At 71.6% G+C, this 57671-nt stretch carries 46 protein-coding genes and 1 pseudogene (1 of these 47 running past the window's edge); 24 read left to right on the top strand and 23 right to left on the bottom strand.

Annotated elements, in window-relative coordinates; translation table 11 throughout:
* From A6A27_RS06215 to A6A27_RS06205, 3 genes are all read left to right on the top strand, one after another.
* A protein-coding gene (locus tag A6A27_RS06215) for a carboxypeptidase regulatory-like domain-containing protein (RefSeq protein WP_073833565.1) crosses the window boundary here: on the top strand, positions 1-2695 show its 3' portion. 1823 nt of this gene lie to the left of the window's left edge; 2695 of the gene's 4518 nt are visible here — the last part of the coding sequence; the start codon falls outside the window, past its left edge; its stop codon occupies positions 2693-2695.
* A gap of 145 nt (positions 2696-2840) precedes the next feature.
* Positions 2841-3815: a hypothetical protein gene (locus A6A27_RS06210; RefSeq protein WP_083672462.1), complete on the top strand. Its 975-nt coding sequence runs from the start codon at positions 2841-2843 to the stop codon at positions 3813-3815.
* 220 nt (positions 3816-4035) lie between these two features.
* Positions 4036-5073, top strand: coding sequence for an FUSC family protein (locus A6A27_RS06205; RefSeq protein WP_158073954.1), 1038 nt, complete (start codon positions 4036-4038; stop codon positions 5071-5073).
* Positions 5074-5079: 6 nt separating this feature from the next.
* Here A6A27_RS06205 and A6A27_RS06200 read toward each other — a convergent pair whose 3' ends face one another.
* The 3 genes from A6A27_RS06200 to A6A27_RS06190 all read right to left on the bottom strand — a co-directional run bounded on the left by A6A27_RS06200 (position 5080) and on the right by A6A27_RS06190 (position 8565).
* Positions 5080-5421, bottom strand: coding sequence for a MauE/DoxX family redox-associated membrane protein (locus tag A6A27_RS06200; RefSeq protein ID WP_073833564.1), 342 nt, complete (start codon positions 5419-5421; stop codon positions 5080-5082).
* Positions 5385-5609, bottom strand: coding sequence for a hypothetical protein (locus A6A27_RS06195; RefSeq protein WP_143193908.1), 225 nt, complete (start codon positions 5607-5609; stop codon positions 5385-5387). Before A6A27_RS06195 ends, A6A27_RS06200 begins: the two co-directional genes overlap by 37 nt.
* Before the next feature lie 157 nt (positions 5610-5766).
* Entirely contained in the window at positions 5767-8565 is a 2799-nt protein-coding gene (locus A6A27_RS06190; RefSeq protein WP_073833562.1) for an AfsR/SARP family transcriptional regulator, read from the bottom strand.
* A 251-nt stretch (positions 8566-8816) separates the two neighbouring features.
* On the opposite strand from A6A27_RS06190, the gene A6A27_RS06185 reads away from it, so the two are divergent.
* From A6A27_RS06185 to katG, 7 genes are all read left to right on the top strand, one after another.
* Positions 8817-9017 carry a hypothetical protein gene (locus tag A6A27_RS06185; RefSeq protein ID WP_073833561.1) on the top strand — a complete coding sequence of 67 codons (201 nt, stop codon included), beginning with the start codon at positions 8817-8819 and terminating at the stop codon, positions 9015-9017.
* A 171-nt stretch (positions 9018-9188) separates the two neighbouring features.
* Positions 9189-9752, top strand: a complete 564-nt coding sequence (locus A6A27_RS06180) for a hypothetical protein (RefSeq protein WP_073833560.1) — start codon at positions 9189-9191, stop codon at positions 9750-9752.
* Positions 9749-11641 (top strand): ABC transporter ATP-binding protein, encoded by a 1893-nt coding sequence (locus A6A27_RS06175; protein WP_073833559.1) that lies wholly within the window; start codon positions 9749-9751, stop codon positions 11639-11641. The genes A6A27_RS06180 and A6A27_RS06175 overlap by 4 nt, the downstream gene beginning before the upstream one ends.
* Positions 11638-12114: a S26 family signal peptidase gene (locus A6A27_RS06170; RefSeq protein WP_073833558.1), complete on the top strand. Its 477-nt coding sequence runs from the start codon at positions 11638-11640 to the stop codon at positions 12112-12114. The genes A6A27_RS06175 and A6A27_RS06170 overlap by 4 nt, the downstream gene beginning before the upstream one ends.
* Positions 12115-12133: 19 nt before the next feature.
* The gene (locus A6A27_RS06165; protein ID WP_073833557.1) at positions 12134-12685 is read left to right on the top strand and encodes a YciI family protein; all 552 of its coding nucleotides are present in this window, start codon (positions 12134-12136) and stop codon (positions 12683-12685) included.
* Between the two features lie 140 nt (positions 12686-12825).
* Positions 12826-13230 (top strand): Fur family transcriptional regulator, encoded by a 405-nt coding sequence (locus A6A27_RS06160; protein WP_274534529.1) that lies wholly within the window; start codon positions 12826-12828, stop codon positions 13228-13230.
* Between the two features lie 35 nt (positions 13231-13265).
* Complete coding sequence (gene katG, locus A6A27_RS06155; protein WP_073833555.1) at positions 13266-15497, top strand: catalase/peroxidase HPI; 2232 nt, start codon at positions 13266-13268, stop codon at positions 15495-15497.
* A 63-nt stretch (positions 15498-15560) separates the two neighbouring features.
* Here the strand turns inward: katG and A6A27_RS06150 are convergent, their stop codons facing one another.
* Entirely contained in the window at positions 15561-16493 is a 933-nt protein-coding gene (locus A6A27_RS06150) for an AraC family transcriptional regulator (protein ID WP_073833554.1), read from the bottom strand.
* A gap of 88 nt (positions 16494-16581) precedes the next feature.
* Here A6A27_RS06150 and A6A27_RS06145 point away from each other — a divergent pair, with 88 nt between their 5' ends.
* Positions 16582-17415, top strand: a complete 834-nt coding sequence (locus tag A6A27_RS06145; protein WP_073833553.1) for an NAD(P)H-binding protein — start codon at positions 16582-16584, stop codon at positions 17413-17415.
* Between the two features lie 50 nt (positions 17416-17465).
* On the opposite strand, the gene A6A27_RS06140 is transcribed toward A6A27_RS06145, so the two are convergent.
* From A6A27_RS06140 to A6A27_RS06115, 6 genes are all read right to left on the bottom strand, one after another.
* A complete protein-coding gene (locus A6A27_RS06140) occupies positions 17466-18671 on the bottom strand; it encodes a sugar phosphate isomerase/epimerase family protein (protein ID WP_073833552.1) in 1206 nt (401 codons plus the stop codon).
* A 132-nt stretch (positions 18672-18803) separates the two neighbouring features.
* On the bottom strand, positions 18804-22259 hold the full coding sequence (locus A6A27_RS06135; protein ID WP_073833551.1) for a ThuA domain-containing protein: 3456 nt from the start codon (positions 22257-22259) through the stop codon (positions 18804-18806).
* Between the two features lie 547 nt (positions 22260-22806).
* Positions 22807-23754 carry a sugar phosphate isomerase/epimerase family protein gene (locus tag A6A27_RS06130; RefSeq protein ID WP_073833550.1) on the bottom strand — a complete coding sequence of 316 codons (948 nt, stop codon included), beginning with the start codon at positions 23752-23754 and terminating at the stop codon, positions 22807-22809.
* Positions 23755-23773: 19 nt separating this feature from the next.
* The gene (locus A6A27_RS06125) at positions 23774-25885 is read right to left on the bottom strand and encodes a PQQ-dependent sugar dehydrogenase (protein ID WP_073833549.1); all 2112 of its coding nucleotides are present in this window, start codon (positions 25883-25885) and stop codon (positions 23774-23776) included.
* Between the two features lie 386 nt (positions 25886-26271).
* Positions 26272-27591 carry a cytochrome P450 gene (locus A6A27_RS06120; RefSeq protein ID WP_143193907.1) on the bottom strand — a complete coding sequence of 440 codons (1320 nt, stop codon included), beginning with the start codon at positions 27589-27591 and terminating at the stop codon, positions 26272-26274.
* Positions 27588-28373 (bottom strand): alpha/beta fold hydrolase, encoded by a 786-nt coding sequence (locus A6A27_RS06115; RefSeq protein ID WP_073833548.1) that lies wholly within the window; start codon positions 28371-28373, stop codon positions 27588-27590. The genes A6A27_RS06120 and A6A27_RS06115 overlap by 4 nt, the downstream gene beginning before the upstream one ends.
* Positions 28374-28623: 250 nt before the next feature.
* On the opposite strand from A6A27_RS06115, the gene ggt reads away from it, so the two are divergent.
* The 6 genes from ggt (at position 28624) to A6A27_RS06090 (ending at position 34995) form a co-directional block, all read left to right on the top strand.
* Positions 28624-30426, top strand: a complete 1803-nt coding sequence (gene ggt, locus A6A27_RS06110; RefSeq protein WP_073833547.1) for a gamma-glutamyltransferase — start codon at positions 28624-28626, stop codon at positions 30424-30426.
* A 459-nt stretch (positions 30427-30885) separates the two neighbouring features.
* Positions 30886-31740, top strand: coding sequence for an IS5 family transposase (locus A6A27_RS06105; RefSeq protein WP_073833587.1), 855 nt, complete (start codon positions 30886-30888; stop codon positions 31738-31740).
* A 51-nt stretch (positions 31741-31791) separates the two neighbouring features.
* Positions 31792-31968, top strand: a complete 177-nt coding sequence (locus A6A27_RS44150; RefSeq protein WP_158073953.1) for a hypothetical protein — start codon at positions 31792-31794, stop codon at positions 31966-31968.
* 640 nt (positions 31969-32608) lie between these two features.
* On the top strand, positions 32609-33466 hold the full coding sequence (locus A6A27_RS06100) for a peptidoglycan-binding domain-containing protein (protein WP_073833546.1): 858 nt from the start codon (positions 32609-32611) through the stop codon (positions 33464-33466).
* 18 nt (positions 33467-33484) lie between these two features.
* Positions 33485-34669: a hypothetical protein gene (locus A6A27_RS06095; protein ID WP_073833545.1), complete on the top strand. Its 1185-nt coding sequence runs from the start codon at positions 33485-33487 to the stop codon at positions 34667-34669.
* Between the two features lie 71 nt (positions 34670-34740).
* Complete coding sequence (locus A6A27_RS06090) at positions 34741-34995, top strand: hypothetical protein (RefSeq protein ID WP_143193906.1); 255 nt, start codon at positions 34741-34743, stop codon at positions 34993-34995.
* A gap of 48 nt (positions 34996-35043) precedes the next feature.
* On the opposite strand, the gene A6A27_RS06085 is transcribed toward A6A27_RS06090, so the two are convergent.
* The 4 genes from A6A27_RS06085 to A6A27_RS06070 all read right to left on the bottom strand — a co-directional run bounded on the left by A6A27_RS06085 (position 35044) and on the right by A6A27_RS06070 (position 38895).
* Positions 35044-35856 carry an SAM-dependent methyltransferase gene (locus tag A6A27_RS06085; RefSeq protein WP_073833543.1) on the bottom strand — a complete coding sequence of 271 codons (813 nt, stop codon included), beginning with the start codon at positions 35854-35856 and terminating at the stop codon, positions 35044-35046.
* A 98-nt stretch (positions 35857-35954) separates the two neighbouring features.
* Positions 35955-37058 (bottom strand): hypothetical protein, encoded by a 1104-nt coding sequence (locus A6A27_RS06080; RefSeq protein WP_198940206.1) that lies wholly within the window; start codon positions 37056-37058, stop codon positions 35955-35957.
* A gap of 54 nt (positions 37059-37112) precedes the next feature.
* On the bottom strand, positions 37113-37916 hold the full coding sequence (locus A6A27_RS06075) for a nucleotidyltransferase (RefSeq protein ID WP_073833542.1): 804 nt from the start codon (positions 37914-37916) through the stop codon (positions 37113-37115).
* A 43-nt stretch (positions 37917-37959) separates the two neighbouring features.
* Positions 37960-38895, bottom strand: coding sequence for a diacylglycerol/lipid kinase family protein (locus A6A27_RS06070; RefSeq protein ID WP_073833585.1), 936 nt, complete (start codon positions 38893-38895; stop codon positions 37960-37962).
* Positions 38896-39048: 153 nt separating this feature from the next.
* Here A6A27_RS06070 and A6A27_RS44145 point away from each other — a divergent pair, with 153 nt between their 5' ends.
* The 5 genes from A6A27_RS44145 to A6A27_RS45725 all read left to right on the top strand — a co-directional run bounded on the left by A6A27_RS44145 (position 39049) and on the right by A6A27_RS45725 (position 44548).
* Positions 39049-39900 (top strand): hypothetical protein, encoded by an 852-nt coding sequence (locus A6A27_RS44145; protein ID WP_158073952.1) that lies wholly within the window; start codon positions 39049-39051, stop codon positions 39898-39900.
* A gap of 160 nt (positions 39901-40060) precedes the next feature.
* On the top strand, positions 40061-40741 hold the full coding sequence (locus A6A27_RS06060) for a hypothetical protein (protein WP_073833540.1): 681 nt from the start codon (positions 40061-40063) through the stop codon (positions 40739-40741).
* Between the two features lie 170 nt (positions 40742-40911).
* Positions 40912-43257 carry a transglycosylase domain-containing protein gene (locus A6A27_RS06055; RefSeq protein WP_073833539.1) on the top strand — a complete coding sequence of 782 codons (2346 nt, stop codon included), beginning with the start codon at positions 40912-40914 and terminating at the stop codon, positions 43255-43257.
* Positions 43254-43853, top strand: a complete 600-nt coding sequence (locus A6A27_RS45730; RefSeq protein ID WP_073833538.1) for a YdeI/OmpD-associated family protein — start codon at positions 43254-43256, stop codon at positions 43851-43853. The genes A6A27_RS06055 and A6A27_RS45730 overlap by 4 nt, the downstream gene beginning before the upstream one ends.
* Before the next feature lie 26 nt (positions 43854-43879).
* Positions 43880-44548: an HAD family hydrolase gene (locus A6A27_RS45725; protein WP_241825095.1), complete on the top strand. Its 669-nt coding sequence runs from the start codon at positions 43880-43882 to the stop codon at positions 44546-44548.
* 14 nt (positions 44549-44562) lie between these two features.
* Here A6A27_RS45725 and A6A27_RS44140 read toward each other — a convergent pair whose 3' ends face one another.
* The 4 genes from A6A27_RS44140 to A6A27_RS06025 all read right to left on the bottom strand — a co-directional run bounded on the left by A6A27_RS44140 (position 44563) and on the right by A6A27_RS06025 (position 48846).
* The gene (locus A6A27_RS44140) at positions 44563-45162 is read right to left on the bottom strand and encodes a TlpA family protein disulfide reductase (protein ID WP_073833537.1); all 600 of its coding nucleotides are present in this window, start codon (positions 45160-45162) and stop codon (positions 44563-44565) included.
* Positions 45159-45590, bottom strand: a complete 432-nt coding sequence (locus tag A6A27_RS44135) for a hypothetical protein (protein WP_158073951.1) — start codon at positions 45588-45590, stop codon at positions 45159-45161. Before A6A27_RS44135 ends, A6A27_RS44140 begins: the two co-directional genes overlap by 4 nt.
* Before the next feature lie 67 nt (positions 45591-45657).
* Entirely contained in the window at positions 45658-47712 is a 2055-nt protein-coding gene (locus tag A6A27_RS06030; protein ID WP_073833535.1) for a M6 family metalloprotease domain-containing protein, read from the bottom strand.
* A gap of 243 nt (positions 47713-47955) precedes the next feature.
* Positions 47956-48846: a dihydrodipicolinate synthase family protein gene (locus A6A27_RS06025; protein WP_073833534.1), complete on the bottom strand. Its 891-nt coding sequence runs from the start codon at positions 48844-48846 to the stop codon at positions 47956-47958.
* A 291-nt stretch (positions 48847-49137) separates the two neighbouring features.
* On the opposite strand from A6A27_RS06025, the gene A6A27_RS06020 reads away from it, so the two are divergent.
* On the top strand, positions 49138-50370 hold the full coding sequence (locus A6A27_RS06020; RefSeq protein ID WP_143193903.1) for a PucR family transcriptional regulator: 1233 nt from the start codon (positions 49138-49140) through the stop codon (positions 50368-50370).
* Between the two features lie 100 nt (positions 50371-50470).
* On the opposite strand, the gene A6A27_RS06015 is transcribed toward A6A27_RS06020, so the two are convergent.
* The gene (locus A6A27_RS06015; RefSeq protein WP_073833532.1) at positions 50471-52387 is read right to left on the bottom strand and encodes a Xaa-Pro dipeptidyl-peptidase; all 1917 of its coding nucleotides are present in this window, start codon (positions 52385-52387) and stop codon (positions 50471-50473) included.
* 449 nt (positions 52388-52836) lie between these two features.
* On the opposite strand from A6A27_RS06015, the gene A6A27_RS06010 reads away from it, so the two are divergent.
* Positions 52837-55263, top strand: coding sequence for a M14 family metallopeptidase (locus A6A27_RS06010; RefSeq protein ID WP_073833531.1), 2427 nt, complete (start codon positions 52837-52839; stop codon positions 55261-55263).
* Positions 55264-55383: 120 nt separating this feature from the next.
* Here A6A27_RS06010 and A6A27_RS06005 read toward each other — a convergent pair whose 3' ends face one another.
* The 4 genes and pseudogenes from A6A27_RS06005 to A6A27_RS05990 form a co-directional block, all read right to left on the bottom strand.
* Positions 55384-55602 carry a hypothetical protein gene (locus tag A6A27_RS06005; protein ID WP_073833530.1) on the bottom strand — a complete coding sequence of 73 codons (219 nt, stop codon included), beginning with the start codon at positions 55600-55602 and terminating at the stop codon, positions 55384-55386.
* Positions 55599-55926, bottom strand: a pseudogene (locus tag A6A27_RS47105) (hypothetical protein). Before A6A27_RS47105 ends, A6A27_RS06005 begins: the two are co-directional and overlap by 4 nt.
* 49 nt (positions 55927-55975) lie before the next feature.
* Positions 55976-56236, bottom strand: a complete 261-nt coding sequence (locus A6A27_RS05995) for a hypothetical protein (protein ID WP_241825094.1) — start codon at positions 56234-56236, stop codon at positions 55976-55978.
* A gap of 137 nt (positions 56237-56373) precedes the next feature.
* Entirely contained in the window at positions 56374-57570 is a 1197-nt protein-coding gene (locus A6A27_RS05990; RefSeq protein WP_073833529.1) for a helix-turn-helix domain-containing protein, read from the bottom strand.
* Positions 57571-57671 lie beyond the last annotated feature (101 nt).

The raw sequence follows: 57671 nt of genomic DNA, 5'->3' as shown, positions 1-57671 counted from the left end.
GGTCACGGTCAACTTCACCCTCGACGCCGTGCCGGCGCGCAAGGTCTCCGGGGTGGTGAAGGACGGCTCCGGGCACGGCTGGCCGTTGTACGCACGGATCGACGTGGCCGGCAAGCCGGGCGGACCGGTGTTCACCAACCCCGTCACCGGCGCGTACTCCGTCGACCTGCCCGCAGGCGAGTACGGGCTGACCGTCAAGGCGATGTACCCGGCGTACCAGCAGGGCAGCGCGCAGCTCACCGTCGGGGGCGGCGACCAGGTGAAGAACTTCGACCTGGCCGTCGAGAACAGCTGCACCGCCGCCGGCTACCAGTTCAACTACAGCACCCCGCTGTTCACCGAGTCGTTCGAGTCCGGGACGACCCCGCAGGGCTGGAACGTGGTGAACCACACCACCAGCGGCGGCTGGGTGTTCAACGACCCGAAGAACCGGGGCAACCTCACCGGCGGCACCGGCAAGTACGCGATCGCGGACAGCGACGCGGCCGGCTCCGGCACCACCATCAACACCGAGCTGATCACCCCGCCGCTGGACCTGACCGCCGTGCCGTCGCCGGTGCTGCGGTTCAACAGCGACTACCGGGCGCTCAACGGGTTCGCCAACGTGGAGTTCAGCGTCGACGGCGGCACGACCTGGGCGACCGCGGCGAACTGGACCACCACCAGCCGGCGCGGTCCGGTACTCGAGGAGGTTGCGATCCCGCAGGCCGGTGGCAAGGCCGGCGTGCTGGTCCGGTTCCACTACCAGGGCAGCTGGGCCTGGTGGTGGGAGGTCGACAACGTCTCCGTCGTGAACCGGGGCTGCGACCCGATCCCCGGCGGACTCGTGCTCGGCCAGGTCCTAGACAACAACATCTCGGAAGGTCTGAACGGCGCCACGGTGACCAGCGTGGACAAGCCGGCCGAGAAGGCCACCACCGCGGCGACGCCGGACGACGGCAACCTCGGCGACGGCTTCTACTGGATGTTCTCCACGCTGACCGGGGCGCACCCGTTCACGGCGGCGAAGAGCAACTACGGGTCGGTCACCTCCACCGTGAACGTCGCGGCCGACCAGAGCACCCGAGCCGACTTCTCGCTCAAGGCCGGCCGGTTGACCATCACCCCGCCGTCGCTGACCGGCACCCAGACGCTCGGTCAGAAGACGACGGTGACCACGAAGATCACCAACACCGGCGACGCGCCGGCCAGCGTGGACCTGTCCGAGCGGCGTGGCGGCTTCGAGATCCTCGGACCGCGCGGCGCGCCCCTGCAGAACAACCTGGTCAAGGGCAGCGGCACGTCGATCGGCTGGCTGGGCGACAACAAGGCCGGTGAGCCGGTCGCGCCGTCCCCCTACGCGCCACCGTGGGTCGACACGGCCAAGTACCCGATCGCGATCATGGACAACGCCGTGGCCGCGTTCGACGGCAAGGCGTACTCGGTCGGCGGCACGGACGGCCTCAACAACCTCGCCAACAGCTACGTCTACGACCCGGCCACGAACGTGTGGACCCGGATCGCGGACCTGCCTGCGGCGCTGGAGAAGCCGTCGGCGGCGTTCGCCGACGGCAAGCTGTACGTGTTCGGCGGCTGGGACACGGCCGGTAACACGTCCAGCAAGGTGTACGCCTACGACCCCGCCACCAACGCCTGGCAGACCCGGGCTTCGGTCAACCCGGCGCCGAGGGCAGCCCCCGGCATCGCGGTTTCCGACGGTCAGATCTACCTGGTCGGCGGGTGCACGGACGGCAACTGCACCAAGTCCAACGCGGTCGTCCGGTACAACCCGGGAGCCGACTCGTTCACCACCGTCGCGCCGTACCCGGTCGCCGTCGCCTGGCAGGGCTGCGGCGGGATCAACGGCACGGTCTACTGCGCCGGCGGTAACGGGCCGACGACCCTGAAGAGCACCTACGGCTACAACCCGGGCAACGACACCTGGACCCAGCTGGCCGACCTGCCGGTCGACTTCTGGGGCGTGGCCGCGGACACCGCCAACGGCCTGCTGCTGCTGTCCACCGGTGTCATCAACAACTCCACCGTCGTCACCAACCAGGGCTGGGCGTACGACCCGGCGGCCAACTCCTGGTCGGCGCTGCCCAACGCCAACTACGCCCGCTACCGGGCCGGGGCGGCGTGCGGGTTCGTGAAGGTCGGTGGCTCGACCGGCGGGTTCACCCCGACGCCGGAAAGCGAGATGCTGCCCGGCTTCGACCAGTGCGCCACCGTCACCGACGTGCCGTGGCTGTCCGCGTCCCCCACCACGGCGACGCTGCAGCCCGGACAGAGCGTCACGGTTACCGCCACGCTCGACGCCACTTCGGCGGCGGGTGTGGGTCAGCCCGGCACCTACACCGCGCAGCTCGGGGTCAAGTCCGACACCCCGTACCCGGTGGCGCCGATCGACGTGACGATGGTGGTCCAGCCGCCCAAGGACTGGGGCAAAGTGACCGGCACCGTCACCGGCGTCGACTGCCAGGGCAAGAGTACCGCCCTGCGCGGGACCACCATCCAGATCAACGGCAAGGCTGGCTGGACGTTCACCTTGGAGGCCGACGCCAACGGCAAGTACGCCATCTGGGCGCCGTCGGGCGCCAACCCGATCGAGGTGATCGCTGCCCGGGACGGGTGGATCCCGCAGACCCAGAAGACGAACATCAAGGCAGGCAAGACGGTGACCGTCGACTTCACCCTCCGACCCACCAAGTGCTGACCGACAACTGAGATCACCCGGGCCCGCGCCGATCACCCGGCGCGGGCCCGGCCCGTCGGCAGGGCTCTCGATCGACAGCGCCGCTTCCGGTGGATCACCAAGGCCCCTATGATCTGCGCGAGATCACGGGGGAAGGAACGGGGACATGTGGCCATTCCGGCGCAGGGCGAGGCAGTCTGCCACCGCCGCCACGCTGTCGATCGACCCGGCCATGGGCGATCCGACCGCCGCCGCGCTCCGCGCTGCGTTGCAGCAGCGGGACTGGCCCACCGCCCGGGATCTGCTCACCCCGATCACCGACCCGGACGACCACGCGTACTACCTGGGTGTCGCGGGGGACGTGTCCGGCGTGCAGGACTGGATCGGTGAGTGGATCGACGCCGAGCCGCGTTCGACCCTTCCGCTGCTGGTGCGTGGCGTGCACGCGGTCTATTGGGCGTGGGAGGCGCGGGGTGGCGCCCGGGCGTCCCAGACCCGGCAGGAGCAGTTCCGGGAGTTCCGGAAGCGACTCACGCTCGCCGAGAACTGCCTCGACGAGGTGGCCGACCGGGACCGGGACGACACCACGGCCCGCACCTTCCTCGTCACGTCGGCGCGTGGCCGGCAGGTCGACCGGGACGAGGCGCAACGACGCTTTGACGCGGTGACCGACCGGCATCCGTGGCACCGGATCGCCCACGAGCACATGCTGCAGTATCGGTGCCGGAAGTGGTTCGGCAGCCACGAGGAGATGTTCGAGTTCGCCCGGAGTGCGGCGGTGAAGGCTCCCGCGGGGTCCGCGCTGGGACAGCTCGTCCCGATCGCGCACCTGGAGATGTGGCTCGATCTTCCGGTGGGGGAGGACGCCGACTACATCGGTGCGGCGGCGGTGGTGGCTGAGCTCAATGCCGCAGCCGACCAGTCGGTACGGCATCCCGACTACCAGCGTCGGCCGGGTTGGCCGGTCGTGCACAACCTGTTCGCGATGGGCTTCGCCATGGCCGGTGACTTCCCCTCGGCGGTGGCGCAGTTCGAGGTGATCGGCGACCTCGTGACGGAGTGGCCGTGGCAGTACCACTCGAGCGATGCGGTCGGCGCGTTCCTCGCCGCTCGGCAGCGGGTGCGCGGCGACCACGGCTGAGCAGGCAGGCGGCCGCACCGGATGAGACACCAAACGCTCTTCGCGCATCGTGATGTCCCCTGACTAATTCCGCGGAGAGTGGGAAAGCCGTCGCATGGCTGAGCCGGGTGCCCCCGGCCGGCGTCCCAGCCGTCCGGCGGGGCCCGGCCGCGTATGGCCGCTGCCGGCCGTACGGCAATTTTTCGCCTCCCGGCAGTTGGCGCCCATTGCGTTGATCTCCGTGCAGGCTGGGCTCGCCACGGCGGGGGCCTGGATCATCGCCACCGACTTCCTCGGCCGCAACGCGCCGGTCTTCGCGCCCGCGGCCGCTCTCGCCACCATCGCCTCCGCCACGGGACAACGCACCAGACAGACGGTGGAACTCCTCATCGGGGTCGGGCTGGGCATCACGGTGGCCGACGCCCTGCTGTATCTCGTCGGCAGCGGCGCGTGGCAGATTGCGGTAGTTGTCTCCGGGTCCGTCGCCCTCGCCCTGTTGGTCGCCGGCCGCAGTGGTGCCCTGGTCAGTCAGGCCGGTGCCACTGCGACACTGTTCGCCACCCTGTCCGGCAGTCAACGCAGCCTCGAACTGCCCCGCATCCTCGATGCCGCCGTGGGTGCGTCGATGGGCTTCCTCGCCGTGGCGCTGCTCCTGCCCTTCGACCCGTTGCGGGGCGTCCGTCGCGCCGCCAGGCCGTTCTTCACCGATCTCGCCGCGGCCATCCACACCACCGGCCAGGCGCTGGCGGCCGGCGACCGGGACCTGGCTGTGCGAGCGTTGGACAGCTTCAACGCCGTTGCCGCCGACGCCAAGCGCTTCGACGAAGCCCTGCGGGGGGCCGAGGAAATGGTGAGCATCGCGCCGTGGTGGCGCCACCGGCGCAGCCGCTACCAGCAGTACCGGGCCGCCGCCGACCAACTCCGTGCCTTCACCACCAACGTCCGGGTGATGGCCCGCCGCGTCGTTACTCTGCTCGAATATCACGAACCGGTCCCGCCGTCCTTGCATCAGGCCGTCACGGCCTTGGGTGACGCGCTCACGTATCTGCACGGCGACTGCACCACCGGCCGAGCGTCCGGACGGACCCGGCAGTCCGTGCTCGAAGCCGCACGGCTGGCCGGACAAGCGGACCGCGCCCAGGCGCGGGAGTTCGGCGAGACCGTTGTCGTGCAGATCCGCAGCGCCGCCAGCGACCTGCTGCGCGCCACCGGCGCCAGCCCACAGGACGCCAACCGCCTGGTCCGCGAAACAGCCACCGGCGACGAGAACGGCCGGTAGCCCCGGTCAGGGATCGCGGCGGCTGGGCGCGATCGGCGGGGCGGTGCTGACCGGCAGGAACAGGTCCAGCAGGTCGTCCAGACGGATCAGGATGAGCGCGCCCACCGCCCCGGCCGCCAGGGCGACGGCCGCGCCGGCCGGCGCCAGTGGGTACGCCGCCCCGAGGGCCACGGCCACGAGCGCGCCGGCGACGCTGGCCAGCAGGATGCCGTTGCGGACGACATGGCGCCGGCCGAGCGGTCGCTCGGTTGCCCCGAAGCAGGCACAGCGGGCTCCGGTGCCGCGGCGTACGGCGAGTACGACACCGGTCGTCAGGACGGCGAGCAGCAGGCTGGTGAGGAGGAGCACGAGGGTGGCCCGGCGCGGGCGGTGGCCCAGCCGGCGACCACGGCCGCCACCGACCAGCCCAGCCCGAGCACGATCCCCGCCTCGGCCGCGGTCACCGCCAGCGCGGCGGGGGCGACCAGCCGGGTGGGCAGCAACGGCACCGGCCGTAGCGAGTCGGCGAACGCCCGCTGCGCCGCACGGCTGCGCACCTTGCTCCCGGCTGAGGCGGCGAAAACGCACCACAGCGCCCCCATGAGTCCCACTGACAGGTACATCGTCCCCCCGACCGTCGTGCGCCCGCGGCGCCAGTATCGTCACCCGGACGCCTGGGAGGCAAGGATCGACCGCCGTGCGCGTGCGGCCGGGTCAGGGCACCGGCGCGGGCAGGACCGCGATGGGGTCGAGGCCGGCCAGGCGGGCCCGGACGGCCTCCGCGTGGGCGTTGCCCAGTTCGCCGAAGATCTGCTCGGCCAGTCGCCAGGCGGCCTGCGCGGCATCGGGACGGCCGGCGGCGTGGTGGGTGTCCCCGAGATGGGTCAGCACGTCGGCCTCGTTGTACCGGTCGCCGCACCGCCGGTACAGCGCCAGCGCGCGCTCGTAGCAGTCGACCGCACCGGCGTGCTCCCCACGGTGGTGGTGGACGTAGCCGATGCTGTCCCAGGTGGCCGCCTGGCCCACGCGGTCGCCGAGCGTCTCCTGCAGGGCCAGCGCCCGGTGGCAGTAGGGCAGGCTGTCGTCGAAGTTCCGCTGCAAAGCGTGTACCCAACCGAGCAGGTTCAGCGCCCGGCCGATGCCCGGCTGGTACCCAGCTTCGGTGTACAACCGCAGCGTCTGCGTGCTGTGCTCGTGCATCGTGTCCCAGCGCTGTTGGGACTCGGCCAGGCAGGCGAGCGCGAAATGCACCGCGGCCCGCCCGGCCGGGTCGCCGAGCCGCGTGTAAAGGTCCAGCGCCGACCGGTACGCCGCCTCCGCCTCCGGGTACCGGCGCAGCGAGGCGTACGCCCGGCCGAGGAAGCGCTGCGCCCAGGCCTGCTCGGTGCGCTCGTCGAGCCGCCGGGTGGCCTCGATCGCCACCTGTTCGACGGCGATCAGGTCCGGCCACCGGCCCTGGTTGTCCATCAGCCCGGCGAGTACCCGCGCCAACTGCCAGGCGTGCCGGTCGGACCCGGCGTCGACGGCCAGCCGGACCGCGGCCAGCAGCACCTGGTGCTCCACGGCGAACCAGTCCAGCGCCTGCCGGTCGTCGGCGAGCGGCTCGGGGGTCACGCCGGGCCGGGGAGGGGTCTGGACGACCGGGTCCCGGTGCGGCTCCACGAGCACCGCCGCGACGTCACAGGTGTGCAGGTAGTGGTCGAGGACCCGATGCACCGCGTCGGCCCGTTCGGCGTCCGGGTCGTGCCGCGCGGTCAGCTCCCCGGCGTACGTGCGCAGCAGGTCGTGGAGCTGGAACCGGCCGGGGCTGTGTTCGGTGAGCAGATGGGCCTGGGTCAGCTCGGCCAGCAGCCGCTGGGCGGGCCCGGCGGCGAGCCCGGCGAGGCTGGCCGCGGCCGCGACCGAGACGTCCGGGCCCGGGTACAGGCCGAGCAGCCGGAACAGCCGAGCCGCGGCGGGGCTGAGCCCCCGGTACGACCAGGAGAAGACGTTGCGTACGTCGGTGATCGGGTCCCCGGCGTGGAGCGCGTCGAGTTGGCCGGCCCGCAGTTGCTCGGCGAACCGGGCCAGCGGGAAGGTCGGCTTGGTGGCGGCCCGGGCAGCCACCACCGCCAGGGCCAGCGGCAGCCCGGCGCACCGGTCGATGATCTCCTCGGCGGCGTCCGGTTCCGCGGCGACGCGCTGCGCGCCGAGCCGGCGCGCGAGCAGCTGCCGGGCCTCGTCGGCGGAGAACAGGCCGACGGGTACGGGACGCGCGCCCTCGGCCGCGACCAGCCCGGCCAGGTCGTCGCGGCTGGTGACCACCACGAGGCAGCCGGCCGCGCCGGGTAGCAGCGGGCGGATCTGCGCGGCGTCGCGGGCGTTGTCGAGCAGGATCAGGACGCGCCGGTCGGCCAGGAGCGTCCGGTACAGCGCGATGGCCGCGGCCGGCTCCGACGGTACGCCCTCGGGTGGCACGCCCAGCGCGCCGAGAAACACCCGGAGCGCCTCCGCGCTGTCCATCGGGGCGCCGCTGCCGTCGAAGCCCCGCAGGTTCACCTGCAGCTGACCGTCCGGGAACCGGTCGCGTACCCGGTGTGCCCAGTGCACCGCGAGCGCGGTCTTGCCGACGCCCGCGGTCCCGGACAGGACCGTCACCGCCACGGCGGTGAGCTGCTCGCCGACGGCGTCGAGGGCCTGCGCCAGGCGGGTGAGTTCCCGGCCCCGCGCGACGAAACCGGGCATGTCGGCCGGTAGCTGTGCGGGGACGGGCCGCGCCGGCCGGCTGGTGACAGCCGGCCCGTCCGGCTCGGCGCGCAGGATCGCCCGGTGCGCCTCGCGTACCTCGGGCGACGGGTCGGTGCCCAGTTCCTCGGCCAGCCGGTGCCGCAGCTCGGCGTAGCAGTCGAGCGCGTCGGCGGTCCGGCCGGCCCGGTGCAGGCCCCGCATCAGCGCGGCGCTCAGCGGCTCGACCAGGGGATGTTCGCCGACCGCCTCGGTCAGCGGGCCGAGCACGATGCCCGCGTTGCCGCACCGCAACTCGACGTCCGCCCAGTTCACCATGGCGTCGAGGTACTGCCGGCGCCACGCGCGGCGGGTCCGCTCCGCCCAGCCGCCGGGCAGCCCGGCCAGCGGCTCGCCGGCCCACAGTGCCAGCGCGGTACGCAGCAGCCCCGCCTGCTCGCGGTCCGGGCGGTCGCGGGCGCGGTCGAGCAGGTCGCGGAAGCGGTGCAGGTCGACCCGGTCCGGCTCGACGTCCAGCACGTACCCGCCGGAGCGGCGGGTCAGGGCGGACCGGGTGCCGGCCGGGCCGGGTGCCAGCAGCCGCCGGAGCCGGGTGAGATAGACCTGCAGGGTCTGCCGCGCGCCGGGCGGTGCCTCGTCCCAGACCCGGTCGATGAGCTGTTCGAGGGTGACCGGACGGCCCACCTCGGTCGCCAGCACGGCGAGCACGTGCCGCTGCTGGCGTGGCCCGGAGTTCACCACCCGGTCGCCCAGCCGAATCTCCACCGGCCCCAGCAGACCAATGTCCATGCTGTCTCCCGCCCTCGCCGGTCGACACCCGAGTTGATCACTGTCGATACCCGGGGCCGGACCCATCTCAGCACCGTCCGGGCATGGCCGCCAAGGAACCGTTAAGAAATCGACCCGACCGCGCGCCACATCCTGTGGGAACGCGGCCGGGCAGACCGCCCGGACACCCGGGCGTACGGGGGTGCCACGCCGTCCGATGCGGCGGGGTGCCGTCCGGCCGTGCGACCAGGGACCAGGAAGGGAAGGGTTCGATGCGCACCATCAGCAAGATGGCCAACGCCGCGGCCGATCGGCTGCTGAGTCTGGTCGTCCCGCACACCGCGGCTCGGGCAACCGACTGCGACTACTTCTGCTGCGGTACCAACATGTGGCGGTACTGCTGCTACTACCCGAACGGCACCAGCAACTGCGGCTCCTGCTTCCGTTCGTCGTCCAGCGAGTACTACTGCTGACGTAGCGGCGGGCCGACCGGTAGCCGCCGGCGGCCGACGAACCGACCCGGGGGAGCCGTCCGGCTTCTCCGGCACCTCGCCAGGTGCCCGGCGGCGCGTGCGACGCCGCCGGGCACACCCCCAGCCATCGGCCCGCCGACCCGGCCGGCCCTGTCGACAAGGCGGTGCACCATGCCCTACCTGATCGCCGCGCTGCTTCTCGTCGGCGCGCTCGGCGCGCTGAACCTGCTGCTGGCGCTCGGCGTGATCCGCCGGCTGCGTGAGCACACGAAGCTGCTGGACGCGCTGTACGAGTACGTCGGCGCCACCCGTACCGCCGCGCCCGGCGAGGGTGCCCGCGGCCCGTCCGCCGGCGACGTGGTCGGCGAGTTCACCGCGACCACCGTGGACGGCCTGCCCCTCGCGCCGGACCTGCTCGCCACGCCGACCGTGGTCGCCTTCCTGTCGCCGGACTGCGGCGGTTGCCGGGAACAACTGCCCGAGCTCCTCGACTGGGCCCGCGGGCAGGACCGGCAGCGGGTGCTGGCGGTCGTGGACGGCCGGTCGGGTGACCCGGCGGACCTGGTCGAGGCGCTGAACCCGGTGGCGCAGGTGGTCGTCGAGGCCGTCGACGGGCCGGTCGCCAACGCGTTCCGGGTTCAGGCGTACCCCCTGTTCTGCGTGCTCGGCGAGGGCGGTGTGCTGACCGCGGTGCTGCCCCGGGTCTCCCGTTTGCCGGTGGGGACGGCGGCATGACCGGCGGCCGGGGGCCGGGGACGCCCGGTGCGCGGGCCCTGGCCGGCTCCGGTGCCCGGGCGGCGCGGATGGTCTGGCGCTCGGCCCGTGGTCACGTTCTCGGCTACCTGGCCGTCACGCTGGTCGGCGCCGGTGCGCCGGTCGCCCTGGCCTGGCTGACCAAGTTGGCCCTGGACCGGCTGGCGGCGCCACGCACTGCCGGTGCGCTGCTCGGCCTGGCGCTGGCGATCGCGGCGGTGGGTACGGCGGCCGCGGTCGCCAGCCACGCCGGGCAGTACCTGCGGGCCGAGGTGGATCGCCGTGCGGCGTTGCGCGGCAAGGACGAGCTGTTCGCGGCGGTGTCGCGGTTCGTCGGGCTGGCACGGTTCGAGACCCCGGCGTTCCTCGACCGGCTACGGCTGGCTCAGCAGAGCGCGGCGAATCCCGGTCGGTTGATCGACACCGCACTGTCCGCCGCCCGGAGCGTGCTCACGGTCGCCGGTTTCGTGGGCTCGCTGGCCCTGATCAGCCCGACGTTCACCGTCGTGCTCCTGCTGGCCGCGGCGCCGGTGTTCCTGATCGAGCTGAGGCTGTCCCGACAGCGGGTGGGGATGCTCTGGCGGATCGGTCCGGTCGAGCGGCGCGAGATGTTCTACGCCCACCTGCTGTCCACCGTGGACGCCGCCAAGGAGATCCGGCTGTTCGGCCTCGGCGACTTCCTGCGCGGGCGGATGCTCGCCGAGGCGCGGACCGCGAACGCGGCCCGGCGCGGCACGGACCGCCGGGAGCTGCTGGTGCAGGGTGGCCTGGCCGCCTGCTCGGCGACGGTGGCGGGCGCCGGGCTGGTCTGGGCCCTGCTCACCGCCGCCCGCGGCGGGCTGAGTGTCGGCGACGTGTCGATGTTCGTGGCGGCGGCGGCCGGCGTGCAGACCGCGCTCACCACCCTGGTCGCCGCCGGGGTGATGGCGTACGAACACCTGCTGACCTTTCACCACTTCGTGGCCGTGGTGACGGCCGAGCCGGACCTGCCGGCGCCGCCCCGACCGCGGGCGCTGCCCGCCCTGCGCGGGGGCATCGAACTTCGCGACGTGTGGTTCCGGTACAGCCCGGACCATCCGTGGGTGCTGCGCGGGGTGAACCTGGTGATCCCGCACGGCCACACCGTGGCGCTGGTCGGGCACAACGGCGACGGCAAGAGCACGCTGGTCAAGTTGCTGTGCCGGTTCTACGACCCGACCCGGGGCGCCATCCTCTGGGACGGCCTGGACATCCGGGACGTGCCGCCGGAGGCGCTGCGGGCCCGGATCGGCGCCGTTTTCCAGGATTTCGTGGCGTACGAGCTGACCGCCGAGGAGAACATCGCCGTCGGCGACCTGTCGGCCGCGGATGATCGGGCCCGGATCGACGGCGCGGCCCGGGCGGCGGGCATCCACGACGCGGTCGCCGGGCTCCCTCGCGGGTACCGGACGCTGCTCAGCCGGTCGTTCGCCGCCGAGCCGTCGGAGGACACGGACCCGCCCGCGTCGACGACCGGGGTGCCGCTGTCCGGCGGCCAGTGGCAGCGCCTGGCGCTGGCGCGCGCGTTCCTGCGCCGCGACCGGGACCTGCTGATCCTGGACGAGCCCAGCGCCGGCCTGGACGCCGACGCCGAGTACCAGGTGCACCGCCGTCTGCGGAGCCTGCGGTCGGGGCGGACCAGCCTGATCATCTCGCACCGGCTGGGTGCCGTGCGGGACGCCGACAGCATCGCCGTACTGGCCGACGGCGTCGTGACCGAGAGCGGCACGCACGCCGCCCTGCTGGCCGCGGACGGCGCCTACGCGCGGCTGTTCGCCCAGCAGGCCGCCGGCTACCGGGACGACCCCCCGCCGGCCGCCCGCACCGGACGTCCCACGGCGGCGCGGCGATGACCGCCGGCCTGCTCGCCGGTGCCGTCGCGCTGGCCGCCGCCGGCCTGCTTGGCGCCGCCGGCTGCTGGCTGCGCCAGCGGTACCTGACGGTCACCGTGGACGGGGAGAGCATGCTGCCGACGTACCGGCCGGGTGAGCGCCTGCTCGTCCGGCGGGTCACACCGGCGGCCGTGCGCGCCGGCCAGGTCGTCGTGCTCAGCGGATTCGGCCAGCCCCGACCGGCAGGGGCGAGGCGCGCGCCGGCCCCCGACGCCCGGCGTGGACCGGCGTGGATCATCAAGCGGGTGGCCGCGGTGCCCGGTGACCCGATACCGCGGGACGTGGCGGCGCTGCATCAGGCCCCTGGTACCCGGGTGCCGAACGGGCGTGTGGTGGTGCTGGGCGACAACCCCGGGCGTTCGTTCGACTCCCGCCAGTCCGGGTATGTCACCACCGACCGTCTGCTGGGCGTGGTGCTGCGCCGCCTGCGGTAGTGCGGTCAAGATCTGAGGCATGGAGTTCTTCTGCTATCACCGTGACCGGCCCGGCTCCGCGGTCCTGCGCCGCGAGCTGCTGCAGGAGCACTGGTCCTACATGGACCGGTACGCGGCGGAGATGATCGCCCGCGGCCCGACCTTCGCCGACGACGGTGACACGCCGACCGGCAGCGTGCACATCGTCGACCTGCCGGACTCCGCCGCCGCCCGGGCGTTCGCCTTCGACGAGCCCAACTATCAGGCCGGTGCGTACCGCGACGTGCTGCTGCGCCGGTGGCGCAACATGCTGGGGCGCACCATGTGGGACTTCCCCGGCGGCCGGACCGGCGGCAACCGGTACCTGGTGCTCGGCCTCGGCGCCGGGCAGGCCGCCGACGTCGCCGTGCCGCCCGACCGGGACGAGCTGATCGCGTACGGGCCGCTGCTGTCCGACGACGGGGCCACCTGGCTGGGCACCGCGGTGCTGCTGCGGGCGTCGGATCCGGACGCGGCGCGTGCGGTCCTGACCCCGGACCGGTACGCCGACATCGAGGTGCACGACTGGGCGTTTGGCGGGCGGCCGGCATGAGCCGACGATGACGGTGGACCCAGTCGGTGGCGACCCGTGATTGACATCGCACTCACGGTGATGTTGCCCGGATATTCTTGACTCATTCCAGAAAACGGACCAGACTGCGTGGCGTGGTCACCAGCCTGGACTTCCAGCAGATGCTGCGCGTGGCCGCGTTGCGCGTGACCCGTCCTCGGGTTGCGGTGCTGAACGCGGTGCACACGCACCCGCACGCCGACACGGACTCGATCATCGGTGCCGTACGCCGGGATCTCCCCGAGGTGTCCCGCCAGGCCGTGTACGACGTCCTGCACGCGCTGACGGCCGCGGGCCTGGTGCGGCGCATCGAGCCATCCGGCTCCGTGGCTCGCTACGAGTCGCGGGTCGGGGACAACCACCACCACGTCGTGTGCCGGTCATGCGGGGTCATCGCCGACGTCGACTGCGCCGTCGGTGCGGCGCCCTGCCTGACCGCGTCCGACGACCGTGGCTTCTCGATCGACGAGGCCGAGGTCGTCTACTGGGGCCTGTGCCCCGACTGTTTCACCGCCAGCAATTCCTGATTCCCTCTGATCCGCCACGTCACGGAAGGAACCTGATGTCCGAGAACCACGACGCCGTCGTCCACGACGCGGAAGCGGGCAGCGAGTCTCGCTGCCCCGTCGCCCATGGGCGCGCCCCGCACCCGACGCAGGGCGGCGGCAACCGCGGTTGGTGGCCGAACCGGCTCAACCTGAAGATCCTCGCCAAGAACCCCGCCGTGGCCAACCCGCTCGGTGAGCAGTTCAACTACGCCGAGGCGTTCCAGGCTCTCGACCTCGCCGCCGTGAAGCGGGACATCGCGGAGGTCCTGACGACCTCGCAGGACTGGTGGCCGGCCGACTTCGGCCACTACGGCCCGTTCATGATCCGGATGGCGTGGCACAGCGCGGGCACCTACCGCATCAGCGACGGCCGCGGCGGCGCCGGTGCCGGGCAGCAGCGCTTCGCGCCGCTCAACAGCTGGCCGGACAACGGGAACCTCGACAAGGCTCGCCGCCTGCTGTGGCCGGTGAAGAAGAAGTACGGCCAGAGCCTGTCCTGGGCCGACCTCATGATCCTCGCCGGCAACGTGGCCCTGGAGTCGATGGGCTTCAAGACCTTCGGCTTCGCCGGTGGCCGCGAGGACGTCTGGGAGCCCGACGAGGACGTCTACTGGGGTCCGGAGACCACCTGGCTCGGTGACCAGCGCTACACCGGCGAGCGGGACCTGGAGAACCCGCTCGCCGCGGTCCAGATGGGCCTCATCTACGTCAACCCGGAGGGCCCGAACGGCAACCCGGACCCGATCGCCTCGGCCCGCGACATCCGCGAGACGTTCCGCCGGATGGCGATGAACGACGAGGAGACGGTCGCGCTGATCGCCGGCGGTCACACCTTCGGCAAGACCCACGGTGCGGGCCCCGCCGACCACGTCGGCCCCGAGCCCGAGGGCGCCCCGCTGGAGGAGCAGGGCCTGGGCTGGAAGAACAGCTTCGGCACCGGCAAGGGCGCCGACACCATCACCAGCGGGATCGAGGTCACCTGGACCTACCACCCGACCCGGTGGGACAACGAGTTCTTCCACATCCTCTTCGCCTACGAGTGGGAGCTGATGCAGTCGCCGGCCGGCGCGCACCAGTGGCGGCCCAAGAACGGCGCGGGCGCCGACATGGTGCCCGAGGCGCACGATCCGTCGAAGCGCCGCGAACCGCGGATGCTCACGAGCGACCTCGCGCTCCGGTTCGACCCGATCTACGAGCAGATCTCGCGACGCTTCCTGGCGAACCCGGCCGAGTTCGCGGACGCGTTCGCCCGGGCCTGGTTCAAGCTGACCCACCGCGACATGGGTCCGATCGCCCGCTACCTCGGCCCGGAGGTCCCGACCGAGACCCTGCTGTGGCAGGACCCGTTGCCGCCGGTGACGCACGAGCTCGTCGACGCCGAGGACGTCGCCACCATCAAGAGCCAGATCGTCGCCTCGGGCCTGACCGTCGCCCAGCTGGTCTCCACCGCGTGGGCGTCGGCGTCGACGTTCCGCGGCAGCGACAAGCGCGGCGGCGCCAACGGGGCGCGTATCCGCCTCGAGCCGCAGATCGGCTGGGAGGTCAACAACCCCGACGAGCTGGCGCCGGTGCTGCACACCCTGGAGAAGATCCAGGAGGCGTTCAACGCCGCCCAGACCGGCGGCAAGAGGGTCTCCCTGGCCGACCTGATCGTGCTGGCCGGTGGGGTCGGCGTCGAGCAGGCCGCCCGGGACGCCGGCTACGCCGTCGAGGTCCCCTTCACGCCGGGGCGTACCGACGCGTCGCAGGAGCAGACCGACGTGGAGTCCTTCGCCGCGCTCGAGCCGACGGTGGACGGGTTCCGCAACTACGTCGGCAAGGGCAACCACCTGCCGGCGGAGTTCCTGCTGATCGACAAGGCGAACCTGCTGACCCTGAGCGCGCCCGAGATGACGGTCCTCGTCGGCGGTCTGCGCGTCCTGGGTGCCAACTACCAGCAGTCGCCGCTGGGCGTCCTCACCGCGGCCCCCGGGTCGCTGACCAACGACTTCTTCGTCAACCTGCTCGACCTGGGCACGGCGTGGCAGCCGACGTCCGAGGACGCGAACACCTTCGAGGGCCGTGACCTCGCCACCGGCGAGGTCAAGTGGACCGGCAGCCGGGCCGACCTCGTCTTCGGCTCGAACTCCGAGCTGCGCGCGCTCGCCGAGGTCTACGCGGGTGATGACGCCCGGGAGAAGTTCGTGCACGACTTCGTCGCCGCGTGGGTCAAGGTGATGGACCTCGACCGGTTCGACCTAGCCTGATCCGCACGTCCAGGCCGGCCCTCCGTCGGGGCCGGCCTGGACGGCCAGGACAGGCGGTTCGGGTCAACCGTGGGAGTGAGCAGTGGCGCCTCCGGCGAGCTTGCGGTGCTCGCTGGGGCTCACCCCGTGGGCGCGTTTGAAGGCCGCGCTGAAGCCGAACGCGTCCGCGTAGCCGACCTGGCGCGCCACGGCGGCGACGGTGGCGGTGGATTCGGCCAGCATGTCGGCAGCGAGCGTCATCCGCCAGTCGGTCAGGTAGGTCAGGGGCGGCTCACCCACCAGTTCGGTGAAGCGTTTGGCCAGCGTCGTACGGGACACTCTGACCAGAGCTGCCAGCGAGGACAGCGTCCACGGCTTGCCCGGCGCGTCGTGCATGGCGCGCAGCACCGGTCCCGCCGTGTCGTCGCTCAGCGCGCTGTACCACCGGGGCGCCTCGGCGCCGGGCTGGTCGAACCAGTCCCGGATGGTGCACACCAGCAGCCAGTCCAACAGCCGATCCAGCACGATCTGCCGACCCGGGCGGCACCCGCCGAGCTGGTGGTCCAGGTAGTCGCGCAGCGATGAACAGTCGTGGTCGTCGGGTACGACCAGGACCGGCGGCAGCACCCCGAGTAGCCGATGCGGCGCCTGGCCCTGGACGTGGTACGCCCCGGCGAGCAGCACCATGTGCTCGGCTGGGTCCGCGTCCGGGGGCTCGGCGACCCGCGATTCGCCGCAGCGGACGTCCCGAAGCTCCCCCGGCCGGAAGCTCGACCGCGGCTCGGCGGAGAACACGAACGGCTCCGGCCCTCGCACCACGACGGCCTCGCCGACCCGCACCAGCCGCGGTTTGTCGCACCCTGGATGCAGGATCCAACCCTCGCCCCGCAGGGGTATGCAGAGCGTCACCGGCGCGCCGTCGGTGAACCGCAACGCCCACGTCGGCGGCAGCACCGACCGGCCGAAGGCCGCGCCCTCCGCGCGTACGCCCCGCAGCAGACTGTCGAACAGGTCCATCGCTTCACCATAGGTCGCGGACGATCGCACATGCCCCGCGTACGGCCAGGCATGTGCCGACGGCGGTCGGGTCGGTTGACTCGTGGTCATGACGACAGCAACGAATGAGATCCTTGTCCTTGGCGGAACCGGGAAGATCGGACGCCGCCTGGTACGCACGCTGCGGGCGGCGGGCAGGCGGGTACGGGCGGCGTCCCGCTCGGGAGAGGTGCGATTCGACTGGGCGCAGCCGACCACCTGGCAGCTGGCCGTGGCGGAAGCTTCCGCGGTCTACCTCTTGGCGCCGGAAGACCCGGCCCTGGCCGACGACTTCGTGTCGCGGGCGGTGAAGGCGGGGGTGGGCCGGTTCGTGGCGCTCTCCGGGCGCGGAATCGACCGGATCGGCGAGGATTTCGCGCCGGGCATGCTCGCCGCCGAACAGGCGGTGCGGGACTCTGGCGCGGAGTGGACGATCATCCGCCCGAACAACTTCAACCAGAACTTCGACGAGGACCTGTGGCGCCAGCCGCTGGTGGAGGGCCGGCTGGCCCTGCCGATGGGCGCCACGCCGGAGCCGTTCATCGACGCCCAGGACATCGCCGACGTCGCCGCGGCACTGCTGACCTCCGACGGCCACCACGGCCAGGTGTACGAGCTGTCCGGCCCCCGTGCGCTCACCTTCGGCTCGGCGGTGGCGATGATCGCGGAGGCGGCGGGCCGATCCATCCGCTACCTGGAGCTGACGCCCGAGGAGTACCGGGCCGAACTGCTGGCCCAGGGACATTCGGAGGCTACCGCAACGGCGCTCAACGCCATGTTCGCGGGCATGCGCGCCGGATACCTCGCCGAGCCCACCGACACGGTCCGGCGGATCCTGGGCCGCGACCCGATCGACTTCGGCACCTACGCCGCTGAGGCCGCCGCAAGGGGCATGTGGTCGTAACCGGTGGACGACTTCGCCGGCCCGCGGGTGTCGCGGGCCGGCGAGTTCCGTCAGTAGCGCAGGGCGCGGAGGTTGGCGTAGCTGTCGCAGGCGGACGAGACGCCGTCCGGGCGCGGGCTGTCGTTCTCGGTGAAGTAGTAGTCGGTGCCGGCCATCTCGCTGTAGGCGAAGATGCGGGCGAAGTCGATGGTTCCCTCGCCCACGTCGGCGAACGACCCGTCGGCGGCCATGTCCTTGACGTGGAACAGCGAGAACCGGCCCGGGTACCGCGTGATCAGGTCGACCGGGTCGGCGCCGACGCTGCTCGCCCAGTACAGGTCCAGCTCCATCGCCACCAGGTTCGGGTCGGTCTCGCGCACCAGCACGTCGTAGCCGCGCGTGCCGCCCTGGGCGGTGAACTCGAATCCGTGGTTGTGGTAGGCGACCGTGATGCCTTCCTGCTTGAGTCTGGCGCCGACGGCGTTGAGGGTTGCCGCGACCTCGCTGTAGTCGTTGAGCTTCCAGGACGCCGAACCTGAGATCCGGACGTACTTGGCGCCGAACGCCTTGGCGTTGGCGATGACGCCGTCGATGTTGTTCCTGAGGTCGCCGAGGCCGATCCCGATCGACGGCGCCGACAGACCCGCGTCGGCGACCAGGGGTGCCAGCGCCGTGGCCGTCTTGCCGTAGAAGTTGTTCACCGCGCCGGAGGGTTCCGCGTTGCGGTAGCCGCAGGCGGCGAGCGCGGCCAGGGTGGCGTCGGGCGCGGTCGGCATGGTGGCCCGCACCGTGTAGAGGACGAGGCCGATCCGCTCGTCGGGTACCGCGCGGGTTCCGGAGGCGGGCTGCGGCTTGCCGATCTCGGAGTCGGCTGCCGCTCGTACGATGCTGCTGCTCTCCTCGGGCGTGAGGATCGCGGTCTGCCTGAGCTCGTTGGCGAGCCGGCTGACCAGGCTCACGAAGCTGCCGTGGCTGGCGAACGGCGCCTCGGCCCAGACGGCGTCCATGATCGTGCACCCGTCGCCGAGGTCGCGGTTCGGTACGCCCGAGTCGGCCCCCCGGCCGAAGAAGACCGTGGCTGAGGTGAGGTATCCCCACGGGCAGCGGTCCGCGGTCACCTGCTCGGTTACCTGGGCGCTGGTGGCGTCGGTCGCGGTTTCGGCGGCCGACGCCGCAGCCGGTGTGAACGGCAGGAGGGCCGCGGCGAGCGATGCGGCAAGCAGGTGACGTGCTCGTCTCGACCGGGTGTGGGGCGGGCGGGCGGAGTTGGCATGCATGTCGTCTCCCAGGTGGCTGAGGAATTCAGACTGGTCAGGTGGTGGGCCGACAGGCCCTCGCGACAGGGCCGGCGGCGGTGCCGGGTCGGTGGTGGCGGGGTGCCGTCCCACCCCGCCACCCGCTCCGGACGCTCAGCGCACCGTGACGACCACGATCGAGGACATGGTCGCCCCGAGGCTGTCGGTGACGGTCAGCCGAGCGGTGTAGGTGCCCTTGCGGGCGTACGTGTGACTGGCGGACGCGCCGTGCACGGTCGCGGCGTTGTCGCCGAAGTCCCACGCGTAGTCCGTGATGGTGCGCCCGGCCGCCGGTGCGGCGGTGCCGGTGAAGGCCACCTGCAGCGGCCCGGTGCCCGTGCTGGGTGTGGCCGAGGCCGACACCGTGGCGTCGGTCTGTTCGCGCACCCCGGCGCCGTTGAAGCGCAGCCAGTCCAGCGCCATCAGGTCGGGGGTACCGCCCGTCTGGTTCGGGTTGACGAAGACCAGATAGAGCGTGCACGTCCGGCCCGGATCGGTGAGCTCGACGGTGGGTGACACGAGGTTGTCCCAGCCGCCGGTGCCGCCGACGGTGGCCCGGCCCAGGAGTTCGCCGGTGGGGGAGTCGGCCCTGATTTCAATGTCGCCGCCGCTGCTGCCCGAGGCGACGCCGAAGGTGACCGAGTCGATGTCGCGCAGGTTGACCGGGCCGAAGTTGATCCATTCTCCGTGGTCGATGTCACCGATGCGCTTGCCGGCACTCGCGGTGGCCCGGTCGATCACCTGGACGCCGCTCTGGCCGTCGAAGTGCTCGGCCTCCTTGCGCTTGGTCTGCAGCTCCGCCCGTGTCGAGCCGACCAGCGCCGGTGCTCCGGCCGCCCCGCCGTCGGTGTACTGCGCGGTGAGCACGGTGTACAGGTTCTGGCCCGGGCCGTGCCCATCACCGCCGTTGCTCTCGGTGACCGCGACCCCGGTGCAGCCGATGTAGTTGTCCAGCGGGTGGGTGTGCGAGTCGTGGCCGAGCTGGGTCTGCACGACCACCTTCGAACAGTCGATGCTGTTCTCCTCCGGGTCGGTGACCGTCACCGTGTAGGGAATGCGGTCACCGAAGTCGAAGAAGGCCCCGTCGGGGACGCTGAGGGTCACCGTCGGCCGAGTGTTGCCGACTGTGATCTCCTGTACGGCGACGGCGGTCTGCCCGTTGGTGGCGGTGACCGTGAGGCGGGCGGTGAAGCGCCCCGGTGTGCTGTAGGTGTGGCTGGGGTTGGCGGCGGTGGAGTCGACGCTGCCGTTGCCGTCGAAGTCCCAGGCGTACTGGACCGCAGTGCCGTCCGGTCCGCTGGTGCCGGCGCTGGAGAAGGCGACGGTCAGCGGCGCGGATCCGCTGTCCTTGTCGGCGGTCAGCTTGGCCACCGGCGGTCGGCTGTTGGCGACGTAGTCGATGCGGTAGATGCCCGCGCCGTCGTTGCTGCCGCCCCGGCCGCTCCCGCTGCCCGCGCCGAAGTCGATGACGTAGAGCGAGCCGTCCGGCCCGAACTCCGCCTCGAACGGCTGGATCCACGACATGTTGCCGAAGATGCCGTTGATGGACTGCAGGTCACCGACGTTGGTGGGGTTGAAGCGGGGATCGTTGAAGGTCTGGGCGGTGGAGTGGATCGACAACGTCTTGAACCACTTGCGGGTCAGCTCGTAGACGATCCACTTGCCGTCGAAGTACTGGGGGAACTTGGTCAGCCGCTTGTTGGACGGGTCGTAGTCGTAGACGGGTCCGCCCATCGGGCCGCCGCCGCCCGTGCCGAGCTCGGGGAACTCCGGGGAGGCCGAGTAGGCGTACCAGACCAGCGCCGGCTTGGCCGCGGGGAGGCTGGTAAGGCCGGTGTTGTTGGGGGAGTCGTTGACCGGTGCGGCGCAGTCGAACTTCGGCCCGGGGGTGGAGGTGGCGAAGTCGTAGTCGTTGAACGGGGTGTTGTTGCCGATGCAGTAGGGCCAGCCGTAGTTGCCGGCGCTGGTGATCCGGTTGAACTCGACGGTCCCTTCCGGCCCGCGGTTCGGGTTGGCGGACCGGGCGTCGGGGCCGTAGTCGGCCACGAGCAGCGCGTTCGTCGTGGAGTCGACGGTGATCCGGAACGGGTTCCGCATGCCCATCGCGTAGATCTCGGGCTTGGTCTTGGCCGTGCCGGGGGCGAACAGGTTGCCCTCCGGGATGGCGTACCTGCCGTTGGACAGGGGCTTGATCCGCAGGATCTTGCCCCGCAGGTCGTTGGTGTTGCCGGCGGTGCCCTGCGCGTCGTACGCGCGGCGGCCGGCCCGCTCGTCGACGGGGGTGAAGCCGCTGGACTCGAACGGGTCGGTGTTGTCGCCGATGGCGGCGTACAGGTTGCCCTGCTTGTCCATGGTCAGCGAGCCGCCCATGTGCGAGTTGGCGCGCGCCTCACCGCGCCAGGTGGGGATCGTCAGCAGGCGCTTTTCCGAGTCGAGGCGGACGCTGTCGCCGTCGACGGTGAACCGGGACAGGTTCAGCTGTTTCTCCACCCGGTCGGACCAGAGCAGGTAGATCCAGCTGTTGTTCGTGCCGAAGTGCCGGTCCAGGGTCATGCCGAGCAGGCCGTCGGACTGGCTGGTCTGCTCCGGCGTGTAGGCGAAGTCCAGGAGGGTGGTGACGGCGAGGGTGTCCTGGTTGATGACCTTCAGCGCGCCGGTGCGCTCGATGTAGAAGACCCGCCGGTCGGGGGCCACCGCCAGCTCGAACGGGTCGGAGAGGTCCTGGTTGACCAGGGGGATCCGCTCGAAGTTGTCGGTCCTGGTGGCGCCGCAGTCACCGGGGGCGGTGCCCGCCGCCCACCTGATGCCGCCGAGGAGGTGCTGCAGGAAGGCCGGCTCCTGGAAGGAGGAGGAGCTGTGCCCGCCGGCGGTGAACCAGGACCGGCCGCCGTCGTAGTTCTGGCACCACGAGTACGGGTGGTCGACGCCCTCGTTCAGCCCGGATATGCCGTCGCGCACCTTGATCTGGGCGAGAGTGTGGACCTTGCCGGTGGGGTTGGTCCGCCAGTTGTACCACTCCTCGCTGCGCTCCCAGAGCTCCGGCAGGTTTTTCGTGGAGGGGTGGGCGTGGTCGAGGACCTTGATCCGGCCCGGGAAGGTGCCCCCGGTGCGGGAGAAGTCCGGGTGGGTGTCGAAGATGGCCCCGACCAGTCCCTCGTACCACGTCCAGTCCCGCTCGCTCGCCGAGGCGGCGTGCAGGCCGACCCAGCCGCCGCCGCCGCGGACGAACTTTTGCAGCGCGGCCCGCTGGTCGGCGTCGAGCAGGTCGCCGGAGGCAGGGGTGGAGTTGGTGTTGTTGAACACGAGGGCGTCGAACCGGGCGAGGTTGGCGTCGGTGAACGCGGCCGCGTCGGTGGTCGCCTCGACGGCGAAGCCGTGCTGGTCGCCGAGTTGCCGGATGGCGGCGACCCCGGCCGGGATGGAGTCGTGATAGAAGTTCGTGACCTTGGAGAAGACCAGTACCCGGAAATTGGCGGCGGTGGTGGATTCGGCGGCGGTCGCCGGCGTGCTCGACAGCACGAGGGTGACAGCCGCGAGTAGGGCGAAAAGTAGCGTGCGGTGGCGTCTCATACACGCGCTCCTGAATGGGGGACGGAGTAGGAAAGCGCTTTCCACGGTTCCTTGTACCCTACGAGATCCATTTCGCCGGGTCAATATTTAGACGACTCCATATTTCTGCGACGTCGTCTCGATGGCGATGAGGCTCGCCAGAAAGCCCATCCGCCACTGGCACCATCCGCGGTTGCTCACCCGGCATACGGCCGGTCAGTGCTCCGACCAGCACCGCCACCGCTGGCCGGCGGGCGCGGCCACACGGCGCGCAGGGCGGCGGATTCCCAGGGGGCGGCGGGCTGCCGATAGTGCCACGACAGTTTCAACCCGCGACATGACGGCGTAAAAGAAATACGCGAACGGCCCTGTCGTCCTGCCATTTCCACAGTAAATTGCTCCCTCTGTCGAGGGAGTTGGCCGCGCCGCATATGTGCTTTAAAAGGTCAACTCGTTGCCCACGACATGGTGGGCGGTGAACACCAGGGCCGGCAGTTGCGGCCGATTGGCAGAATGCCTGGTCCGCCCGCCGGCCCTGGTGTCCGTCAACACTCCTCTCCGGGGTTCCTCAGAACCGCACGTTGCGCAGGTAGCGGTAGCCGATCTCGGCCGTCCGCTGCGGCGTCACATCGGGGGTGTCGTTCTCGACGATGTACTCCTGCACCGAGTGCTCCCGGAAGATCCGGGCAAAGTCGATCATGCCGGTGCCCAGGTCGGCCATGTCGCCGTCGGACGCGTGCCGGTCCTTGACGTGGTATTGCAGGACACGCTGCGGCGCGGAGCGGATGACGTCCAGGGTGAAGCCCTCGGGGTCGGCCACGCCGTCGCCGGAGTTGATGCCGCCGGTGACGGCCCAGTAGATGTCGACCTCCAGGTGCACGAGCTTGGGATCGAGCTCCGCGGTCAGCACGTCCCAGGGGCGCTTGCCACCGCCGAGGTCGATCGTGAACTCGTGGGCGTGGTTGTGGTATCCGTAGCGCAGGCCGGCCCTGGCCGCCGCCGCGGCCTCGACGTTCATCTGCTCCGCCCAGCGCTTCCATTCGTCCGCGCGCTCGGAGTACAGGTAGGGCACCACCATGTACGACTGGCCGAGGGTGACCGCGTTCTGGATCTTCTGCTCCAGTTCGACGGCGTTACCGCTGATCCCGTCGTGGCTGGAGCTGGCCCGGATGCCGATGCCGTCCAGGAACTGACGCAGCTGGGCGGCGGTGCGCCCGAAGTAGCCGAGCGCCAGCTCCACCTTCGGGTAGCCGATCTTGGCGAGGTGGGTCAGGGTCGTGTCGTAACCCGGCGCACCCCACAACGCGTCGCGCACCGTCCACAGCTGAATGCTGATGAGGCCCGGCGGAACGTGCTGCCTCCCGGTGGTGCGGGTGGTCGCCGTCGCAGCCGTCGCACCGATCCCCGCCGACGCGAGCCCGACACCGGCCAGCGCCGCCAGTGAACCACGTAGCAGGCTTCGCCGGTCCATGACGGACCGCCGCAACGCAGCCTCCCCGTCGTATCCGTAACACATGGTGACTCCTTCTGGGTGGCTACTTCGTGGGAACCAGGACGACCTCGTCCGACCCGGTCAGGGCGGGCAGCCCGTTGCCGCCGGGATCGGTGTAGGACGCCACGAACACGGCGGTCAGGTTGTCCTTCTCCGGGTCGTGGCCGGACGGCACGGTCGTCTGGATCGAGCCGGTGCAGCCGTTGGCGGTGGTCTGCGGGTGGCCGTGCGAGTCGTGGCCGAGGACGTACGTGACGCTGACCCGGGCGCAGTCCACCGGCTGGTCGTCGGTCACCCGTACCTCGAACTGCACGGTGTCGCCGAACTTGAACGGCTGGCCCGCAACCGGCTTGACCAGCTCCACCACGGGCTCGGCGTTGCCGACCACGACGCGGACCGACGCGGCGGCCGACAGCCCTCCGGGGTCGCTCACCTTGACGGTGGCGTTGTAGAGACCGTTCGTCTGGTACGTGAACGTCGGGTTCGCCGCGCGCGAGTCGACCTTGCCGTCGTTGTCGAAGTCCCACGCGTACGACAGCCGGTCGCCGTCGTAGTCGGTCGTGCCCTCGCTGGAGAACGTGACGGTCAGCGGGGCGAGCCCGTTGGTGGGCGTGGCCGAGACCTGGGGCACCGGAGTGTGGTTGCCCTTCCAGCCGGTGTAGTCGATCCGGGCCAGCTGCGCGTCCGGGTTCTCGCTGAAGAAACCGTCGCCGTACTCGAGCACGTAGAGCGCGCCGTCCGGGCCGAACTCCAGGTCCATCGGGTTGTCGAAGATGAACGAGGGGAGCACCCGCTCAATACCGCTCAGGTCGCCGCCGGAGTTCAGGCGGAAGCCCTGCACGTAGTCCCGGGTCCACTCGTAGAACAGCGGAATGCCGTCGTAGTACGCCGGCCAGGCCACCGGGGCGCGTCCCCGCGTGGTCGGGTAGGAGAAGTGGTACGCCGGCCCGGCCATCGGCCCGATGCCGCCCGTGCCCAGCTCCGGGAACTGCGCAGAGGCGCCGTAGCCGTACCAGACGTCCGGCTGCTGCACCGGCGGCAGCTCGCGCAGGCCGGTGTTGTGCGGGGACTCGTTGATCGGCGCGGAGCAGTTGAACGGCTGCCCGGACCGGCCGGTGGCGAAGTCGTAGTCCACGTACGGCAGCTGTGCGGTGGCGCAGTAGGGCCAGCCGTAGTTCGCCGCCTTGCGGACGACCGCCCACTTGCCCTGCCCGGCCGGCCCGCGCTGCGGATCGGCCTCGCCCGCGTCCGGCGAGTAGTCGGCGACGTACAGCTCGTCGGCCTGTCGGTTGAACTCGATCCGGAACGGGTTACGCAGGCCCATCAGGTAGATCTCGGGCCGCGTCTTGGGCGTGCCCGCCGGGAAGAGGTTTCCGTCCGGGATGGTGTAACCCCCGCCGTCGCGTACCTTGATGCGCAGGATCTTGCCGCGCAGGTCGTTGGTGTTGGCCGAGCTGCGCTGCGCGTCGTACGCCGGGTTGCGGCCGGCACGCTCGTCGATGGGGGTGTAGCCGCCCGACTCGAACGGGTTGGTGTCGTCACCGGTGGACAGGTACAGGTTGCCCTTGGCGTCGAAGACGATGTCCCCGCCGACGTGGCAGCAGATGCCCCGGTCGACCGGTACGTCGAGGATCTGCTGCTCGGTGGACAGGTCCAGCTTGTCCTTGACCAACCGGAACCGGGAGAGCCGGATCGCTCCCTTGAACGGCTCGAAGTCGGCGGGGGTGCCCCACGCCGGCGCGTCGCCCTCGTTGACGTTCGGGGTCGACGGGTCGTCGACCGGGGTGTTCATCGGTGGGGAGTAGTACAGGTAGACCCAGTTGTTTCCGGCCTTGCCGAAGTTGGGATCGATCGCGACGTTCTGAAGGCCCTCTTCGTCGTGCCGGTAGACGTCCAGCGTCGCGGCCAGGGTGTTGCGGCCCGTGGCGGGGTCGTGCAGCCAGACCTCCCCCGGGCGGGTCACGTGCAGCACCCGGCTGTCGGGCAGCACGGCGAGGTCCATCGGCTCGCCCGGGTGGTCGTTGAGGGTCACCTTCTGGAAGCTCGACTCGGGGGGCGCGTCTGCCGTGGCCGGCTGGGCCATCGCGACGGTTGGTGTGGCGACGAGGGTGATGGTCGCCAGGCCCGCTACGGCGAGCGAGAGTCGTCTCTTCATCTGCCTCTCCTTTGCTGGGGACGGGTCGGGGCAGGTCGGGGACGTACTTTTTGTTCCTTCTGAGTGGGGCGATCCGGGCGGTGGGGACTGCTGAGCGGCGCGTGGGACGCCGACCGCGGCGCCGATCAGCGCTGTCCGCGGTGCGGCATGCGGTCAGTCACGCACAGGTCGCCGATGGCGGTTCACCTCGACGAACCACGTGGTCACGCGGCCGACGGTACAAAACTAATGTCTATATGTCCATAGCTTTCACCGCAGCGGCACCGACTTTCGTCGCGACCGGACGAAAGTTGATATGGTCGCTGAGATTGGGCGCGAGCCCGACCCCTTCGACTCCTCGGGGGTCGGTGTCGAGCGGCCAGCGGCGAGATGCGGCCGGCGCCTGATCAGCGGCGTCGCCAGTGGATCGGCAGGCGCTTCACACCGCGCTGGAAGTTCGAGCGCAGGTAAGCCGGTGGACCCGCGTACGTGATGCTGGCGGTGTTCGCGAGCAGGGCCTCGAACAGGGCGCGGAGCTGGCACCGGGCCAGGTGCGCGCCCAGGCAGAAGTGCGGTCCGTGGCCGAAGACCAGGTGCGGGTTCGGGTGGCGGGCGAGGTCGAGCCGGTCGGGATCGGCGAAAACGCGTTCGTCCCGGTTGGCCGACGCGAACGAGACCACCACCTTGTCCCCGGCCCGAACCGGTACGCCGGCGACAGCGGTGTCCGTCGTGGCGGTGCGCCGGAACACCATCACCGGCGTCCACCAGCGCAACAGCTCGTCGACGGCGGTGTCGAACAGATCCGGGTCCCGGCGTAGCCGCGCCATCTCGGCCGGATGCTCCAGCAGGGCGATCATCGCGCCGGGCAGGCCGTTGCGGATCGTCTCGTTGCCGGCCACGGCGAACAGCCAGAACATGTTCTCGAACTCGTCCACCGAGAGCCGGTCTTCCCCCTGCTGGGCCAGCAGGATGGACATGACGTCCGGTCCCGGGCTGCGGCGCTTCGACTCAGCCAGCAGGTGGGCGTACGCGTAGAGGTCGGCCATGCCGGCCCGGGTGCGCGGGTCCGGCATCCGGCCGTCGGCGTCCGGGGCCGGCCGGTGCCGCAGGGCCTCGCGGGCCGCGGCGGTGCCGGCCCGCGGATCGAACGCGGCTGACCCGGCATGGTCCGGATCCTGGAAGCCGATCACCCGGTTCGACCAGTCGTACAGCAGCCAGCGGTCGGGCTCCGGCATCCCGAGCACGTCCGCGAGCGTGAGCAGCGGCAGGTCGGCCGCGAGATCACGGGCGAAGTCGAAGGTCCCCTCGTCGGCGTCGCCCAACGTACGCTCGACGAGCGCCGCCGCGGTCGCGCGGATCGACGCCTCCAGCGCGCCGACCGCGCGCGGGGTGAACGAGCGGGCGACGGGCCGGCGCAGCCGGCCGTGCTCCGGCGGGTCCATGTTGAGCATCATCCGCCGCACGTAACCGAGATCCTCCGGGGTGGCCGGGTCGCGGATCTGGGTGGCGCCGAGCCAGGACGAGAAGAGCCGTGGCTGCTTGAGCACGTCTGTCACCTCGGCGTGCCGGAGCACCAGCCAGAAGCCCGGCCCGCCGGATAGCCCGAGCAGCGGCGGCTCCTCGACCCACGCCACCGGGCCGGCCGCCCGCAGCGTGGCGAGCAGGTGGTACGGGACGCCGTCGACGTAGGTGCGGGGGTCGACCAGGGGCGCCGGATCGACCGTCACTGCCCGAGAAACTCCTCGAGCACCGTGGTCAACCGGACCGGCGTCTCGTACATCGCGTAGTGCCCCACGTTGGCGAGCACCTCGAGCCGGGCGTTGGGATAGTGACGCATCCAGGTCTCGCGCATCGTGTCCGCGCCAAGCGCCGGGTCGTGCTCGCCCACCACGGCGAGCGCCGGTACCGGATTGCCCTTCACCTCGTCGGTGAAGTCGGTCCGCGCCCAAGCGGTGAGGTAGGCGCCGAACGCCGCCGGGGTGGAGTGATCGAGGGAGAACCGGACCATCCCGTCCAGCCAGCGGCCGGACAGCCGGTTGCCGGTGGTGAGGTCGATGATGGCGCGCCGGTTGTCTGGGTTGGCGGCCGCGCCGTCGAACAGCGCCCAGCCCTGCAGGTCGAAGGGCACCCCACCGGCCGGGACCGGGCTGATGCCGACGAGGCGTTCCACCCGGCCGGGGGCGTCGGCGAGCACCCGCTGGGCAGCAATGCCGCCCATGGAGTGCCCGACCACGGAGAAGGTGTCCCAGCCGAGGGAGTCGACGAGGTCCAGGGCGTCGCGGGAGATCTCGGCGATGGTGTGCTCGCCCGCGACCACCGTGCGCGTGCCGTACCCGCGGTAGTCCAGGAACGCCCAGGTGAAACGCTCGGCGTCGATCAACTCGGGCAGCCAGCCCCAACCCTGCGCCGACCCGAACCATCCGTGCAGCGCCAGCACCTTGTGCGGGCCGTGGCCGACGCTGACCGGACCGGCGTCGGAGTCACCGGCGCTGCTGTGGCTGATCGTCATGACGGCGACCCTTTCCGCTGTGTTGAGCACTGCGACGAACGACCGGACACCCGGCCTGGGTGAACGCTGGCGAGGTGACAGCGACCGTAGTCTGCGGGGGGACCGGACGGAAGTGCAGTCGCGATCGTGACAGACCGGCGCCGTGACCCGCCGCTGCTGAACCCGGCCTCCGCAATATCGACTGTCGGGTTGCCTACACCCGGCGAGGAGGGTAGGCAGGAATCCCACCTACGCCGATCGGGGAGAACACATGAGACCTCGAGCCCTCATCACCACGACCATCGCGCTGGGCGCGCTGGTGGCCGGGACCGCGGTTCCCGCCCAGGCGAAGCCGGCCGAGCCGCCCAAGGAGCCGGTGGCCGTCGGTTACGGGGGCGCGGTGTCCACCGTGGATGCCGCGGCCACGGCCGTCGGGCTGGACGTGCTGCGACGTGGTGGCAACGCGGTCGACGCGGCGGTCGCCGCCGCCGCGACCCTCGGCGTCACCGAGCCGTTTTCGGCCGGCATCGGTGGCGGTGGCTTCTTCGTCTACTACGACGCGAAGCGCGGGCGGGTGCACACCATCGACGGCCGCGAGGCGGCACCGGCGTCGATGAACGAGACCAGCTTCGTCAACCCGGCCACGGGGCAGCCGTACCGGTTCGACGAGGCCCGGATCAGCGGGCTGTCGGCCGGCGTTCCCGGCACGCTGCTGACCTGGCAGGACGCGTTGGACCGCTGGGGCAGCCGGTCGCTTTCGCAGATGCTCAAGCCCGCCGCGCGGGTTGCCGAGGACGGCTTCCCCGTCGACGAGACCTTCGCCAGCCAGGTCGCCGCGAATCAGGCCGCGTTCGGGCAGTTCAGCTCGACCAGTGCGCTGTACCTGCCCGGCGGCCAGCCGCCGGCGGTCGGCAGCACCTTCCGCAACCAGGACCTCGCCGAGACGTACCGTCTGATCGCCAAGCGGGGCACCGACGTGTTCTACCGGGGCGAGGTCGGCCGCGACGTGGTCGCCACCGTGCAGCACCCGCCGGTGGCGGCGCAGCCGGTCGGGTCGTGGCCGTATCCGATCCGGCCCGCCGGGATGACCGCCGCCGACCTCGCCGGCTACCGCACCCGTTTCCCCGAGCCCACCCGGTCGGACTACCGCGGCTTCGAGGTGTACGGCATGTCCACCCCGTCGAGCGGCGGCACCGCGGTGGGGGAGGCGCTCAACATCCTTGAGCAGTTCGACCTGCGGTCGATGACCGCGACGCAGGCCATGCACCACTACCTGGAGGCCAGCGCGCTGGCGTTCGCCGACCGTAACCGCTACGTCGGCGACCACACCGGGCAGAGCATGCTCCAGGAACTGCTCAGCGACGGGTTCGCCAAGGAACGCGCGTGCCAGATCGCTCCCTCGGCGGCGCTGCCCAAGCCGGTCGCACCCGGCGTCCCCGACGGTGCCTATGGCGGTTGCTCGGCGGCGGCGGTCGCCGACACCCGCGACGACCGTAAGAGCACCACCAACCTGACCGTGGCCGACCGGTGGGGCAACGTGGTGGAGTACACGCTGACCATCGAGGCGACCGGCGGCAACGGCATGGTGGTCCCCGGTCGGGGGTTCCTGCTCAACAACGAGCTGACCGACTTCAACTTCGCGCCGACCCAGGGCACCGCGCCCGACCCGAACCTGCCCGCACCGGGCAAGCGCCCCCGCAGCTCGATGTCGCCCACCATCGTGCTGGCCGACGGGCGGCCGTTCCTGGCTGTCGGCACACCCGGCGGCGCGACGATCATCACCACTGTCCTGCAGATGCTGGTCAACCGGATCGACCTGGGGATGACCTTGCCGGAGGCGCTGGCGGCGCCGCGGGCGTCGCAGCGCAACGGGGCCAGCACTCAGGCCGAGCCGGCGTTCATCGCCGCGTACGGCAACGGCTTGCCCCCGGGGCACGCCTTCTCTTCCACTGAGGAGATCGGCGCCGCGACTGGTATCGAGTTCCTGGCGGACGGCCGGCTGGTCGTCGCGGCCGAACCGGTACGCCGGGGCGGCGGCGCGGCTGCGGTGGTCGGCCGCTGGGCGGGCCACTGACGGTGTGAACGCCAGGACGGCTCAGGCAAACGCATGAGCCGTCCTGGCGTCGTCACTCGCGGGAACTCGCCTTAGAGCGACCGGCGATAGGTCAAGATCTGGATAGGTAGGCACCCGGGGCAGCAAAACAGGCACGGGTTCATCGATCATCAGAGTTCTCTACGCTCAGTGATCGACGGGAGTCCCGTGCCTGCCCNAGGTCAAGCCCCCGGCCAGCGGCAGCTTCCCGGTCACCGGCTCATCGCCCCGCCATCGATCCAAGAGAACCCACGATCACAACCGGCCCACCTCACCGGAATCTCCCCCGAACCAGCCCAAAAGCGTAGCGCCACGGTCCACACGATTAAGAGCGACCGGCGATAGGTCAAGATCTGGATAGGTAGGCACCCGGGGCAGCAAAACAGGCACGGGTTCATCGATCATCAGAGTTCTCTACGCTCAGTGATCGACGGGAGTCCCGTGCCTGCCCTGCCATCATCGTTGCTGGAGGCCGTCTGGGTCCAGTTCGACGCGCTGCGCGGCCAGCTACCTGAGTTCGACCCGACGCATCCGCTGGGCTGCCACCGGCGCCGGATCCCCGACCGGGTCGTGTTCGAGCACGTCATCGCCGCGCTGGTGCATGGCTCCGGCTACGAACGTGTCGCGTCCGGCCGGTGCTCGGATCGCACCATCCGCCGGCGTCTACGGCTGTGGGCCGAGGCCGGTCTGGGTGAGCGGCTGCATGAGCTGGCGTTGGACGCCTACGACCGCATGATCGGTCTGGAGTTGGCCGACGTCAGCGTCGACGGAGCGATCACGAAGGCACCGTGCGGGGGAGACCGTGCCGGTCGTTCCCCGGTCGACCGTGGCAAGGGCGGCATGAAACGCTCGACCGGTGTGGAGGGCCGCGGGATCCCGCTCGGGTTGACCGGCACGAGCGCCAACCGTCATGACTCGCCGCTGCTGCGTGACACCTTCGAAGCGTGCAGCGCGCAGCTGCGGCATCGCTGGCCCGAGGAGGTCACCGCGCATCTGGATCGCGCCTACGACAACGGCCCGACCCGCAACCTGCTCGACGAGCTGGGTTTCGACGCCGAGATCGCGCGTAAGGGCATCCCCGCCCCGGTCCAGGTCGGCAAGCGCTGGGTGGTCGAGCGAACGAACTCGTGGATGAACGGGTTCGGCAAGATCCGCCGCTGCACCGACCGCAACGCCAAAATCATCGACTTCTACCTGTACCTGGCCGCAGCATTCGTCACAGTCCGTCAACTCATCCGCCGCGCCCGCACGCTCTACCGCTGGGACACCCGACCCACCACCCGCAGGCTCAAGTGACACCTATCGCCGGTCGCTCTAACCTAGGATCACCGACGATTCCTAATCAAGTTGGTCAGCCTTAACGCCGGCAACGGCATCATCAAGGGCAAGTCCAAGCAGTTCGCCATCGACCACCCGCTGGACCCGCCGGACGCCACCGAGCGCCGCCAGCTCATCCAGCCGGCAGGTTCCGGGTCCGCACCGTCGACGGCTCGCCCGCCACGCACGCCTTCTGCTGGGAGGTGAAGGCGGTCCGCGCCGACCTGGAGCCGCTGGCCGTGGAGGTGCCCGCATAAGCCCACCGGCTGGTGCGGACTGGGCGGCGACGCGGGCGAGCGGCCCGGAGCCTGTGGGTGCGACGTGCGCACGGCGCGGTCTGCGGCGGCCGGTGCAGCAGGTCCGCCCCGGCGCCGCGCACTGCCGACGGGGCAGGCCGTGTCGGCGAGCGGCGCGGGCGGCCCGACCAAACCGGTGGGCCGCCCCGCCGATCGGGCCCGCGCACCACCGCCCGGCGGAGTCCGGGGCTCCCCCGATCCCCGGCCGCCGCCCCGCCGGTCGGCGGCCACGCTGCTCGATCGGCGCGGATCGGCCGCCGCTCGGGTCGCCGCGTCGCCGATAGCCGACTCATGCCTTGTCGCGTTGACCTGGGCTTTCGACAGTGGACACAGCCCTCGCCCGGCCAGCCCCGACGGTCCGCGGCGCAGCGGCGACCCGCCGGCGTGGACGCCGCCCGCGCCGGCCCTAACGGAAAGCGGAGGCACAGAAATGGACAGCGTCACGGTCGATCCGGAATACCAGGTGACCGTCTTCGAGGAGGACGACAACCCGGAGTCCCTGATCGGCAACGAGGTCGACTACGACCTGGCCATGGACGAGGAGCACTGACGTGAGCGCTCATCTGGCACCCACCCTGCGGGTGCTGCGCGAGGAGATCAACACCCGGTGGCCGCACCGCGACCGCAGCTCCGACGGCTGGATCGGCGACGCCGCCCACCAGGCGCGCAGCTCGGACCACAACCCGGACGGTGACGACCGCTCGGTCAACGCCATCGACGTGGACGTCGACGGCATCGACCCGCTGCTCGTGGTCCGCCACTGCATCACCCACCCGTCCTGCCAGTACGTGATCTACAACCGGGTGATCTGGAGCCGCGTCCGCAGCTTCGCCCCGGCGCGCTACACCGGCACCAATCCCCACAACAAACACCTGCACGTCAGCGTCAGCCACCAACGTGCGCTGGAGGACAGCCAGCGGCCGTGGGGCATCGCCACCGCGGCGGTGACCCGGCTCGGCGACCGGCTGCTGCGCGCCGGGTGCCGGGGCAGCGACGTACGGGAGTTGCAGACGCTGGCCAACCGGCTCAGCGCCCGACTCACGGTCGACGGGGCGTTCGGCGGCCGGACCACCGCCTGGGTCCGCAGCTTCCAGCGGGCCCGGTCGCTCACGGTGGACGGCCTCGTCGGTCCAGCCACCCTCGCCGCCCTGCGCAAGGCCACCGCGCCGCCCCCGCCGCAGCCCGGGCGCGCGCCCGGCTCCCGCACCGTGCGGCGGGGCAGCACCGGCGACGACGTCGCCTTCGTCAAGCGGTTCGTCGGCACCCGCCGCTGCGGCCCGCCGGGCGTCGACTTCGACGAGCGCACCGACGCGGGTGTCCGCTGGTACCAGCGGATGCGCGGGCTCACCGACGACGGCGTCGTCGGCCGGCTCACCTGGGCGCAGATGGGCGTCCGGGTCACCTACTGAACAGGGTCGGGAGTCCTCATGCGGGTGTCATTCCGTCCGGCCCGGGACGGCTTCGCGTTCACCAACGCCTTCGTCAACCAGATCAAGATCATCGGCCTGCCGATCACCGAGACGAAGGGCCGGTGCGGCGGCATGGCGTTCGCCGCGCTGGACCACTGGCACCGGCGGCTCCCGGTGCCCGACGCCAGCACGCTGCCGGCCGACGGCAACCCGGTCGCCGACTACGTCTACGACCGGCTGATCACCAGCATCATGGACAACTGGGGGATGTACGCCCAGTTCATGAGCACCCCGGACCACCCGACGACGCTGCGTGGGATCGGCGTGGCCCGGATGACCCGGGAGGAGCAGTTCCCCAAGCTCAAGCAACTGCTCGACCAGGGACTGCCGCAGCCGCTCGGGCTGGTCCAGTCCCGCGACCCGGCCGGCTTCGGCAACGACCACCAGGTGGTGGCGTACGGCTACGAGCAGGACGCCACCCGCACCCGGATCTTCATCTGGGACAACCGCTTCCGGCGGCGGGAGGACGTGCTGGAGTTCAAGACCGCGTACGACCCGGCCGACCGGGCGGTGCGGCAGAGCAACGGCGACGAGTGGCGGGGCTTCTTCGTGGAGCGCTACTCCCCCCGGGTGCCTTGGTATCTCGCCGGGGGCAAGCTGCTCAGCGACCGTTCGGACCCGCGGATCTACGTGGTGCACGGCGGGGCGAAGTTCTGGGTGACCAGCCCGCAGGAGTTCGACCGGCTGGGCCTGCGCTGGACCGAGGTGGTCGAGCTGCCCGACGGCTCGACGGCGTACGTCGCCGACCGGCCCGGTGACCGGCTGCTGCTCCGTGAGATCGACCGCCCCGAGGTGTACGTCACCTACGGCGGTTACGGCTTCCACATCCCCGACCCGGACACCCTGACCCGGCTGGGCTTCACCTGGTCCGACGTCCGGGTGGTGCCGCGCGACTCGCTGCACGCCCTGGCCCCGGTGCCGATCGAGGGCACGGTGCTCCGCGAGGAGCACAAGGATCCCGTCTACCTGGTGTCCGGCGGGGCGCTGCACCACGTACCGGACCCCACCACGTTCACCGCGCTGGGGCTGCGCTGGGACCGGGTCGGGGTGGTGCCTGACGGGGCGCTGGCCAAGCTGCCGATGGGTGACCGGCTGCCCACCCCCACCTGCCGGCCTGGTCTGAGCTATCGGCCGGTCAGCTGATCAGCCGGGACCACGACGCGGTCGACTACCGGATCGAGGCCGGCGCCAAGCCGGCCGACGAGGTGGAGTTCGTGCTGACCCTGGGCTCCGGCCTGACCTGGCGCAAGGAGCTGGGCCTGCACGCGAAGGACGGCGACTGGACGATCGCGGTGCAGGACGCCAAGCGCACCGATGCCAACGGGCTCTACCGCTACCAACTCCCGGAGGGGCAGCTCCGGCTGCGCAAGGCGAAGCTGTTCGGCGCGGTCACCGGCGTGCTGGAGCTGAACGACCTGGATCGGCTGCCGGCTGGTGCCCGTGTCACCTTCACCTGGGTGCGGGACTGATTCGCGGATCCCGGCCGCCCCGGCACCGCGCCCGGGCGGCCGGCCGGGTCAGCCGTTCTTGCGGCCCACCGAGCAGTATTCGGAGGTGGGGGTGGTGTCGTTGCCGTCCGGACGCCATCGGGAACAGGTGACCAGGCCGGGGTCGAGGAGTTCGAGCCCGTCGAAGTACCGGCCGATCGCCGCCGGGGTACGGACGGCCATCTGGGCGGCGCCGCCCTCGTTCCACATGGCCAGCGCCCGGTCGACCGCCTCCGCGTTGACTTCGCGGGTGGGGTGCGACAGCACCAGGTAGCTGCCGGTCGGCACGGCGTCCACCAGCCGCCGGACGATGCGGATCGCTTCCTCGTCGTTGACGATGAAGTTGACGATGCCGAGCAGCATGATGGCGACCGGCTGGTCGAAGTCCAGCGTCCGGCGGGCCTCGGCCAGGATCAGCTCCGGGTCGCGCAGGTCCGCCTCGATGTAGTCGGTGGCGCCCTCGGGGCTGCTGGTCAGCAGGGCGCGGGCGTGCACCAGCACCATCGGGTCGTTGTCGACGTAGACGATGCGCGACTCCGGTGCGGTGGCCTGGGCGACCTCGTGGGTGTTGTTGGCCGTCGGCAGGCCGGTGCCGATGTCGAGGAACTGCCGGACACCGGCCTCGCCGGCGAGGTGGCGGACCGCACGGCCGAGGAACTCCCGGTTGAACCGGGCCGACTGGACGAGCTCCGGCATGAACGCGAGGACCTGTTCGGCGGCCTCCCGGTCGGCCGCGAAGTTGTCCTTGCCGCCGAGGAGGTAGTTCCACAGGCGGGCCGAGTGCGGGACGCTGGTGTCCAGCGCGTCGGCGCGGACCGGGGCGGTAAGCGGCTTCTCGGTCACCGACGCTCCTTTGTGTCTGCTGGTCGCGGACAGCCTAGGTCTCCTCGGGACCTGCGGCAACGCCACGCCGGCCGGAGTGACCGGTGGGTGCGGCCGAGTCAGCTCTGCCGCAGGGCCGGCATCGGCACCGGGACGGCCAACGCCGTCGCCCCGGCGCCGGCGCCGCGCTCGCAGGTGTTCGGCGGCACCGTGCCGATGCCCCGGGTGGCGGGGCGTTCGGCCGCCCAGAACATGAAGCCGAGCATGCCGGGGGTGGCGCCGGCGCCGTGCGGGGCGACGGTCTGTACGTACGGGGCGGCGGCGCGCTGCACCGAGGTGGCGTAGTCGACGCACTCGGGCAGCGGCTTGCCGCCGTAGGCGAGGTAGACGCCGCCGGTGAACTTGGCCGGGGCCAGCGGCGGCACGGGTGGGCTGTACTGCGACTTCCCGTCGACGTGCTCTTGCCAGCTTGTCTGGGAGGTGCTGGCGGAGGCGGGCCGGGCCGGCACCATGGCGTTGGCGTAGTCGAGGACCGGTGCGTCGGTGCGCAGCCAGTCGGCGGTGGCCTTGCGGTTCAGTTCGATCAACCACCGGTCGCCGGCCGCCACGTCGATGGTGAGCCGGGCTTCGGGCCGGGCGCCGCTGGCGTCGTACGGGTGGACCGCCCGGTAGGCGTCGATGAAGGACTGGAGTCCGGCGAGGTTGGGGCCGCTGTTCTGCTCGTAGTCGATTTCGATGCCGACGCCGAGCCGGGTGGCGACCGCGGCGGCCCGCTGGCCGAGCAGGGTGGGGTTCTCGGCGAGGGCGGCGTTCCAGTCGTCGGTGTAGGTGATGCCGCCGACGGAGAGCATCACCCGCACGCCGTGGGCGGTGAACCAGCCGACGATCTCGGGGGTCATGCCGCGCGGGATGCCGTCGAGGGTGGTGGCGTCGGTGCTCTGGTGCAGCAGGTCGAGCGGGTTGACGAAGCTGAGCACCACCAGGTTGACCGACGGGTGGCCGTCGCCCCGGTCGATCAGCCAGTGGTTCTGGCTGTCGAAGTCGGCCACGGTGCGGGCCGTGCCCCAGGTGCAGTAGTCGTTGCCGCAGTGCCAGGCGCCGTAGACCTGGATCGGGGTGGCCGCGGCGGGTGCGGGCGCCGGCCGGGGTGGCGGGGCGGCGGCGGCGGGCGTGGCGGTGGTGAGCGCGAGCAGGAGCGTGGCCAGCGGTACCGAGCGTCGCATGGGGCCTCCCCGACTCAGCGGTACACCTTGTTTACAGTAGAGGGTCGAGCTCCGTCAATGCGTGGCGGCGATCTCGTCGAGGACCCGGCGCTGGAAGGCGCGGGCCTCGGGGCCGCTCGGCGGCGGTCCTCCCCGGCGGGCCGCGATCGACCGCCCGATCAGGTCGGCGTCTTCGCGGCCGACCCGGCCGGGGCCGGGCCGGACCGGGCCTGCGGCGAGCCGCCGCCCGGCGTCCGCCTTGGCGAGCCAGACGCCCTCGCGGCAGCGGACCAGGGAGCGGCAGGCGCCGAGCACGGCGTCCTCCGCACCGGGGGCCGGACCGTCCCCGGGCGGGGTCGGCAGCGCCAGCCACCAGGTCAGCGCCGCGACCAGCAGCCGGCGCAGGTCCTGCGGCGTGGGATCGGCGAAGACGTCGGCCGCGGGCGGGCCGGCCAGACTCAGCCCGGACTGGCGCAGGATGCTGCGGTCGAGGGCGTACCAGAACCGCCCGTCCGCGGCGGGCCGGTCCGACGGGTCGTACGTGGCGCGGAACGGCATGGTCTGGCCGGTGTTGAGTTCGACCTCGAACCCCGGATCGGGGGTGCCGGAGGCGGCGATGTCCCGCCGGTAGGCGACCAGTTCCAGGCCGCGCGCCGGACAGGGCAGGGCCTCGTGTCGCAGCCGGTCCACCAGCGCCCGCTTCGTCGCGCCGTCGAGCGGGCGGGCCACCACCAGCGCCACGTCCACGTCGCTGCGCCCCGGCTGGTACGCGCCCAGCCCCACCGAGCCGGCCGCGTACGCGCCGACCAGATTGTCGCCGAGCACCGCCCGGGCCCGGTCCACCAGTTCGGCGAGGTATCCGCGTACGTCGTCGTTCATGGTCCGCATCCTGCCCGGCCCGTTCGGGGGTGGGCCGGTCGGGTCAGCGCGGCGGGTCGGGGCAGCAGACGGTCAACGCCCCGGGCATCGCCTTCACCTTCAGCCGCCGCGTCGTGCCTCGCGCGCCGCCGTCCAGCTCGTACGTCTTGGGCGCGGCGAAGCGCACCTGGACCTTGCGACCGCGGGTGATCCGGACCAAGGGTGAGTCGGCGGAACGTCCGGCGGCCATCCGGCCCAGCGTCCGCGCCCAGTCGACGGCGCCGCTGGCGGTGGAGACGCCGATCTCCAGGGCGCCGTCGTCGGGGCGGGCGTCGTCGAAGGCGGGGATGCCGCCGGTGATGGTGCCGATGTTGCCGAAGAGCACGCAGCTGGCCTCGCCGTCGAACCAGTCGGCGCCGTCCACCCGGATCCGGGTGTGGATCAGCTCGCCGCGCACGTGTCGCAGGCCGGTCCAGACGTACGCGATCCGGCCCAGCCGGCCCTTGAGCTTGCGGTCGGCGTCGCGGATCAGGTCACCGTCGAAGCCCGCGCCGGCCATCACGGCGAAGTGCTCGCCGTTGAGCCGGCCCAGGTCGAGCTTGCGCTGTGGGCCGTGCAGGGCGACCCGGAGCGCCTCGGGCAGGTCGGTGGGGATGCCGAGGTTGCCGGCGAAGAGGTTCGCGGTGCCGGCGGGGAGGATGCCCATCGGCACGTCCGTTCCGGCAAGGGTGTCGGCGCAGCGCTGGACCATCCCGTCGCCGCCCCACACCAGAATCAGCTCGGCGCCCTGGTCGAGCGCCTTGCGTATTTTCTTGGGCGCCTTGCGGCTCTTCGGCACCTCGTACCAGAGGAGTCGGCCGACCTCGGCGGCGATCAGGTGGGTCCGTAGCTCGTCGAGGCCACCGCCGAAGGTCTTCTTCCGGTGGGCGACGACGGCGACGACACCGGCCGCCCGGGTGGCCGGGTCGGCGACGGGGCGGTCCGCGATGCTCGTGCTCATGGCCCGGTGGTACCCAGCGGCCGGAGCGCCCACGCCTGACCGTGGCGCGATGGGCCCGATTCCGATCAGCGGCGGACTGTAATTGACTGACCGCATTCGATAGAGTGCGGAGGTTGATCGTCGGCGATGGCCGAGGGTCGGAGGGGTGCCGCGGTGAGTCGACGAGGCAGGCTGTGGACGCGCGTCACGCTGCGCCTCGGGCTCCTGCTCGGCGGGTTCGTCGTGGCCTGGTGCGCCCACGAGGCCGCCACCACCACGGCTGCCTACGCCGCCGACCGGGCGCCAGCCGCGCCGGCGCACGCGGCCGTCGACCTGCCCACCAGCGCCCTCCGTCCGGTCCTCGGGGTGGCGGCTCCCCCGGCACCGACCAGCTCCGACGAGGCCCCACGCACCCCGCGGAAGAAGCCCGACTCCCGCCCGACGCCGTCGCCGCCCCGGACGGCACCGGACCGCCCGGCGCCCAGCCGGCCCACGACCCGACCGGCCCGCGACCGGGCCACCCCACCGGCGACCCACCCCGGCCGGGGCGGCACGCCCAAGCCCGCCGACGACTCGCGCCCCCCGACCTCCGGTGCTCCCGACAGCAACCCGTCCACCCCGGTGGGCGGTACCCTCGGCCCGGTCACGGACCCGGTCCGCTCCGGGGTCCTCGCGCCGGTGGCCGACACGCTACGGCCCGTCACCCAACCGGTGCGCACCGGGATGCTCACGCCGGTGGCCGACGCGCTACGGCCCGTCACCCAACCGGTGCGCACCGGGATGCTCACGCCGGTGGCCGACGCGCTACGGCCCGTCACCCAACCGGTGTACACCGGGATGCTCACGTCGGTGGCCGACGCCCTCCGCCCGGTCACCCAGCCGTCGTCCGGCACCGCCCACGGCCCCGCCGCCGACGACGCCGCCGCGGCCTGGGCGCCGCCCGCCCTGCTGGCGCACCCGCGCCGACCGGCCGGCGACGACGCCCTGCCGTCCAGGTCGCCCCGGCCGGGCACCCGACCCGCCTGACCAGTGGCCGGTCCGCGCCGTCCTCCGCGCGGGCCGGCGCCCGGTCCGCACCTGTCAGCCTGACGGCCCCTGGTGGGCCGTGCCGGCCCGCGGCGGTCCCGCGATGACGCCGGCAGCCTTCTCCGACATACCCGATCACGCTGGTGACCAGGAGTTACCCATGACCGTGACCCTGCCCGTCGTGCGGGCCCGGTGGTGCGACATCGGCCGGATCGCCGATCTCGTCACCGAGGCCCTCGCGCCCACCGACCTCGGCGCCTGGCTCGTCCCCGACGAGCGACGCCGGCCAACCATCCTCGCCGCCGTGGCCCGGATCTGGACCGAGCACGCGCTGCTCTTCGGCGACGCGTTCCTGCTCCCCGACGGCACGGCCGCGACCGTCTGGTTCCACCGCTACCGGCCGATCCCGCCCCCGGCGCGGTACGCCGACCGGCTCACCGACGCGTGCGGTGCACACCGGGACCGTTTCGTCCTGCTCGACCGGGCCCTCGCGGCGCGGCGGCCCACCGAACCGCACAACCATCTGGCCCTGCTGGCCGCGCCGGAGCCGTCGAACTCGGGTCGCGCCGCCGCCGTCCTCGCCGGGGCACAGCGCTGGATGGACACGCTGAGCCTGCCGACCTACGCGGAGGTCTGCACCGAAGCCGACCGCGAACTGTTCCGGCGGCACGGATACACCGACCGGGACGCCGTCCCGCTCGACGGCCAGACCACCATGCACTCGATGTGGCGGTTGTCGCCGCCTTGGAGCGGCCGGTCCAGCCGGAACGTCCGGTCGCCGGCACGGGGTCCACTCGTCCGGCCACGCAACGGCCCGGTCCGCGGGTGGGCGCTGCGCTGAGCCGGGCCGACCACCGACGGTGACCAGGGTGCCCCGCTCTGGTCACCGTCGCGGCGACCAACATCACATCCGACGACGGCAACTCCCGACGGCGTCCGTCGAGGTCCGCTAGCCTGGCAGGCCGAGCACGGGCACGATTCGGCCGAGCAGTCGGAGGGTATCGGGTGCGGATGCTTCCCACCGGTGACAACGACAACCACAGCGCCGGCGGCTCCACCGCCCCGAGACCGGGGCGACGGCGCCGGCGTCGGCGCCACCGGATACTGGTCTTCCTCGCGATCTTCGCGCTGCTGGCCGGCTCCGGCCTGCTGGCGGGCGGCTACTACTTCGACAGCGTGCCCACGCCCACCGACCTCAAACTCCCGGAGGCAACCACCGTCTACTACGCGGACGGCCGAACGCCGATGGCCAAGCTGGGCGCGGAGAACCGCACCATCGTCCCGTACGACCAGATGAACGACTCTGCCAAGCAGGCCATCGTGGCGGCCGAGGACCGCACCTTCTGGACCAACAAGGGCATCGACTTCAGCGGCGTGCTCCGGGCCGCCTGGTCGAACCTCACCGGCGGGCAGCGGCAGGGCGCCTCCACCATCACCCAGCAGTACGCCCGCGTCGCCGCGGACCTGCGCGGGGTCACCTACTCGCGGAAGCTGCGCGAGGCGGTCATCGCCTGGAAGCTGGACGACAAGTACAGCAAGCGGGAGATCCTCGGCTTCTACCTGAACACCGTCCCGTTCGGCCGGGGCGCATACGGGATCGAGGCGGCCGCGCAGACCTACTTCGGCAAGACGGTGCGCCGGGACGCGCCAGCCTCCCAGCAGCTCACCCAGGCGGAGGCAATGGTGCTCTGCGCAATGGTGAAGCAGCCCGAGGCGGACCCGAACGACCCCGAGGGCTCCCCCGGCTACGACCCGCGGCGCAACGCGAAGGCCCGGCAGAACTCGATGGACCGCTGGAGCTACATCCGCGACGGCATGGTGAAGCTCGGCTACCTGACCCGGGACGAGGCAGCGAACCTGGCGTACCCGGACGACGTGAAGCCGATCGACCCGAACGCCGGCCAGTCCGGGCTGGACCGGCCGACCGGCCTGGTGGTCGAGCACGTGCTCAGCGAGTTGCGCCAGACCGAGCAGTTCCGGGGCAAGAGCGACGAGGTCATCCGCGACGGCGGCTACAAGATCATCACCACCATCGACAAGCGGGTCCAGGACGCCGCCGAGGCGGCCGCCGACATCCGCCGCGGCACCGCCCCGGAGGCGGTCCGCGACCAGCCGAAGAACTGGCAGGCCGCGCTCGTCGCGGTGGAGCCGGGCAGCGGCCGGGTGCTCGGCTACTACGGCGGCAACGGAGGCTCCGGCGGCGCCGACTACGCCGGCTGGTACTACGACGAGAAGGGGCAGGCGCGGGGCTTCGGCCAGCATCCGCCGGGCTCGTCGTTCAAGGTGTACGACCTGGCTGCCGCCGTCGAGAACAAGATCTCCGTGAAGCAGCACTTCGACTCGCCGGACACCAAGGAGTTCCCCGAGTCGGGGCGGACCAAGGACAGCCCGGCCGGCCCGATCCGCAACGCCGAGCACGCGCCCTGCCAGCCGAACTGCGCCCTCTGGGAGGCCACCGTCGCGTCGCTGAACGTCACCTATTTCGAGCTGACCGAGAAGCTGGGCATCGCGAAGGTCATGGACATGGCCAAGCGCGCCGGCGTCGACTCGATGTGGGAGACGGTGAAGGGCAACCCGCAACCGCAGCGGGTGGACCTGCGCGACGAGCCGACCGACGAGGTCGCGAAGCGCTTCTCCACCGAGGTCGGCATCGGCCAGTACGGCATCACGGTGCAGGACCACGCCAACGGGATGGCCACCTTCGCGGCCCGCGGCAAGCGTGCCGAGGCGCACTTCGTCCGGTCGGTGACCAAGGGCGAGGACAAGATCTACAGCGAGCAGCTGAGGACGACCGAGCTCGGGCTGGACGAGGAGGCGCTCAACCAACTCGACTGGACGTTGCGCCGGGTCAAGGCGGCCAAGTTGGACAACGGTTGGGACTCCGCCGGCAAGACCGGCACCTGGCAGGCCGGGCAGAGCACCACGCAGAACGTGCACACCTGGATGGTCGGCTGGACCGGGCCCCTCGCGGCCGCCGTCTGGCTCGGCACCACCGACGGCAAGCCGCTGCGGACGAAGGACGGCAGCTACGAGGTGTACGGCTCGAGCGGCCCCGGGCCGATCTGGCGGCAGTTCATGGCACAGGCGACCGAGTCCCTCAAGCTCGACCCGGACAAGTACCGGTTCGACGATCCGAAGTTCCCGGACGACGCCCCGTCGACCACCGGCCCGGCGCAGCCGGCGCCGACCACCTCCGCGCCCCGGCCTTCGGCGCGCCCGACGCCGAGCGCGACGCCCTCGGACGCCAGCCCCAGCCCGACGCAGCCGCCGACACCGGATCCGACGGGGTCGCCGTCGCTGCCCCCGGTGCCCACCCTGTCGCCGGCGAAGAGCCGAAAACCGGGAGGTACCGCGTGACGGGTGAGCTGCCGGAGCTGATCGTCCCGGATGCCGCCGCCTGGCGGCGGTGGCTCGGCGAACACCACGCCGCCCCCGCCGGGGTGTGGCTGGTGCTGGCCAAGCGTGGCAGCCAGCGACCGACCACCCTCAGCTACGACCAGGCGCTCGAGGAAGCGCTCTGCCACGGCTGGATCGACGGCCAGGTCAAGGGGCGCGACGAGAGCACCTACCGGCAGCGGTTCACCCCGCGGCGGGCGCGTAGCTCATGGTCGGCCCGGAACGTCGGCATCGTGGCCCGGCTGCTGGCCGAGGGGCGAATGCACCCGGCCGGGCTCGCCGAGGTGGACCGCGCCAAGGCCGACGGCCGCTGGGACGCCGCGTACCCGGGGCCGGCCACCGCGGAGGTCCCGTCCGACCTCGCCGCCGCGCTGGCCGCGGAGCCCCGGGCCCGCGCGATGTTCGACATCCTCACCGCCCAGAACCGGTTCGCCATCCTCCACCGCCTCGCCACCGCCAAACGCGCCGACACCCGCGAACGCCGCATCGCCCAGTTCGTCGCCATGCTGGCCCGGGGCGAGACCGTCTACCCGCAGCGCCGGACACTCGCCGAATAGCGAACCCTCCGCTCTACCCTGGTCGGGTGATCCGGGCTGTCGTGGTCGACGTGGACGACACGCTGTGCCTCACCGAGGCGGCGTGCTTCGAGCTCGAGAACGAGGTGCTGAGCCGGATCGGCCGCGCACCGATGCCGCGCGCCGTGCACCTGGCGACCTGGGGGCAGCCGCTGCTGGAGGCGATGCGGCAGCGCTCACCCGGTGTGGACCTGGACCAGTTCGCGGCGGCGTACGCGGGTGTGCTGCGCCGCTACGTCGCGGCCGGCCGGCTCGACGTGATCCCGGCGGAGAACCTGCGCGCGTTGGACCGGCTGGTGGCGGCGGGGCGGACGGTGATGCTCCTGACCTCGCGGACCGAGTCGGAGATGGCGCACCTGCTCGCGCCGGACCACGTCCTGGCCGAGCGGGTCAGTGCCGTCTTCCATGCCGGCAACACCCGGTACCGCAAACCCGATCCCCGGGCTTTCGACGAGCTGCTCGCCCGCACCGGGCTCGCCCCGCACGAGTGCGTGTACGTGGGCGACTCGCCGGGTGACGCCGAGGCCGCCGGGAAGGCGGGACTGTCCTTCGTCGGCTGCCTGCAGAGTGGCGTACGGCGGCGCGAGGATTTCGAGCCCCGCCATGTCGACCTGTTCATCGAGGCGTTCCCCGAGGTGGTGAATGCCGTGGCGCGGCTCGCGGCGCGACGCCCCTGAGTAAGGGCCCCGGGTCAGGGGGCCAGCACCAGTTCGCGCAGCTTGCCGTCGAGGGCCGGCCCGTCCACGCCGCCTGGCCAGCCCCGCAGCAGCGCACCGCCCTTCGCGACCATCACCACGGTCGGCGGCTCGCGGACCGCGTACGACCGCCAGATCGCGCCGTCGTCGTCGACCACGACCGGATACTGCACCCGGTGCTCCCGCAGGTAGCGCTGCAGGTCCTCCGGTTTGTCCTCGGTGGCCACCCCGACGAAGACGACCTTGTCCCGGTGGGTGCGGGCCAGCTCGCTCAGGGCGTCCTGCCGCTGCGCGCAGAGGCTGCACCACGAGCTGAAGAAGACCAGCACGACCGGGCGGTCGGCCCACAGGTCGGCGAAGGCGAGCTGACTGCCGTCGGTGAGCCGGCCAGTGACGGCCGGGGCGCCCGGCACGCCGGACGGGACCGGGCGCAGCGCCAGACCCGCCGGCACCGGGCCGGGCAGCGCCGCCGCCCCACCGGCGACCGGCTCGGTGCGTGCCGGCGCCTCGTCGCCGCCGGAGCAGGCGGCCGAGGACAGCACCACCCCGAACGCCAGCGCGACGGCCGCCAGCCGGACAGCGTACGTGCGGGTCACGAGGGCACCACGGCGACCAGCGCCGGCCCCTCGCTGGTGTTTCGGGTGAGATCGATCGGGGGGCGGCCGTCGACGACGAGCCGGTAGGCGTCCCGGGCGGCCAGGTTGACCGGCACCGAGAACTCGCAGTACGTCGGGACGCGCTCCACTTCCAGGTCCTCCTCGAACGTGGCCACGGACGTGCCGGACGACAGGGAGCCCTCGGCCAGTGTCCGCCCGGCGGCGTCGATCACCTGGAACGGCGCCCGGTTGTGGAAGTGGGTGTAGGGGCCGGTGCCCGCGCACTCCACGCCCACCGGCCGGATGTTGATGTCCCGCACCAGCACCCGCACGGTCATCGCCGATCGGGCCTCCTCAGCCCCGCCGCACCCGGCCAGTGCGCCGGTGAGCAGCGACGGCAGCATTAGCGCTGCCAGCAGGCGCCGCATCTGTCCTCCAGACGGTCGGGGGGCCCGGGACGGCGGGACACGCCCACCGCCCCGGGCCGTCCGTGGGTCAGCTGATCAGCGCCCGGGGTCGTTCGACCCGGCACTGGCTGGTCACGGTCTTGCTCGGGTCACTCACCGACGTGGCGGTGAGCGTCACCAGGGTGGTCGCGGCCGCGTCGGCGGTGGCGCCGACCGAGACGTTGACCCCGGTGGTGGCGCCGAACTTGGCCGTGGCCAGCTCGTTCGGCAGCTCCGCCTGCCAGCCCGTGCCGGACACGCTCGCCGAGAGACGGTACACGTCCGACTGCAGGTACTCGCTGGCGTCCTCCGGGTGCTGCTGCTCGCCGGCCACGTACTTGCCCGTGTTGGTCAGGTCGAACGTGCAGAACGCGCCCTTGTCGGTCGGCTTGCTCCGGGTGATCAGGGAGCCCTTGGACAGGGAAACGCCGTGCTCGCTCGGGCCGGCGCCGTCGAGCGACTGGACCGCCACCGTGTACGACAGCACCCCGTCGGCGTTCCGGCGGAGGTTGAGCACGTAGAAGTGCAGCCGGTTGGCCTCGTCCACGTACTCGTACTCGCTGCCGGAGTTGGCGCCGGCGTGGAACAGCGCGTCGGACAGCTGCCGGTAGTCGCCCATGGTGATCTTCTGCGGGGTGCCGTTCGGCTGGTAGAAGTCCACCATGTCGATGTCCTGCGGGTTCGCGTCGACGACCCACACGAACGGGGCGCTGTCGGTGTTCTTGGTCTTGCTGATCAGCACGCCGTTGTCCGGGGTGAACGAGTCCGCACCCATCCGCTGGACGACCTCGACGGTGTAGTTGTTGAACCGGCCGCCGTCGCAGAGCGGGTCGGTCGTGGTGCTGCACGCCGGCGAGCGGTCCTGGTTCATGGCGATGTTGATGCCGGTCAAGCCCTCGCCAGCGTCCACCGCGCGGGCGGTGACGTCGGCGACGACCAGGCCGGAGGAGGCGAGCCCCTCGCGGGACAGCCGCAGCGCGTGCTCCTCACCGAGCAGCCCGATCTTCAGCTTGTCCCGCAGCGTGTGCAGCGACCCCATCGAGCCGCCGTTGACCGGCGGGATCTGCCAGCGGGTGTGCGGGCCGCCCGGACCGTTGAAGGAGCCGCGCGACATCATGCTCCAGATGCCGGTGTACGCGCGGCGCAACGGCACGCCGTACGGGTTGTTGTAGTTGTCGCCGATGCTCAGCAGGTGGCTCAGCTCGTGCGCGTACGTGCCCATGCCCGAGCTCTCCGCCTGGGTCGACGAGCCACCGCCGGCGTTCGGCCAGATGGTGGCGGCCGCCTTCCAGGACGTCCACTCGACGTACCGGGTCTTGGCGTAGTTGGGCAGGTTGGGGTCCGGCGGGCCCCACGCGTCCGGCACGTCCTCCTTGTTCTGGAACATCATCTGGCCGAACTCCTGCCAGGTCGAGGACTCGTCCTGACCGGCGGAGAGGATGAAGACCAGCTCGTAGCTGTTGGCCACCTCGTCACCGACCGCCGCGCGCCAGGCACCCAGCCCGTCGGTGCGGATGTTCTTCGCGCACGCCTCCCCCGACGGGCAGGCGCCGGGGTTGAAGCCGTTGTCGATGCCGTACTGGTACGACTTCGACGGCATCTTGTACGGCCCGAAGCCGGTGAGGTCGACGCCGTAGCGGCCGTTGGAGTCCTGCATCCAGTACTCGTGCAGGGTGTGTCCGCGGTTCAGCTCGTTCGGCTTGTTCAGGAAGTCGCTGTAGAACTGCGGGACGCCGTCGCGCGGAATGTTCGCGGCGCTCGCCTGGGGGTTGCCGAAGACCGAGGACTTGGCCGCCTGGGTGACGACGAACGGCTGGTCCGGGTAGTCGAGCGTGACCAGCGCGATCTTGAAGTTCCGGACCGACCCGCGCACGGCGGGGTCGTTCCAGTTCTTGTTCGGCACCTGGACGAAGTCGTCCCAGGTCATCGTGTCGGGGTTCTGCCAGTTCTGTGCGTCGATCGCCTGGAACGGGCCTGGCCCGTCCGGCGACACGTCGGGTGCGGCGGAGGCCGGCCCGGTGGCGCCGGACGCGACCACGACGGACGCGACCGCGGCGGCCAGCACCGAACGCCACACCGCACGCCTGGGGGGTAGAAGGTGCATCGGGTCACCTTTCAGGTCGAGGGCTTAATCGGCGGGGCGATCGGGCGACGGCTCCGGATCGCGGGCGGCGTCAGACGCGCCCGAGCCGGAGTTGTCGCGAGACGGACGGGGTCGCCGTCCCGCATGATCACACCCGATCCGAATCTATGAGCCGGCCGGCGCACCGGTCACCGTGCAGATGTCGGCAGGTGGACCGACCACTTCCGACACGTGCAGGACGGCATCGTGGCAGGCCCGTCGCGGCTACCCGTCGGCATCGGCCCGCAGCGCCCGCCGCACGTCCCGGCACAGCTGCGTCTCGGTCTCGGGCGGCAGCCCGCCGCGGGGCGGCCGGCACGGCCCGCCGTACCGCCCGACCAGCCGCATCGCCAGCTTCACGGCCTGGACCACCTCCGGCCGGGAGCCCCAGCTGAGCAGGGGGTGCAGCTGCCCGTACAGCGGCAGCGCCGCCGCCAGGTCGCGGGCGGCGCACAGCCGGTGCAGGCGCAGGCTGAGCCGGGGTAGGGCGTTCGCGCAGTGCCCGATCCACCCGGTCGCGCCGCACACGGTCAGCTCCAGCAGCACGTCGTCCGCGCCGGCCAGCACGTCGAGGTGGGGGCACAGGTCACGGACGCGGTGCAGCCGGCGTACGTCGCACTCCCGCATGGCCACCACGCCGTCGATCTCGGCGACGCGGGCCAGCAGTTCCGGCGTCAGGTCCGTTCTCGCGTCGACCGGATCGTCGGACACCACCACCGGCAGCCCGACCGCGGCCACCTCGCGGTAGTGGGCGACGACCTCGGCGGCACCGGCCGGGTAATCGATCGGCGGTGGGGCGAGCACCGCCTGCGCACCCGCGGCCCGCGCCTGCTCGGCCCAGCGCCGGGACTGCCGGCTGCCGTACCCGCCGACGCCCGGCACCACCGCGCAGCCGGCCGGTGCCGCCTCGACGACGGCGCGGACCACGTCGGTGCGCTCGCCGTCGGACAGGGCCCGGTACTCCCCCAGCGAGCCGCACGGCGTCACCCCCTGGCAGCCCTCTTCGGCGAGCCACCGCACGTGCTCCTGAAGCCGGTCGTAGTCGACCGAGAGGTCAGCCCGGAACGGGGTGGGAATGGCGGCGATGACGCCCTGCCAGGGCCTGGCTTTGGCCACGACGGTGTTCCCTTCTCGGACACTCCGCAGCCGTACCCCGGTCGGCAGGACGGCCCGCCCTGGCCCCCGTCGGGCCGGCAAACGCACACGTTAGGTACATCACCGGCCGCTGGTCTTCCGACAGATGCCGAAACTGCTCAGGCGGTACCGGATACGGGTGTCGCGCTGCCGGCACGGGGGATTGCGCGCTGGCCAACATCATCGGAAGGTAGGCCAACGGTCCTACCAGCACAACAGCCAGCCGGAGCCGAGCGGCAACACCGCGGGCCTCGGGCTGGCCGGGGGAAGCGCATGCGCATGGAGCTGCAACGCATCGTCGACCGGGTCGCGGCGCGGGTCAAGCGGCCGGCTCTGATCGAGGATCGGCGTCAGCGGGTGGTCGTCTACAGCGAGCACTCCGGGGTGCTCGACGGGGTACGCCGGAGTTCGATCCTGCGTCGGCACACCACGCCGGAGGTGATCGCCTGGGCCCGGGAGATCGGGATCATGGACGCCCGGGAGCCGGTTCGCACCCCGGCCTGCCCCGAACTGGATCTCCTGCCCCGGGTGTGCGTGCCGATCCGGCACCAGGACCTGCTGCTGGGCTTCGTGTGGTTCATCGACGAGGGCACGGGGATGACCGACGAGGACATTTCGGCGGTGGCCGAGGCGATGCCGGACCTGTCGCTGGCCCTCTACCGGGAGAACCTGCTCGGCGAGCTGGCCTCGCAGCGGGAGGCGGAGGCGACCCGGACGCTGCTGGTGGAGTCCCCGGAGTCCCGGCGGGAGGCGGTCCGGTCTCTGCTGACCGACGGCGTGGTTACCAGTGACGGTCAGGTCACCGCGCTGGTCGCCCAGCTGGTCGTGGCCCAGGACGAGATGCTCGACGACGCTGCCCGGATCGCTCTGGAGCACGCCCTCGTCGCCACCCGGCACTGGGTCGGGTCGCGCGAGACGCTGCACCTGGTCCGGCACGATCACGGGGTGCTGCTGCTGTGCGGGGGGCGGAACACCGGCCGCCTGGCGGCACAGGACGCCGCGGCGCACCTGGACCAGGCGTTGCGTGGGGCCATTCGGGGCCTGGCGTCGGTGGCCCGGACGGTCCTCGGGATCGGCGACGCCCGACCGCGTCTGTACGACAGCGTGCTGTCGTACCAGGAGGCGTTCCAGGCGGCCCGGGTGGGTGTCCAGCTGCCGGCCCTGGGTCCGGTGGTGCCGTGGCCCGAACTGGGCATCTACCGGCTGCTGTCCGGCATGGATGCCCGCCACCTGGACGTCGCGCGAGTGCATCCGGGGCTGGGCCGGCTGCTGGGCGACGAGGCCCACCAGGTGCTGCTGGAGACCCTGGAGACCTACCTCGACCTGGCCGGCAACGCGCATGCCACGGCGGAACGGCTGCGGCTGCACCGGACGACGCTCTACTACCGGCTGCAGCGGGTGGAACTGCTCGCCGAGGCCGACCTCAAGGACGGCAACGAACGGCTCTGCCTGCACCTGGCCCTCAAGCTGGGCCGGCTGACCGGCCAGTACCAGCCGGGTGGATGACGTCGGGGCGGGGCGCCGGTTGCCCGGTGCCCCGCCCCGCAATCCCTGTGGATGACGTCGGGGCGGGGCGCCGGCTGCCCGGTGCCCCGCCCCGCGATCCCTACAGGCCGGCGGCCACCGCCGCCGTCCGACCGCCGACCACCGGCAGGGTGATCCGGCTGCGGTCGAAGTGGACGGTGATGTGGGCCCGGTTCTGCTTGGCCCGGCTGCTGTAACCGGAGTACGACCCGAGCAGGACCACCCCGATCTGGTTGCCGGCGTCGAAGACGTAGTCCTCGGGCAGCAGGTTCAGGTCGACCTCGGTCTTCTGGCCGGGCACCAGCGGCGTCGACACCGACGGCGAGGCGAGGTTGAGGCCGTCGATGATGCCCTTGGTCACCAGCTCCTGCGGGTTGGTGGCGATGTTCTTCTCCACCTTCTTGTAGCAGGCGTCCTCGGCGAAGCCGCCCCAGGTCGCCGTCTCACCCCAGCAGTCCTCCTCCGTCAGCGTCCGGACGCCGTCACCGGCGGTGCTGAAGCGCTGGCGGGTGCCGTAGTCGACGAGCAGCCCGGCGAAGCTGGTGTCCTCGCCGTCGACGGTGGCGTTGATCTTGACGATCGGGGTGCCCGAGATGTGCAGCGGCGCCTTCAGCGGCGCGGAGAGGAACACCAGCCGGTTCTCGGTGTTCGCCGCCGGGTCCGACGGGTGGCGGATCGCGTTGGTCTGGGTCATCGTGGGCGTGTCCTGGAAGGTCGCCTTCGCGTTGCCCGGACCGGACTTGACGGACAGCCCGCCGGCGTTACCGGCGGTCGGCGCCTGCAGGAACACCTGGGTCGGCTGAGTGTTCGGCAGCGGCCAGGTGGCGGCCGTCTCCCACACGTCCGGCAGCCGCTCGATGTCGACGGCCGGCTCCCGCATGATCCCGTTGTCGATGCCCTGCAGCCAGAAGTCGAACCAGCGGTGCAGGGTGTCGACCCACTGCGTCCGGCGGAAGTCGAACGGGTCGACGTGGCCGGTGCCGGTCATCCAGAGCTTGCGCGGCACGCCCTGCGCGCCGAGCGCCTCCCACCACTTGCTGAAGTGGTCCGGCCGGACGTTGTCGTCGTTGATCCCGTGCACGACGAAGACGCTGGCCTTGACCCGGTCGGCGTGCGGCACGTAGTCGCGCTCCGCCCAGAAGTCGTTGTAGTCCCCGGTGACGTCGTCGCCGCCCTGGCCGAGGGCCGTCCGCACCGGCGCACAGTACGCCCGGCGGGCCGGGTTTGTGACCGTGTTGGCGAGGCTGCCCGAGTAGTTGTTCGCCCGAGTGACCAGGCCGTTGCTGCGCGAGTAGTCGTACCAGCTCGAGATGGCCGAGATCGGCACGATCGTGGTCAGCCCGTCCACCCCGCTCGCTGCCGCGGCGTTGGCCAGGGTGCCGTCGTACGACTTGCCGATCATGCCGGTCCGGCCGTTGTGCCAGTCGGCGACGACCTCCCGCCCGGCGGCGTCGTACCCGGGCCGGCGCCCGTTGAGCCAGTCGATCGCCGTCGGCGCGCTGATGTTGTCGGCCCGACCACCGGTGACCGGGCAGCCGGTCGAGTTGTTCGTGCCGATCATGTCCAGCAGGACCATCGCGTAGCCGCGCGGGACGAAGTAGTTGTCGTAGAAGAGGGGCCATTTGTCGTTCAGCCCGTCCCCGTCGACGTCGGCCTTGCACTCGCTTTCGTTGCCCCGGCAGACAGTCGAGTAGTACGGGCTGGCGTCCATCACCACCGGAACCTTGAGCCCGTTCTCACTGGCCTTCGGTCGCATGATGTCCATGGCCACGACATCGAGCTTGCCGTCGCCGTCCGTGTCGACATCAGAAGTGACGAAAATCCGTTCCCGAATGGCGTCGGCATAACCGAAGGCCGGTTGGGTGACGCCGTTGGAAATCACCAACTCAGCGCGCTCGTCGGCGCCTGGTTGGGCCAGTGCGCCGCTCGCCGGCAGGCCGGTGGCCACGACCGCCAGGGCCACCACCGACGCCCGCCAGGCGCGTCTTCCTCTTTGCATCCGTGCTCCTCCTCCCACAGTGCCGTCGACCAGCGGCTTTGAACCCCTCCGTTCGGCGGGCACCCGCCACCGCCCCGACGGTCGCACCGAACCTACGGATCGGCGCGTGCGCAGGTCATCGGACACCTGTGGAAGATGGCCGCCCTCGGCTCCTACGCCTGTCGCAGGGCGGAAGCACGACTTTCGGCATTCATCGTTTCGTGACGAACAGTCATTGACACAGCGCGTGACGTGAGTTGAGGATTGGCCCACCCGCCGGTCGATCGTCCACCCCGGACACCTGTCCGGGTTCAATTTCCGACGCTGGTCCGCCTTGCCGCACCGGCTCCGGTAGGCGATTTCCACCGGCCCTCATCCGTCGGTCGTGCCGAACCTCCGCAGCAGCACGTGGGACCCCGATTCCACCGACCGTCGCTCGCAGTTCCGTACCCACGACAGAAAGGGCAACTATGCGAATGCCGAACTCCGGTGACCGCCGCTGGCGGGCACCGGTCGTCGCGATCGCGGCCGTCTCGGCCGTGCTCCTGGTCAGTCCGGCCTCGGCCGTCACGCCACCCGCCGAAGACACCGGCGCGAGCACCGAACTGAACCGGCTGCCCGACGAGGCGGCCAGCGTGGTGGAGGTCCTGCTCGCCGACCGCAACGAACTGGACGAGCTCGTCGCCACCGGCGTCGACCTCGACCACCACGCCGAACAGACCGAGCACGGCATCGTCGCCCACGCGGTGGTCACGCCGACCGAGGCCGCGGCCCTCCGGGCCCGGGGCTACCGGCTCGGCGAGACCCTCCTCGAGCCGAGCGACTCGGCGGACCGCGTCGAGGAACGCGAGGCGACCATCGCCGCGCACGTCGCTGAGAACCGGGCGTTCACCGCGGCCCTGCAGACCTCCGAGACCTCGGACGTCAAGATCATCCGCGCCGACTACTACACCTCTGGGACCAGCCAGATCCTGTCGGTCGAGGCGAAGTGGGCCCAGGGCCAGACCTCGACCAGCACGCTCACGGTCGTGCGGGACAGCGGCCCCGGCACGGAGCTCGGCTCGGGCGGCAGCCAGAGCATCTCCCGCTTCGTGGACGCCGGCGTCTACATGTACCACCGGGGCGCGTCGGCGGTGACGACCCGGCCGGACCGGATCCGGATCACCAGCCCGACCGGCGGGGTCGCCGTCGCCCAGGTCAAGGAGTGGCTGCCCATCCCGGCCGACAACCCGGAGGGCCCGGGCTACCAGAAGGACTTCGTCACCAGCTACCTGACCCCGACCGAGCTGTACGCACGGATCCACCAGCTCGCCGCCGAGTTCCCCGACCTGGCCGAGATCGTCGAGCTGCCGTACAAGACGAACGGCTACCGCCGCAAGGCGCAAGTGGTGCTCGGCACCACGAACGCCAACCGGGTCGCCGTCGACTCGCTGGCCTGGGGACACGAGGGCGGCAACGGCATCTCGGTCGAGCTGGTCAACCCAGGTGCCGCCAGCCGTCCGCTGTCGGTGAGCGTGACCGGCAAGGACATCCGGGTCAGCCTGGCGACCAACGCCAGCGGCGCGCTGACCAGCACGGCGGCCCAGGTCGCCGCGGCGTTGAACGCCAACGCCGGGTCGCTGGTCCGGGCGTACACCTACCGCGGAGACGCCGGTGCCGGTGTGGTCGCGACCGCCGCCAAGACGGTGCTCACCGACAACCTGAAGGCGCCGGCCAGCGTGTCCCGGGATCCCCACCCGGTGTACGCGATCCGGATCGGCAAGGTCCGCGACGGGTCCAAGACGGGTGTCCTCGCGTACGCCCAGGAGCACGCCCGCGAGTGGGTGCCGCCGCTGGTCGCGGTCGAGACCGCTGAGCGGCTGCTGCGCAACTACGGCCACGACGGCCGGACCAAGCAGCTGCTCAACAACCTGGACATCTGGATCGCCCCGTCGGTCAACCCGGACGGCGGCCACTACTCGTTCTACGACTTCAACTCGCAGCGCCGGAACATGACCAACCACTGCCCGTTGACCGGGTCGGCCGACGCGCTGGCCCGCAACTCGTGGGGCGTGGACAACAACCGCAACTACACCGAGTACAGCCTCTTCGACGGCTACTCGGGCGCGTCCAGCAGCTGCACCAGCGACACCTACGCCGGCCCGAGCGAGCTGTCCGAGCCGGAGGACAAGAACGTCGACTGGCTGGCCCAGCACAAGAACATCAAGTTCTCGATGAACCTGCACTCCTCCGGCAACTACTTCATGTGGTCGCCGGGGGCGTACGCCACCCCGGGCCGGATCTCGGCGCCCCGCCCGACCCTCGCCGAGGAGTCGTTCTTCTGGGGGGCCTCGTCGCGGATCCTCACCGCGATCAAGCGGCAGCGCAACATGGCGGTGACGCCGGCCCGGACCGGCCCGATCTCCGACGTGCTGTACTCGGCGGCCGGCAACTCCGGCGACATGCTCTGGTACAAGTACGGCATCTACGCCTGGAACTTCGAGGTGGGCACCTCGTTCCAGCCGGGGTGGGACGAGGCGCACCAGGAGGCGATGGAGTTCTCCAACGGCCTCGTCGAGCTGATGCGGGTGGCCCGGGACTTCGACACCGACTACCAGCGGCCGGAGAGCGGCCTGTCGGTGAAGCCCAGCGCCACGCCTGGCATGGTGGACGTGACGTTCACGGTGAGCGAGCCGGCTGCGGTGTTCTACACCGTCGACGGCAGCGCACCGACCTACTCCTCCACGCTCTACGCCTCGTCGGGGATCCGGGAAGGCGGAGAGACGCTGACCCTGCCCGTCGGGACGAAGGTCCACTGGTTCTCGGTGGACGCGGCCGGCAACGTGGAGCAGAACTACCGCGCTGACGGCACGGGCAAGAACTTCCGTAAGGGCAGCGCCGTGCTGCCCACCAGCTGACGGAAACCGACCCGGGTGCCGGGTACGGGGGGCATGCGCCCGCCGTACCCGGCACCCGGCCGTCTACGACAGCGGGCGGCCTGCCGGAGAATGCCTGCTCCCGCCGATAGGCGCGGATGCTCACCGCAGCCAGCCCAGGAAGCGCCGGTGCAGGGTGCCGGCAGGTGCCCGGGTCAGATCCTCGGCGGCGCGCACGAACTGCGATCCCATGTACAACGCCAGGGACATCGGTGCGTCCACGAACTCCGCTTGCAACTCCCGGCGCCGGGTCGCGCACGGCCACGGCGCCCCGCAGCCGTCACAGCTCCAGATCGGCAGCACCGGCCCGTGCGTGCTCACACCCGCACCCCCAGGTAGCGCGCCGTGATCGTCCGCGCCTGCCGGCTGGTCGCCCAATCCACCTGCCAGCACCAGCAGCGACCACCACACGCGGCAACCGACACACATCCCATCCAGCCCACGGACGTGCACCGCGAGGATCGCCCGTTCCTGATCGTCATTCACTCGGCTGCTCCGTGCGGCCAGTGGCCCCGGTTGATCGGGATCCGGTGCCGGGCATGGCAGGGCAGTTCGACGCCGCATCGGCAGATGCGCCGCCAGTCCCGCCAGGACCAGACCGGCCGGTGTCGTCGGGCGAGGGTCAGCGCGGCCTCGAGCAGATATTCGTCGTACGAGACGCGCTGCCTGCCAGGAAGACCAGCCCCCGCTCGGCTCACCGCTGGCCCCTCGTCCCGTCACCGGTGCGCCGACCCGGCGTCCGTGGCACGGTCGGCACGCTCTGCGTCGACTCGCGGTGCCAGGGCGTGTCCCGCAACCGCTCCGCCTGGTCAAGCAGCCGCCGCTGCGCCTCCGCGTGCTCGCTTGCCTGGTACCGCTGCCCGGTGCCCGGTGGTGGCGGCGGCTCCGGACGCCGGAACAGCCACCGCACCAACCTGCACAGCTCCGACCAGATCGCCACAGGTTCCGCCTCCACGTCGAGCGTCGGAAGGCGGCGAGGTCTCGTCAGGCCGTATCGGCTCCCTGGTGTAAAAGGTCCCCGCCGCCGTCGGTGACCTGGACGCTACGAGCGGTCACGGGCGGCGGCGGGGACAGTTTGTACCCGAGGGAGGGTTACCCCATCACCCCGATCGCGAGCGCCAACTCCCGCGCGTCCTCCCCAACCGTGCCCGGCCGGTTCGACAGCTCCAGCGCGACTGTGCGGGCGAACGGTTGGTGGCGAACCGTGTCCACGCTCTCGCGCAGCGCGCGGCCGAGCAGGTGCATGGCTGCGACCTCGCCTCGGTCCAGCATGTGCGCCCGAGCGGCCTCGATCAGGGCGGCAGCCCGACGGGTGTGCGACGGCAGCGCGCGGAAGTCGGCCGTGTCGGCCCGCCGGACGGCCTCACCAGGTCGGCACAGATCCGTCTCGATGGTGACCGCGTACGCCGCGCAGGCGGCCGGCCCGAACATCAGCCAGGGGTGAGCGTACCGTTTGCCGAGCCGGCTCGCGGCGTCCTCGGCGGCGTCCCACGCGCGCCATGCCTTTCCGGCCTGCCCGGCCTTGCTGTGTCCGAGCGCGATGCCCAACTGCGCCTGCCCCCACCGCGCCAACTGTTCAGCACCCGCTGCCGGGTCGACCAGGCCGGAGGCGTCAACGAGCACCTGCTCAGCGGCGTCGACCTGGTTCGCGCCCCGGTAGACATGGGCGTAGTACCAGGCGGCCACGGCGATCGCCGCGGGGTCATCGGCATCCTGCGCGGCGAGCATCGCCCGGTCGGCGGCGAGCCACACCAACTCCGGATACGGCTGGTGGGCCAGGTACAACTGCGCGAGGTGGTAGACGCGCGCCAACTCGATCAACGCCTGTCGGCGGGCCAGGCCGTCCAGCCGGCGAGCGCTGCGTTGCGCGTCCGCCAGCAGCCTGGGGAGCACCGTGGCGACCGCCGTACGCTCGACGGTCGACCGGTGCCACAGCGCCCACGCCTGATCGACCAACCCGCGCAGCACGTCGACCGACGTCGGCGAGCCGACCGGCACCTTACTGCGCTGGATGGCGGCGGCGACCCCGTCGACGTCGGGGTGACCGGCGCGGGTCACCGATGCCACCGGCAGGGACTGGTCGCCGGTCAGGTCAGCCAGGTCGGAGATGTCGAGGACCTCAGCCAAGCGGAGCAGCATCGGCAGGCGGGGCGGAAGGAGGCGGCCGTTCTCCAGGGCCTTGACCCATTCGGCGCTGCGGCCGACGAGCCCACCGAGAACCGGACGCGTTTTGCCTGCACGTTGGCGGTGGGCGCGGAGGCGAGCACCGAAGGTCGCGGGATCGGTCATCGTCGTCTCCCAGGTAGCGGTCTGGGCAGCGGGCCGCCGGCCGCTACTCCGGCGAGCCGCCAGAGTCGACGGTACTCGCGCGGCAGCCTCCACGCGCCCTC

It is taken from the genome of Micromonospora sp. CB01531, assembly GCF_001905095.1.
Classification (GTDB): domain Bacteria; phylum Actinomycetota; class Actinomycetes; order Mycobacteriales; family Micromonosporaceae; genus Micromonospora.
The sequence above is the reverse complement of the archived record's forward strand: the minus strand, read 5'-3'. Positions and strand labels throughout refer to the sequence as shown.

Coding starts and splice junctions, on each gene's coding strand:
- A6A27_RS06130 (WP_073833550.1), bottom strand. CDS start 23,754: ATGTGTTACGGATACGACGGGGAGGCTGCGTTGCGGCGGTCCGTCATG.
- A6A27_RS06080 (WP_198940206.1), bottom strand. CDS start 37,058: ATGCGACGCTCGGTACCGCTGGCCACGCTCCTGCTCGCGCTCACCACC.
- A6A27_RS06125 (WP_073833549.1), bottom strand. CDS start 25,885: ATGAAGAGACGACTCTCGCTCGCCGTAGCGGGCCTGGCGACCATCACC.
- A6A27_RS06165 (WP_073833557.1), top strand. CDS start 12,134: ATGGAGTTCTTCTGCTATCACCGTGACCGGCCCGGCTCCGCGGTCCTG.
- A6A27_RS06180 (WP_073833560.1), top strand. CDS start 9,189: ATGCCCTACCTGATCGCCGCGCTGCTTCTCGTCGGCGCGCTCGGCGCG.
- A6A27_RS06115 (WP_073833548.1), bottom strand. CDS start 28,373: ATGACGATCAGCCACAGCAGCGCCGGTGACTCCGACGCCGGTCCGGTC.
- A6A27_RS06185 (WP_073833561.1), top strand. CDS start 8,817: ATGCGCACCATCAGCAAGATGGCCAACGCCGCGGCCGATCGGCTGCTG.
- A6A27_RS06060 (WP_073833540.1), top strand. CDS start 40,061: ATGACCGTGACCCTGCCCGTCGTGCGGGCCCGGTGGTGCGACATCGGC.
- A6A27_RS06170 (WP_073833558.1), top strand. CDS start 11,638: ATGACCGCCGGCCTGCTCGCCGGTGCCGTCGCGCTGGCCGCCGCCGGC.
- A6A27_RS06140 (WP_073833552.1), bottom strand. CDS start 18,671: ATGCATGCCAACTCCGCCCGCCCGCCCCACACCCGGTCGAGACGAGCA.
- ggt (WP_073833547.1), top strand. CDS start 28,624: ATGAGACCTCGAGCCCTCATCACCACGACCATCGCGCTGGGCGCGCTG.
- A6A27_RS06055 (WP_073833539.1), top strand. CDS start 40,912: ATGCTTCCCACCGGTGACAACGACAACCACAGCGCCGGCGGCTCCACC.
- A6A27_RS06160 (WP_274534529.1), top strand. CDS start 12,826: ATGCTGCGCGTGGCCGCGTTGCGCGTGACCCGTCCTCGGGTTGCGGTG.
- A6A27_RS06030 (WP_073833535.1), bottom strand. CDS start 47,712: ATGCACCTTCTACCCCCCAGGCGTGCGGTGTGGCGTTCGGTGCTGGCC.
- A6A27_RS06135 (WP_073833551.1), bottom strand. CDS start 22,259: ATGAGACGCCACCGCACGCTACTTTTCGCCCTACTCGCGGCTGTCACC.
- A6A27_RS06070 (WP_073833585.1), bottom strand. CDS start 38,895: ATGAGCACGAGCATCGCGGACCGCCCCGTCGCCGACCCGGCCACCCGG.
- A6A27_RS06015 (WP_073833532.1), bottom strand. CDS start 52,387: ATGCAAAGAGGAAGACGCGCCTGGCGGGCGTCGGTGGTGGCCCTGGCG.
- A6A27_RS06190 (WP_073833562.1), bottom strand. CDS start 8,565: ATGGACATTGGTCTGCTGGGGCCGGTGGAGATTCGGCTGGGCGACCGG.
- A6A27_RS06095 (WP_073833545.1), top strand. CDS start 33,485: ATGCGGGTGTCATTCCGTCCGGCCCGGGACGGCTTCGCGTTCACCAAC.
- A6A27_RS06150 (WP_073833554.1), bottom strand. CDS start 16,493: ATGGACCTGTTCGACAGTCTGCTGCGGGGCGTACGCGCGGAGGGCGCG.
- A6A27_RS06175 (WP_073833559.1), top strand. CDS start 9,749: ATGACCGGCGGCCGGGGGCCGGGGACGCCCGGTGCGCGGGCCCTGGCC.
- katG (WP_073833555.1), top strand. CDS start 13,266: ATGTCCGAGAACCACGACGCCGTCGTCCACGACGCGGAAGCGGGCAGC.
- A6A27_RS06145 (WP_073833553.1), top strand. CDS start 16,582: ATGACGACAGCAACGAATGAGATCCTTGTCCTTGGCGGAACCGGGAAG.
- A6A27_RS44135 (WP_158073951.1), bottom strand. CDS start 45,590: ATGCGGCGCCTGCTGGCAGCGCTAATGCTGCCGTCGCTGCTCACCGGC.
- A6A27_RS06210 (WP_083672462.1), top strand. CDS start 2,841: ATGTGGCCATTCCGGCGCAGGGCGAGGCAGTCTGCCACCGCCGCCACG.
- A6A27_RS06020 (WP_143193903.1), top strand. CDS start 49,138: ATGCGCATGGAGCTGCAACGCATCGTCGACCGGGTCGCGGCGCGGGTC.
- A6A27_RS05990 (WP_073833529.1), bottom strand. CDS start 57,570: ATGACCGATCCCGCGACCTTCGGTGCTCGCCTCCGCGCCCACCGCCAA.
- A6A27_RS06010 (WP_073833531.1), top strand. CDS start 52,837: ATGCGAATGCCGAACTCCGGTGACCGCCGCTGGCGGGCACCGGTCGTC.
- A6A27_RS06075 (WP_073833542.1), bottom strand. CDS start 37,916: ATGAACGACGACGTACGCGGATACCTCGCCGAACTGGTGGACCGGGCC.